The sequence below is a fragment of the Paraburkholderia sp. BR10872 genome, assembly GCF_040965835.1.
Lineage (GTDB): Bacteria > Pseudomonadota > Gammaproteobacteria > Burkholderiales > Burkholderiaceae > Paraburkholderia > Paraburkholderia nodosa_A.
In genome coordinates this window covers 1-54,070 of record NZ_JBFRCN010000007.1, presented here as the reverse complement: position 1 = coordinate 54,070, position 54,070 = coordinate 1, and the positions used below count along the sequence as shown (strand labels likewise).

General features: G+C 64.8%; 55 protein-coding genes, 1 other RNA gene and 4 pseudogenes (1 of these 60 cut by a window edge). 28 read left to right on the top strand and 32 right to left on the bottom strand.

Features of this window, described 5'->3' with window-relative positions:
- Nucleotides 1-485: the 5' portion of an urease accessory protein UreD gene (locus AB4Y43_RS08030; RefSeq protein ID WP_368727414.1), read on the bottom strand. It extends 421 nt beyond the left edge of the window; the window shows 485 of its 906 coding nt (coding positions 1-485); it begins with the start codon at nucleotides 483-485; its stop codon lies beyond the left edge, outside the window.
- A gap of 542 nt (nucleotides 486-1,027) precedes the next feature.
- On the opposite strand from AB4Y43_RS08030, the gene AB4Y43_RS08025 reads away from it, so the two are divergent.
- Complete coding sequence (locus AB4Y43_RS08025) at nucleotides 1,028-2,569, top strand: Fic family protein (protein WP_083245723.1); 1,542 nt, start codon at nucleotides 1,028-1,030, stop codon at nucleotides 2,567-2,569.
- 512 nt (nucleotides 2,570-3,081) lie between these two features.
- On the opposite strand, the gene AB4Y43_RS08020 is transcribed toward AB4Y43_RS08025, so the two are convergent.
- The 3 genes and pseudogenes from AB4Y43_RS08020 to AB4Y43_RS08010 form a co-directional block, all read right to left on the bottom strand.
- Nucleotides 3,082-3,573, bottom strand: coding sequence for an RES family NAD+ phosphorylase (locus AB4Y43_RS08020; protein ID WP_083245749.1), 492 nt, complete (start codon nucleotides 3,571-3,573; stop codon nucleotides 3,082-3,084).
- Nucleotides 3,573-4,001, bottom strand: coding sequence for an antitoxin Xre/MbcA/ParS toxin-binding domain-containing protein (locus AB4Y43_RS08015; RefSeq protein WP_069269414.1), 429 nt, complete (start codon nucleotides 3,999-4,001; stop codon nucleotides 3,573-3,575). Before AB4Y43_RS08015 ends, AB4Y43_RS08020 begins: the two co-directional genes overlap by 1 nt.
- A gap of 145 nt (nucleotides 4,002-4,146) precedes the next feature.
- Nucleotides 4,147-4,260 (bottom strand): annotated as a pseudogene (locus tag AB4Y43_RS08010) (ABC transporter ATP-binding protein); the annotation flags it as partial.
- A 306-nt stretch (nucleotides 4,261-4,566) separates the two neighbouring features.
- Between AB4Y43_RS08010 and AB4Y43_RS08005 the strand changes: the two are divergent.
- Entirely contained in the window at nucleotides 4,567-5,205 is a 639-nt protein-coding gene (locus AB4Y43_RS08005) for a class I SAM-dependent methyltransferase (RefSeq protein ID WP_083245748.1), read from the top strand.
- 183 nt (nucleotides 5,206-5,388) lie between these two features.
- Here AB4Y43_RS08005 and urtE read toward each other — a convergent pair whose 3' ends face one another.
- From urtE to AB4Y43_RS07970, 7 genes are all read right to left on the bottom strand, one after another.
- A complete protein-coding gene (gene urtE, locus AB4Y43_RS08000; protein WP_368727413.1) occupies nucleotides 5,389-6,084 on the bottom strand; it encodes an urea ABC transporter ATP-binding subunit UrtE in 696 nt (231 codons plus the stop codon).
- A 22-nt stretch (nucleotides 6,085-6,106) separates the two neighbouring features.
- Entirely contained in the window at nucleotides 6,107-6,988 is an 882-nt protein-coding gene (gene urtD / locus AB4Y43_RS07995; protein WP_368616927.1) for an urea ABC transporter ATP-binding protein UrtD, read from the bottom strand.
- Entirely contained in the window at nucleotides 6,985-8,178 is a 1,194-nt protein-coding gene (gene urtC, locus AB4Y43_RS07990) for an urea ABC transporter permease subunit UrtC (protein ID WP_368727412.1), read from the bottom strand. Before urtC ends, urtD begins: the two co-directional genes overlap by 4 nt.
- Nucleotide 8,179: 1 nt before the next feature.
- Nucleotides 8,180-9,829 carry an urea ABC transporter permease subunit UrtB gene (gene urtB, locus AB4Y43_RS07985; protein ID WP_368727411.1) on the bottom strand — a complete coding sequence of 550 codons (1,650 nt, stop codon included), beginning with the start codon at nucleotides 9,827-9,829 and terminating at the stop codon, nucleotides 8,180-8,182.
- Nucleotides 9,830-9,944: 115 nt separating this feature from the next.
- Entirely contained in the window at nucleotides 9,945-11,249 is a 1,305-nt protein-coding gene (urtA, locus tag AB4Y43_RS07980; protein ID WP_069265483.1) for an urea ABC transporter substrate-binding protein, read from the bottom strand.
- A gap of 414 nt (nucleotides 11,250-11,663) precedes the next feature.
- Nucleotides 11,664-11,987 (bottom strand): rhodanese-like domain-containing protein, encoded by a 324-nt coding sequence (locus AB4Y43_RS07975; RefSeq protein WP_368727410.1) that lies wholly within the window; start codon nucleotides 11,985-11,987, stop codon nucleotides 11,664-11,666.
- 72 nt (nucleotides 11,988-12,059) lie between these two features.
- Entirely contained in the window at nucleotides 12,060-12,713 is a 654-nt protein-coding gene (locus AB4Y43_RS07970) for a protein-L-isoaspartate O-methyltransferase (protein ID WP_368727409.1), read from the bottom strand.
- Between the two features lie 282 nt (nucleotides 12,714-12,995).
- Here AB4Y43_RS07970 and AB4Y43_RS07965 point away from each other — a divergent pair, with 282 nt between their 5' ends.
- From AB4Y43_RS07965 to AB4Y43_RS07940, 6 genes are all read left to right on the top strand, one after another.
- Complete coding sequence (locus tag AB4Y43_RS07965) at nucleotides 12,996-14,069, top strand: LacI family DNA-binding transcriptional regulator (protein ID WP_368727408.1); 1,074 nt, start codon at nucleotides 12,996-12,998, stop codon at nucleotides 14,067-14,069.
- 112 nt (nucleotides 14,070-14,181) lie between these two features.
- Nucleotides 14,182-15,669: a sugar ABC transporter ATP-binding protein gene (locus tag AB4Y43_RS07960; RefSeq protein WP_368727407.1), complete on the top strand. Its 1,488-nt coding sequence runs from the start codon at nucleotides 14,182-14,184 to the stop codon at nucleotides 15,667-15,669.
- Nucleotides 15,650-16,672, top strand: a complete 1,023-nt coding sequence (locus tag AB4Y43_RS07955) for an ABC transporter permease (RefSeq protein WP_069265478.1) — start codon at nucleotides 15,650-15,652, stop codon at nucleotides 16,670-16,672. The genes AB4Y43_RS07960 and AB4Y43_RS07955 overlap by 20 nt, the downstream gene beginning before the upstream one ends.
- A 100-nt stretch (nucleotides 16,673-16,772) precedes the next feature.
- Nucleotides 16,773-17,741 (top strand): substrate-binding domain-containing protein, encoded by a 969-nt coding sequence (locus AB4Y43_RS07950; RefSeq protein ID WP_069265518.1) that lies wholly within the window; start codon nucleotides 16,773-16,775, stop codon nucleotides 17,739-17,741.
- Between the two features lie 14 nt (nucleotides 17,742-17,755).
- On the top strand, nucleotides 17,756-18,805 hold the full coding sequence (locus AB4Y43_RS07945) for a sugar phosphate isomerase/epimerase (RefSeq protein ID WP_069265477.1): 1,050 nt from the start codon (nucleotides 17,756-17,758) through the stop codon (nucleotides 18,803-18,805).
- A gap of 25 nt (nucleotides 18,806-18,830) precedes the next feature.
- Entirely contained in the window at nucleotides 18,831-19,979 is a 1,149-nt protein-coding gene (locus AB4Y43_RS07940; RefSeq protein WP_368727406.1) for a Gfo/Idh/MocA family protein, read from the top strand.
- Between the two features lie 205 nt (nucleotides 19,980-20,184).
- Here AB4Y43_RS07940 and AB4Y43_RS07935 read toward each other — a convergent pair.
- The 3 genes and pseudogenes from AB4Y43_RS07935 to AB4Y43_RS07925 form a co-directional block, all read right to left on the bottom strand.
- A pseudogene (locus AB4Y43_RS07935) lies at nucleotides 20,185-20,682 on the bottom strand (transposase); the annotation flags it as partial.
- 137 nt (nucleotides 20,683-20,819) lie between these two features.
- Complete coding sequence (locus AB4Y43_RS07930) at nucleotides 20,820-21,143, bottom strand: type II toxin-antitoxin system RelE/ParE family toxin (protein ID WP_069265475.1); 324 nt, start codon at nucleotides 21,141-21,143, stop codon at nucleotides 20,820-20,822.
- Nucleotides 21,140-21,409: a CopG family ribbon-helix-helix protein gene (locus AB4Y43_RS07925; RefSeq protein ID WP_368727405.1), complete on the bottom strand. Its 270-nt coding sequence runs from the start codon at nucleotides 21,407-21,409 to the stop codon at nucleotides 21,140-21,142. The genes AB4Y43_RS07930 and AB4Y43_RS07925 overlap by 4 nt, the downstream gene beginning before the upstream one ends.
- Nucleotides 21,410-21,806: 397 nt before the next feature.
- On the opposite strand from AB4Y43_RS07925, the gene AB4Y43_RS07920 reads away from it, so the two are divergent.
- Entirely contained in the window at nucleotides 21,807-22,331 is a 525-nt protein-coding gene (locus AB4Y43_RS07920; protein WP_368727404.1) for a hypothetical protein, read from the top strand.
- Between the two features lie 9 nt (nucleotides 22,332-22,340).
- The gene (locus AB4Y43_RS07915) at nucleotides 22,341-22,538 is read left to right on the top strand and encodes a type II toxin-antitoxin system death-on-curing family toxin (protein ID WP_368727403.1); all 198 of its coding nucleotides are present in this window, start codon (nucleotides 22,341-22,343) and stop codon (nucleotides 22,536-22,538) included.
- 245 nt (nucleotides 22,539-22,783) lie between these two features.
- Here AB4Y43_RS07915 and AB4Y43_RS07910 read toward each other — a convergent pair whose 3' ends face one another.
- The 3 genes from AB4Y43_RS07910 to AB4Y43_RS07900 form a co-directional block, all read right to left on the bottom strand.
- A complete protein-coding gene (locus tag AB4Y43_RS07910) occupies nucleotides 22,784-23,098 on the bottom strand; it encodes a DNA-binding transcriptional regulator (protein WP_069265472.1) in 315 nt (104 codons plus the stop codon).
- Nucleotides 23,099-23,289: 191 nt separating this feature from the next.
- Nucleotides 23,290-23,439, bottom strand: coding sequence for an addiction module toxin RelE (locus tag AB4Y43_RS07905; protein ID WP_368727402.1), 150 nt, complete (start codon nucleotides 23,437-23,439; stop codon nucleotides 23,290-23,292).
- 502 nt (nucleotides 23,440-23,941) lie between these two features.
- Complete coding sequence (locus tag AB4Y43_RS07900; protein ID WP_368727401.1) at nucleotides 23,942-24,217, bottom strand: DUF1778 domain-containing protein; 276 nt, start codon at nucleotides 24,215-24,217, stop codon at nucleotides 23,942-23,944.
- Here AB4Y43_RS07900 and AB4Y43_RS07895 point away from each other — a divergent pair.
- Nucleotides 24,216-24,563 carry a hypothetical protein gene (locus AB4Y43_RS07895; RefSeq protein WP_368727400.1) on the top strand — a complete coding sequence of 116 codons (348 nt, stop codon included), beginning with the start codon at nucleotides 24,216-24,218 and terminating at the stop codon, nucleotides 24,561-24,563. The genes AB4Y43_RS07900 and AB4Y43_RS07895 overlap by 2 nt on opposite strands.
- Before the next feature lie 306 nt (nucleotides 24,564-24,869).
- Here the strand turns inward: AB4Y43_RS07895 and AB4Y43_RS07890 are convergent, their stop codons facing one another.
- Nucleotides 24,870-26,036, bottom strand: a complete 1,167-nt coding sequence (locus AB4Y43_RS07890; RefSeq protein ID WP_368727399.1) for an ABC transporter substrate-binding protein — start codon at nucleotides 26,034-26,036, stop codon at nucleotides 24,870-24,872.
- 92 nt (nucleotides 26,037-26,128) lie between these two features.
- On the bottom strand, nucleotides 26,129-27,070 hold the full coding sequence (locus tag AB4Y43_RS07885; RefSeq protein ID WP_028210583.1) for a CysB family HTH-type transcriptional regulator: 942 nt from the start codon (nucleotides 27,068-27,070) through the stop codon (nucleotides 26,129-26,131).
- Nucleotides 27,071-27,318: 248 nt separating this feature from the next.
- Between AB4Y43_RS07885 and AB4Y43_RS07880 the strand changes: the two genes are divergently transcribed.
- The 6 genes from AB4Y43_RS07880 to cobA all read left to right on the top strand — a co-directional run bounded on the left by AB4Y43_RS07880 (nucleotide 27,319) and on the right by cobA (nucleotide 33,594).
- A complete protein-coding gene (locus AB4Y43_RS07880) occupies nucleotides 27,319-28,998 on the top strand; it encodes a nitrite/sulfite reductase (protein WP_368727398.1) in 1,680 nt (559 codons plus the stop codon).
- A gap of 43 nt (nucleotides 28,999-29,041) precedes the next feature.
- Nucleotides 29,042-29,587 carry a DUF934 domain-containing protein gene (locus AB4Y43_RS07875; protein WP_368727397.1) on the top strand — a complete coding sequence of 182 codons (546 nt, stop codon included), beginning with the start codon at nucleotides 29,042-29,044 and terminating at the stop codon, nucleotides 29,585-29,587.
- On the top strand, nucleotides 29,584-30,363 hold the full coding sequence (locus tag AB4Y43_RS07870) for a phosphoadenylyl-sulfate reductase (RefSeq protein ID WP_368727396.1): 780 nt from the start codon (nucleotides 29,584-29,586) through the stop codon (nucleotides 30,361-30,363). The genes AB4Y43_RS07875 and AB4Y43_RS07870 overlap by 4 nt, the downstream gene beginning before the upstream one ends.
- A gap of 99 nt (nucleotides 30,364-30,462) precedes the next feature.
- The gene (cysD, locus tag AB4Y43_RS07865; RefSeq protein WP_368727395.1) at nucleotides 30,463-31,425 is read left to right on the top strand and encodes a sulfate adenylyltransferase subunit CysD; all 963 of its coding nucleotides are present in this window, start codon (nucleotides 30,463-30,465) and stop codon (nucleotides 31,423-31,425) included.
- A 25-nt stretch (nucleotides 31,426-31,450) separates the two neighbouring features.
- A complete protein-coding gene (locus AB4Y43_RS07860) occupies nucleotides 31,451-32,767 on the top strand; it encodes a sulfate adenylyltransferase subunit 1 (RefSeq protein ID WP_368727394.1) in 1,317 nt (438 codons plus the stop codon).
- Nucleotides 32,768-32,820: 53 nt separating this feature from the next.
- Nucleotides 32,821-33,594 (top strand): uroporphyrinogen-III C-methyltransferase, encoded by a 774-nt coding sequence (gene cobA, locus AB4Y43_RS07855; RefSeq protein WP_368727393.1) that lies wholly within the window; start codon nucleotides 32,821-32,823, stop codon nucleotides 33,592-33,594.
- A 281-nt stretch (nucleotides 33,595-33,875) separates the two neighbouring features.
- On the opposite strand, the gene AB4Y43_RS07850 is transcribed toward cobA, so the two are convergent.
- From AB4Y43_RS07850 to lptF, 4 genes are all read right to left on the bottom strand, one after another.
- Nucleotides 33,876-35,393, bottom strand: coding sequence for a diguanylate cyclase (locus AB4Y43_RS07850; RefSeq protein ID WP_368727392.1), 1,518 nt, complete (start codon nucleotides 35,391-35,393; stop codon nucleotides 33,876-33,878).
- 180 nt (nucleotides 35,394-35,573) lie between these two features.
- Nucleotides 35,574-35,951 carry a CbiX/SirB N-terminal domain-containing protein gene (locus AB4Y43_RS07845; protein ID WP_342947861.1) on the bottom strand — a complete coding sequence of 126 codons (378 nt, stop codon included), beginning with the start codon at nucleotides 35,949-35,951 and terminating at the stop codon, nucleotides 35,574-35,576.
- 54 nt (nucleotides 35,952-36,005) lie between these two features.
- Entirely contained in the window at nucleotides 36,006-37,154 is a 1,149-nt protein-coding gene (lptG, locus tag AB4Y43_RS07840; protein ID WP_069265461.1) for an LPS export ABC transporter permease LptG, read from the bottom strand.
- A 15-nt stretch (nucleotides 37,155-37,169) separates the two neighbouring features.
- Entirely contained in the window at nucleotides 37,170-38,270 is a 1,101-nt protein-coding gene (gene lptF / locus AB4Y43_RS07835) for an LPS export ABC transporter permease LptF (protein ID WP_368727391.1), read from the bottom strand.
- Nucleotides 38,271-38,404: 134 nt separating this feature from the next.
- Between lptF and AB4Y43_RS07830 the strand changes: the two genes are divergently transcribed.
- Genes AB4Y43_RS07830 through AB4Y43_RS07820 form a run of 3 tightly spaced genes read left to right on the top strand, consistent with a single transcriptional unit; the run spans nucleotide 38,405 to nucleotide 40,846 of the window.
- Nucleotides 38,405-39,916, top strand: coding sequence for a leucyl aminopeptidase (locus AB4Y43_RS07830; RefSeq protein WP_069265459.1), 1,512 nt, complete (start codon nucleotides 38,405-38,407; stop codon nucleotides 39,914-39,916).
- A 52-nt stretch (nucleotides 39,917-39,968) separates the two neighbouring features.
- A complete protein-coding gene (locus AB4Y43_RS07825; protein ID WP_368691944.1) occupies nucleotides 39,969-40,385 on the top strand; it encodes a DNA polymerase III subunit chi in 417 nt (138 codons plus the stop codon).
- A 59-nt stretch (nucleotides 40,386-40,444) separates the two neighbouring features.
- Nucleotides 40,445-40,846: a DUF2486 family protein gene (locus AB4Y43_RS07820; protein ID WP_342921433.1), complete on the top strand. Its 402-nt coding sequence runs from the start codon at nucleotides 40,445-40,447 to the stop codon at nucleotides 40,844-40,846.
- A 60-nt stretch (nucleotides 40,847-40,906) separates the two neighbouring features.
- Here AB4Y43_RS07820 and AB4Y43_RS07815 read toward each other — a convergent pair whose 3' ends face one another.
- Together AB4Y43_RS07815 and ilvD are read right to left on the bottom strand one after the other, a co-directional pair.
- Nucleotides 40,907-41,266 (bottom strand): c-type cytochrome, encoded by a 360-nt coding sequence (locus AB4Y43_RS07815; RefSeq protein WP_368727390.1) that lies wholly within the window; start codon nucleotides 41,264-41,266, stop codon nucleotides 40,907-40,909.
- A gap of 122 nt (nucleotides 41,267-41,388) precedes the next feature.
- A complete protein-coding gene (gene ilvD / locus AB4Y43_RS07810) occupies nucleotides 41,389-43,062 on the bottom strand; it encodes a dihydroxy-acid dehydratase (protein ID WP_368727389.1) in 1,674 nt (557 codons plus the stop codon).
- A gap of 171 nt (nucleotides 43,063-43,233) precedes the next feature.
- On the opposite strand from ilvD, the gene AB4Y43_RS07805 reads away from it, so the two are divergent.
- Together AB4Y43_RS07805 and lgt are read left to right on the top strand one after the other, a co-directional pair.
- Nucleotides 43,234-44,193, top strand: coding sequence for a LysR family transcriptional regulator (locus AB4Y43_RS07805; RefSeq protein ID WP_368727388.1), 960 nt, complete (start codon nucleotides 43,234-43,236; stop codon nucleotides 44,191-44,193).
- Nucleotides 44,194-44,429: 236 nt separating this feature from the next.
- Nucleotides 44,430-45,353: a prolipoprotein diacylglyceryl transferase gene (lgt, locus tag AB4Y43_RS07800; RefSeq protein WP_368727387.1), complete on the top strand. Its 924-nt coding sequence runs from the start codon at nucleotides 44,430-44,432 to the stop codon at nucleotides 45,351-45,353.
- Between the two features lie 100 nt (nucleotides 45,354-45,453).
- Here the strand turns inward: lgt and AB4Y43_RS07795 are convergent, their stop codons facing one another.
- The 5 genes from AB4Y43_RS07795 to AB4Y43_RS07775 form a co-directional block, all read right to left on the bottom strand.
- Entirely contained in the window at nucleotides 45,454-46,188 is a 735-nt protein-coding gene (locus AB4Y43_RS07795) for an SIMPL domain-containing protein (protein WP_069265514.1), read from the bottom strand.
- Between the two features lie 123 nt (nucleotides 46,189-46,311).
- The gene (locus AB4Y43_RS07790; RefSeq protein ID WP_069265454.1) at nucleotides 46,312-46,770 is read right to left on the bottom strand and encodes an EVE domain-containing protein; all 459 of its coding nucleotides are present in this window, start codon (nucleotides 46,768-46,770) and stop codon (nucleotides 46,312-46,314) included.
- Between the two features lie 114 nt (nucleotides 46,771-46,884).
- Nucleotides 46,885-47,066, bottom strand: a non-coding RNA gene (gene ssrS, locus AB4Y43_RS07785) — 6S RNA.
- Nucleotides 47,067-47,194: 128 nt separating this feature from the next.
- On the bottom strand, nucleotides 47,195-47,509 hold the full coding sequence (locus AB4Y43_RS07780; RefSeq protein WP_042268772.1) for a cell division protein ZapA: 315 nt from the start codon (nucleotides 47,507-47,509) through the stop codon (nucleotides 47,195-47,197).
- Nucleotides 47,506-47,859 (bottom strand): ATPase, encoded by a 354-nt coding sequence (locus AB4Y43_RS07775; RefSeq protein ID WP_069265453.1) that lies wholly within the window; start codon nucleotides 47,857-47,859, stop codon nucleotides 47,506-47,508. Before AB4Y43_RS07775 ends, AB4Y43_RS07780 begins: the two co-directional genes overlap by 4 nt.
- A gap of 448 nt (nucleotides 47,860-48,307) precedes the next feature.
- Here AB4Y43_RS07775 and AB4Y43_RS07770 point away from each other — a divergent pair, with 448 nt between their 5' ends.
- The 5 genes from AB4Y43_RS07770 to cobC are packed head-to-tail and all read left to right on the top strand — an operon-like array spanning nucleotide 48,308 to nucleotide 52,616.
- On the top strand, nucleotides 48,308-49,318 hold the full coding sequence (locus AB4Y43_RS07770; RefSeq protein ID WP_368727509.1) for a FecCD family ABC transporter permease: 1,011 nt from the start codon (nucleotides 48,308-48,310) through the stop codon (nucleotides 49,316-49,318).
- On the top strand, nucleotides 49,315-50,148 hold the full coding sequence (locus AB4Y43_RS07765; protein ID WP_368727386.1) for an ABC transporter ATP-binding protein: 834 nt from the start codon (nucleotides 49,315-49,317) through the stop codon (nucleotides 50,146-50,148). The genes AB4Y43_RS07770 and AB4Y43_RS07765 overlap by 4 nt, the downstream gene beginning before the upstream one ends.
- Nucleotides 50,149-50,189: 41 nt before the next feature.
- Nucleotides 50,190-51,254, top strand: coding sequence for a nicotinate-nucleotide--dimethylbenzimidazole phosphoribosyltransferase (gene cobT / locus AB4Y43_RS07760; protein WP_368727385.1), 1,065 nt, complete (start codon nucleotides 50,190-50,192; stop codon nucleotides 51,252-51,254).
- A 10-nt stretch (nucleotides 51,255-51,264) separates the two neighbouring features.
- Nucleotides 51,265-52,041 carry an adenosylcobinamide-GDP ribazoletransferase gene (locus AB4Y43_RS07755; RefSeq protein WP_069265513.1) on the top strand — a complete coding sequence of 259 codons (777 nt, stop codon included), beginning with the start codon at nucleotides 51,265-51,267 and terminating at the stop codon, nucleotides 52,039-52,041.
- Entirely contained in the window at nucleotides 52,026-52,616 is a 591-nt protein-coding gene (cobC, locus tag AB4Y43_RS07750) for an alpha-ribazole phosphatase (protein WP_368727384.1), read from the top strand. The genes AB4Y43_RS07755 and cobC overlap by 16 nt, the downstream gene beginning before the upstream one ends.
- Before the next feature lie 18 nt (nucleotides 52,617-52,634).
- Here the strand turns inward: cobC and AB4Y43_RS07745 are convergent, their stop codons facing one another.
- Both AB4Y43_RS07745 and AB4Y43_RS07740 read right to left on the bottom strand, forming a co-directional pair.
- The gene (locus tag AB4Y43_RS07745) at nucleotides 52,635-53,543 is read right to left on the bottom strand and encodes a cobalamin-binding protein (RefSeq protein WP_368727383.1); all 909 of its coding nucleotides are present in this window, start codon (nucleotides 53,541-53,543) and stop codon (nucleotides 52,635-52,637) included.
- Nucleotides 53,543-53,917 (bottom strand): annotated as a pseudogene (locus AB4Y43_RS07740) (aminotransferase class I/II-fold pyridoxal phosphate-dependent enzyme); the annotation flags it as partial. The gene AB4Y43_RS07745 and the pseudogene AB4Y43_RS07740, both read right to left, overlap by 1 nt.
- Between AB4Y43_RS07740 and AB4Y43_RS07735 the strand changes: the two are divergent.
- Nucleotides 53,802-54,070, top strand: a pseudogene (locus tag AB4Y43_RS07735) (hypothetical protein); the annotation flags it as partial. The pseudogenes AB4Y43_RS07740 and AB4Y43_RS07735 overlap by 116 nt on opposite strands.

The following is a 54,070-nucleotide window of genomic DNA, read 5'->3' as shown; positions in this document are numbered from 1 at the left end:
CCCAGTTGCGTGGCGTCCCAGCCGATGGCCGTGGCCCCCGCGCCGAGCGTGAGCGCGAATTCGAGTTCGGCGTGGGCGTGGTCGAACACGAGGTTGTTCTGCGGCAGCCAGTCGAGCTTCGCGCCTGCGCCCACGCGCACGTTGATGCGCTGGCGCGCCACGCGGCCGTTCGACTTGTACCACTTGGTCGCGCCCGGCGTCGTGAGCACGGCGTGAGCACCATCGCCCACGTTCACGTCGATGTCGAGCCGGTCGCCGCCCGCGATGCCTGCTGGCGGATGCACGATCACCGCGTGACAGATCGCGTCGCCTTCGGGGTAGAGCGGCCGTTGCACGCGCAACGGCCCCGCGTGCAGGCGATGCGTCAGTGCGGTACGTTCGCCCTGGCGCTCGAAGCCGAGCTCGAGTTTCGCGGCCCATTCCTGATGCGCCGTGCTGCGAGACGTGGCGTTGGCGAGTGCGGCGTGATCGACGTGGAGCGACATGCGTGGCGAGGGGGACGGGGCAATGGCGTGGAGGATAGCACGCGTGCTCGCGAGCGCTGATCAGGGGCCGGGGAAGCGTGCGTGTCATGGCTGCTGGCATGTCACGCCGGCGGTTCCGCGCTCGGACGGATGACGTCCTGGACGTCCAGAACGCGAAAAGCTCGCGCGATCCTGATCATCAGGAACGGGACGGCACTCTCACCAGCCGGTAAGTCGTAGCCGAGGCGCTCGAGCATTGTGCCAGTCAAGGCGCGATTGCAATGCGTTGACCGGCTGCAGCAGTTCAGGGGTCGGCCGCCTTGCGCAGCTCAGCCGCGCAAGTTCCGTTTCGTGCAACGGGGCGGCGCGGGAAAAAGAATCGCAGGGTGCAAGCTCGAGCATTCAGCGATGCCAGACGCGGCTTTTCTTGCCGCCACTGTGCAACGGTGCCGACGAGGTCGCGCCTGTCAATAAGGCGCGGAGCGACGATTTTTCGAGTATTTATCGTTCGAAATGGCCATTTGCGATAGTATTTCGAGACTTCTGAACGTTTTTCGAGTCGTATGGCCGAACTGGAACCCGTTGGCTACCAGCACCTCATCGAGCACCTGAACCTGGAACGTCAGGTTCGGCCGCTTGAGGCGCCCGCTTTTCTCAACGGTTCCGTGAACCAGAAAGTGCGTGGCCACAATGGATTCTGGTATCCGCGCAAGACTGCGGTGGAGCAAACACTTATCGGGCACATCGAATTCGCGCTTCGCAATGAGGGGGTGAATCTTGAGGTGCTTGAGGCGGCGTTCGAGCACCTGGCTGAGGCGGAACTTCTGCGCCGGTGGTCCGAGTCGCCCAACAGTGCGTTCGTACGAAGGGCATGCTTCTTCTGGGAGTGGCTAACCGGCGGCAATCTGGTCATCGACAGGAGCCCCACAGGCGCCTACGTCGATGCACTGCCAGAGGCCGATTACTTCACGGCGGATTCCGCGCACGCAACCCGGCACCCGAAGTTCCGGGTGCGAGACAACCTGCCTGGTACGCGCGATTTCTGCCCGCTCGTGCGGCGCGTTGCACTGGCGGGTGGGCCATCTCTGGACGATTTGCTGGATGAGGCGAGTCTGACACTGGAGCAGGTCACCGACGCAGCACTGTACGAGCGCGCGGTCCGCTACCTGTTCCTTTCCGAGACGCGCAGCAGCTACAGCATCGAACGCGAGACGCCCAGCGGCCACAAGGGCGAGCGCTTTGTCCAGCTTCTTGCCCGGGCCGGCGAGGAAGAGCGCATTTCCGAGGAGTGGCTCGTCGAGTTGCAGAACGTCATCGTCAGGGACACGTATGCTCAGGAGGCATCGTACCGGACGAAACAGAACTGGCTCGAGGATGGAACTGGGCGTGTCACGTTTTTCCCGCCACCGCCCGAAGACCTTCCGCGCGCCATGCGGGGCTGGGAGGCGTTCATCAACGAGCAGTCGGGCGCCGGCGGATATCGGTGCTCCAACGTGCTCGTGCGGTCCGCCTGTGCGGCCTTTGGATTTGTCTACCTGCATCCCTTTCTGGATGGGAACGGGCGAATCCACCGCTTCCTTATCCACCACGTGATCAACGGTGCCCGGCGATTGAAGGGCGGGGCCATTGTGCCGGTTTCAGCGGTCTTCAAGCGCCACGAAGGCTTGTATCTCGACGTGCTAAATGGGTTCTCCCGCCCGACCACGCGACTGTGGCGATACGCGCCCGGCGAGGACGCGCCGCACGTCGTTTCGTCACCGGGAGGGCGACCCTACCGGTTCTTCGACGCGACAGGGGAGGTCCGTTTCCTGCACCGCATGCTCATCGACGCCGTGAGGACCGAGTTGCCACGCGAACTTCACTGGCTAAGCGGCTTCGACGCCGCGTTTGAGCAGCTGAACGGTGAACTCAATCTTCCCCGCCCGGACCTGTCGGCGCTCATCCGCATGGTGCAATCAAACAACGGAAAGCTGTCGTCGAACAAACGCAAGACGTACCCGCATCTGCCCGATGAGGTCATTGCCCGGATTGAAGAGGTGGTGCGCGAGGCTTTCGACCCGGCATCGGCACACACCCGCAGTGACGGCGAATCCTCGCAGTCCTGAGAGCGCGTGGCGCGACAGTTTTTCGAGTATGGAGCGCCAATGGCAAGGCTGACTGAAGAAATGTCGAGCAATACGACAGTTTTTCGTATGACAACAGCGATGTCGACGTGAGCGGGAGGCCGTCACCGTTCTCCCACAGCGCATGCTTTGTGGCGCGCCTTCGCGGGCTGCCCATTCCATTCCAGGGCGTTGCCCGACACGCGGACTTTACCGGGAGGCGGGCACGAACGCGCGGCCAGGCAACCCGCGCTCACCCCTTGACGTGCTCTATTGTCCGGATTCTGAAGCCCACCTGCAAGGCGCGGGCAAAGCGGGCGAGGGGGGCAAGCGCGCACGGGTGCACGGGCGCGCGGCTCGCCCGGGTTGCCGCAGCGCATGCACAGCTGGGTGAGATGGAACGTTGTGCGCACCCGTGGTGTGCCGCTCAGGTCTTGAAGCGCGTTCGTCTCTGCCTGGTGAAATTCCGACGTGATACCAGTCTGGAAGATTGCGACCGCACGGTGACTGCGCGTTCAGTGCTGTTCCGGTTTTCCCGGACTCCCTGTTGCAGGTAGAACGAACAGGCGTTCGTCCCATAAGACCGGCAGCGCTTCTGATACGACGATCCGCGCAGCGTCTGGATGGGCGGGATTTACCAGCGCGTTGGACTCGGCACGTGCGACTACAGAAGGCACGATCAGGACCGCGGAGCGGCATTCCTCCAGCCAGCGGTTTCCGAAATCACGTGCGATTTCAGTGGATGGCCCGTCCCAACCTGCAGGCAGTGTGCCGGGGGTGAACCTTTCGACGGGAAGATCATCGGGAACCTGCGCCTCGACCCAGACGTGTGTCTTCGGCACTTTGCCGATCCGTGCGTGTACCAGTACCTCGAGCATGGCTCCTGCGAACGTGAGCGCGCCATAGATCACGGGACGGCCGGGGCTGTTGAATCGGCCGCCAACGAGCATGGCGCCGGTGCCGCTCCATAGCGGATGGCGCCTGTCGGCAATGCGGAAAATCCTCATCAGGCCGGTAGCCCGTAGAAGAGCTTCCAGAGGAGTTCTTCCACGCGGCGCGCACCCAGCTCGGTCAGGGCAACCTCAAGGGGCACGCGCCCCTCCAGCAGGGGGTGGGGCGTGGCAAGGAAGGTGCGTGCGTCCGCCGGATCGTCCCAGACGTAGGCCGCGCTCGCGTAGACCCGTGCGAGGCGCTCTGTCTTCTCCGATTCATCAGGTGTCAGCCTGTCGCGACGGCGCTTGTAGGTTGCCTCAGGGACGATGCGTGCCTGGAGCGCGCGCCTTGCCTCCGCGGTCAGGGCGATCTGTTCGACGCCGTTACGCAAGGCGGATTTGGGCAGGCCTTCTGCGACCTGCGCCTCGAGTTCGGCGATCGAATGGGGCACCGGACTCAGTCCCATGACTGCAGCGATCTTCTCGGGGGAAACGAGTTGCATGGCGCTTCCGTCGTAAATCAAATGAGCCTCCATTATAGCTCATTTGAGCTCGCCGCGATGAAGGCTGACTACCCGCTCTCCATTACAGCAAGCTCAAGCCCGGCGCCGCCGCGCATAACGGCAATGCGGGGATGACCGCTGCGTACAAGCGCGGAAAGATATCGCGCCCTTGCGGTACGTAAGCGAGGCACTGCGCCAAGCGCGCATGGGTGGGCAGCTTCGTGAGCGCCTCTCCGCTCCAGGCGATCGAGCCGTACTTCGTGGGCACGTCTGCTGCACGCCCCTCACAGGGATCGCGTCGCCCCTGCCATCGCAGACCATGAATGCCTCCAAGCGCACGGCGCGTACCAGCGCGCCTAGAGCGGATGCCTGGTTAGGGGCACTACTGTGCGAAAGGACACAGAAGTTCGCCTGTATGTCCTGCATGGTCATGGGGGAAACGTTCGTGTCGTAACAGACAGGAAATCGTAAACCTGTCTGAAAGCGTTCGTTAAAGGTTATTCGGAAACTGCACCACCCTAATTGATGGATTTTTTATTGTCTCAAATTATGAGTGGAGACAACAATGTCAGCAATTAAATGCCTTAAACTTATCGCTCCTCCCCTGATTACCATTGGAGCCAGGAAATTGCTATCTCCCGAAAAGAAGAAGGTTCTTTTCGATGGCGATGACGCAATGTTCAAGCGACTCACGGCCTCATCGAGGCTTTATTTCGAGTACGGCTGCGGAGAAAGCACGATTTGGGTAGCGCAGAATACCAATGCAAAAATTCATAGCATAGACACGAGCAAGGAATGGATTGATTTTGTGGAGAATAGAATTGACCGGAAAGATGCCACAATTGAGTGGGTAGATTGCGGTGAGCTGGGGCAGTGGGGCGCTCCAATCAATTACCAAAAAAGGCAAAATTTTCTTAGATACGCCAATGCTCCATGGGCAAATCATCAGAACCCCGACATTGTTCTTATTGATGGACGATTTCGCGTTCTCTGTTTTTTAACAACACTGAAATTATCCAATGAAGGGACTAAAATTATCTTCGATGATTACACAAATCGTCCCCATTATCATATAGTCGAGGACTTCATCTCTCGCGCCGACACTTTCGGCCGGCAGTGCCTATTCATCGTTCCCAGCAAGAAAAATATCGACACGAATCTTATCGACAAGATGATTGATAAATTCGAATATGTTCTTTCATAACGCCAGATGCGCAGACCCCAGCGCACAACCAGCGGTCTGTTGCGCTTTGGAAGCTGCCTTGACGTTGCATGCGCCTGAAAGGTGGTTCAGGGGCGACGAGCGCCGTCCGGTCCCTGCAGATCCACGTAAAATTCGTAAGCCTGCCCGGCATTCGTCGTGGCGGCTGGTCGCCAATTTCAGGCTTCACACCGCGATCAACTCCCGCACCCCATCCGCATCCATGCTCGCGCCGGCGCCGCCCGCCACGATTTCGCCGCGGCTCATCACCCAGTAGCGGTCCGCGATGGCCTTGGCGAAGTCGTAGTACTGCTCGACCAGTAGCACCGTCATGTGCATCTCTTCCACGAGCCTGCGCAACGTGCGGCGGATGTCCTGGATGATCGAAGGCTGGATGCCTTCGGTAGGCTCATCGAGAATGAGCAGCTGCGGATCGCTCATCAGCGCGCGCCCGATGGCGAGCTGCTGCTGCTGGCCGCCCGAGAGGTCGCCGCCGCGCCGCGCCTTCATGTCCTTGAGCACGGGAAAGAGTTCGTAGATGTGCGCGGGCACGCTTGACGGCATGCGCTTCTTGCTCGCCGCGCCCACCAGCAGATTCTCTTCGACGCTCAGGCGCGCAAAGATATCGCGCCCTTGCGGCACGTAAGCGAGGCCCTGCGCCACCCGCGCATGCGTGGGCAGCTTCGTGAGCGCTTCGCCGCGCCACGCGATCGAACCGTTCTTCGTCGGCACGACGCCCATGAGGCAGCGCAGCAGTGTCGTCTTGCCCACGCCGTTGCGCCCGAGCAGCACGGTGAGTTCACCCTCGGGCACCGTCATCGAGACGTTGCGCAGGATGTGGCTGCCGCCATAGTACTGGTTCAGCGATTCGATGGTTAGCATGGCTGATCTATTCAAAACGGCCCTAGCGGCCCAGATACGATTCGATGACCGCTTCATCGCGCTTTACGTCCTCGAGCGTGCCGTGCGCGAGCACGCTGCCCTCGGCCATCACCGTGACGCGCCCGGTTTCCCCCGCGAGCGCCGCGACGAACTCCATGTCGTGCTCGACCACCATCATCGAGCAGCTCCCGCGCAGGCGGTTGAGGAGCGTGGCGAGTTCCATGGTCTCGTCGTCGGTCATGCCGGCGGCGGGCTCGTCGAGCAGCAGCAGCTGCGGCCTTTGCATGAGCAGCATGCCGATTTCGAGCCGCTGCTTCTGGCCGTGCGAGAGTTCGCCCGCGAGGCGTCGCGCGTCGCTCTCCAGCCGGATCACCTCGAGCGTTTCCTCGATCTTTGCCTGCGCCTCGCGGCCAAGCCGCGCGCGCAGCGTGGCGAACCAGCCCTTGTCGGCCTTCATCGCGAGTTCGAGGTTCTCCCACACGGGATGCTGCTCGAACACCGTGGGCTTCTGGAACTTGCGGCCAATGCCCGCGCGCGCGATCGCCGGCTCGTTCATGCGCGTGAGGTCGAGCGTTTGCCCGAGGAACACCTTGCCGGAATCGGGCGCGGTCTTGCCGGTGATGACATCCATCATCGTGGTCTTGCCCGCACCGTTCGGGCCGATCACGCAGCGCAGTTCGCCCGCGTCGATCACGAGCGACAGCTTGTTGAGCGCGCGAAAGCCGTCGAAGCTCACGGTCACGTCTTCGAGATACAGGATCGTGCCGTGCGAGATGTCGATCGCGCCGGGTTCGACCACGTGCCCCAGTTCCGCCACGCCGGAGAGGGCGAGTTCGTCGTACTTGAGGGCGTCGTCGAAGGGGTTGTGGTTGAGCGGGTCGCTGATCACGCTATGTCCGTTCATGGGCGCTCGCTCCGCGTGGTGATCCGGTTCCGGATGAGTTCGATGAGTCCCATGATGCCGTTGGGCAGCAACAGCGGCACGAGCACGAACATCAGGCCGAGGAAGAACAGCCAGTACTCGGCGAAATGCGCGGTGAAAAAGCTCTTTGCGCCGTTCACGGCGAACGCGCCGATGATCGGCCCGATGAGCGTGCCGCGTCCGCCCACGGCCACCCAGATCGCCATTTCGATCGAGTTGCCCGGCGACATCTCGCTCGGGTTGATGATGCCGACCTGCGGCACGTAGAGCGCGCCCGCAATCCCGCACAGGACGGCCGAGACGGTCCACACGAAGAGCTTGTAGCCCAGCGGGCTGTAGCCGAGAAACATGAGGCGCGTTTCGCCGTCGCGCACGGCGGTCACGACACGCCCGAGCTTCGAGGTGACGACGGCGCGCGCGCCGAGAAACGCGAGCACGAGCACGGCGAAGGTCAGCAGGAACAGCACGGTGCGCGTGCCCGGATGCGTGATCGGCATGCCCGCGATGCGCTTGAAGTCCGTGAAGCCGTTGTTGCCGCCGAAGCCGGTTTCGTTGCGGTAGAAGAGCAGCATCGCGGCGAACGTCATGGCCTGCGTGATGATCGAGAGGTACACGCCTTTCACGCGCGAGCGGAACGTGAAGAAGCCGAACACCCAGGCGACCACGGCCGGCACGAGCACGACGAGCAGGAGTGCATACCAGAGATGCTCTGTGCCTTGCCAGTACCACGGCAGCGCATGCCAGTCGAGAAACACCATGAAGTCGGGCAGGTCGCTGCCGTACTTGCCGTCGTGACCGATCTCGCGCATGAGGTACATGCCGATGGCGTAGCCGCCCAGCGCGAAGAAGAGGCCGTGCCCGAGGCTCAGAATGCCGCAGTAACCCCACACGAGATCGAGCGCAAGTGCAGCGATCGCATAGCACATGAGCTTGCCGACGAGCGTCATCGCATACGCGGAAAGATGCAGTGCGCTCGATTGCGGCAGCACCAGCGCGCAAAGCGGCACGCCCACGCCGATCACGAGGATCAGCACGATGAGCGCGAGCCAGGCGCGCGGCGAGAGCAGGGCCGGCCGCGCGGGCAAGCCAAGGGCGAACGTCTCGGCGCCGTCGGCTGAAGTTCGCGAGGCGCCCAGCGTGTGACGCGCGGAAGAGGAAGTGACGCTCGTCATGTCATGCCTCCGCGCTGCGGCCCTTGAGGGCGAACAGCCCCTGCGGACGCTTCTGGATGAAGAGCACGATCAGCACGAGCACGGCGATCTTCGCGAGCACGGCGCCCCAGAACGGCTCGATGGCCTTGGAGACGAGCCCGAGACCGAAGCCGCCGATGACGGTGCCCGCAATCTGCCCGACGCCGCCCAACACCACCGCCATGAACGAATCGATGATGTAGCTCTGGCCGAGATCGGGACCGACGTTGCCGATCTGCGAGAGCGCGCAGCCGCCAAGTCCCGCCACGCCCGCGCCGAACGCGAAAGCCCACGCATCCACGCGCGCGGTGCGCACGCCCAGGCAGGCCGCCATGCGGCGGTTTTGCGTGACGGCGCGCACGAACAGGCCAAGACGCGTCTTCGTGAGCACGGTCCACGCAACGCCCACCACGATCAGCGAGAACGCGAGGATCGCGAGGCGGTTGTACGGCAGGATGAGGTTCGGCATGACGCTCACGCCGCCGCTCATCCACGAGGGGTTTTCGACCTGCACGTTCTGCGCGCCGAAGATCATGCGCGTGGCCTGAATGAGGATGAGGCTGATGCCGAACGTCGTGAGCAGCGTCTCGAGCGGGCGGCCGTAGAGGTGACGGATCACGAGCCGCTCGATCACCGCGCCTACGAGCGCGGCAGCAACGAACGAAGCGGGAATCGCGAAGAGCGGATACCAGTCGAACGCGCCCGGCGCATAGCGCTGCACGAGCGTTTGGACGACGTAGGTTGCGTACGCGCCGATCATCAGGAACTCGCCGTGCGCCATGTTGATGACGCCGATGAGTCCATAGGTGATGGCGAGGCCGAGCGCCGCGAGCAGCAGCACGCTGCCGAGCGAGAGGCCCGCGAACAGCGTGCCGGCGATCTCGCTGCGGCGCTGGATGGCATCGAGCGCATCGATGCCCTGTTGCGCTGCTGATCGCACATCGGCATCGGGCTCGCTGTACGCGCCGCTCGCGTTCTTCGCGACGAGCGGGCGCAGCAGTTCGTACATGTCGACGTCGCGGCGCGCGGCGACGAGCTTCGCCGCTTCGAGACGCGTGGCCGCAATCGGATCGTGAAGCGCGGTCATCGCCCAGAGCGTGTCGAGACGGCGCTTGAGTGCCGGGTCGGTTTCCTTCGCGCGCGCGGCGTCGATCATCGGCTTCATGGCCGGGTCGGGGTTCTTCAGCAGCCCGGCGATGGCGGCGCGGCGCGTTTCCAGATCGGGCGAGGCGAGTTGCAGGCCCGAGACCGCACCCGCGACCTTCGAGCGCAAGAGGTTGTTCAGCGTGATGGGCTGCGCGCTCGAAGCGATGTTCGCGGCGACGGGCTGACCCGTGGCGGCGTCGCGCGCGCCTTGTCCATCCGCGCCATCCTGCACGAGCACTTCGCCCGCATCGGTTGCCGTGACGTTGTCCTCGGCCAGCGCTTTCAGGAGCGCAAGCGAAGCGACGTCGTGCGTGGCGATGAGCTTGTCGATGGCCGCGGATTTCGCGTCGAAGTCGTCGCCGCCGAGCGGCGCGACGTCGGCCGCATCGAGCGCGTGCGCGCAAGTGCATAGCGCCGTGAAGAGCGCAGCGGCGGCGAGCGCGTGGCGCAGGCCCGCTTGCGCGTACCTCGGGAGTGAGAGAGCCATGGTGCTTTCTTTTTTGGTGCGGGCCACAGCGCAACAGCCTGAAGTTACGCCGCGGCCCGTAGACAGAGCACGCAAGCGCGCGCCACGTTGCGGCGCGGCGCTCGCGAAGACAACGTCAGGCCACGCGCGAGCGGCGCAGGAAGGCGGGCAGCGCGTTCGAGGTGACCACATCCGGCTTGCCTTCGTTGCCGGCGATGAACGGGCTCCACGGCTGCGCGCGCACGGCGGTCTTCGTCTTCCAGACGACGTTGAACTGGCCGTCACCGCGAATCTCGCCGATCATCACCGGCTTGTGCAGGTGGTGGTTGCCGTCCATCGTGAGCGTGAAGCCCGAGGGCGCTGCCACGGTCTGGCCGATCATGGCCACGCGCACCTTGTCGACGTCGGTGCTCTTCGCCTTTTCCACGGCCTGCTTCCACATGTGGATGCCGACAAACGTCGCTTCCATCGGGTCGTTGGTCACGCGTTTGCTGCCGCCGGGCAGGTTGTTCGCCTGCACCCAGGCTTCGAACTGCTCCTTGAACTTCGTGTTGTTCGGGCCTTTCACCGACATGAAGTAATTCCACGCCGCGAGGTGTCCCACGAGCGGCTTCGTGTCGATGCCGCGCAACTCTTCCTCGCCCACGGAGAACGCGACCACGGGCACGTCGGTCGCCTTGATGCCCTGGTTGCCGAGTTCCTTGTAGAACGGCACGTTCGAGTCGCCGTTGATGGTCGACACGACCGTAGTCTTGCCGCCTTGCGAGAACGTCTTGATGTTCGCGACGATGGTCTGATAGTCGCTATGGCCGAACGGCGTGTAGACCTCCTGAATATCGCTGTCTTTCACGCCCTTCGAGTGCAGGAAGGCGCGCAGGATCTTGTTGGTCGTGCGCGGATACACATAATCGGTGCCGAGCAGGAAAAAGCGCTTCGCGCCGCCGCCTTCGGCGCTCATCAGGTATTCCACCGCGGGAATCGCCTGCTGGTTGGGCGCCGCGCCCGTATAGAACACATTGCGCGACATTTCTTCCCCTTCGTACTGCACGGGGTAGTAGAGCAGGCCGTTGAGCTCCTCGAACACGGGCAGCACCGACTTGCGCGACACCGAAGTCCAGCAGCCGAATACGCAGGCCACCTTGTCCTGCGTGAGGAGCTGGCGCGCCTTTTCGGCGAAGAGCGGCCAGTTCGAGGCCGGATCGACCACTACGGGCTGGATCTGACGCCCCATCACGCCGCCGTTCTTGTTGATGTCGGCAATCGTCATCAACGCGGTGTCTTTCAGTGAGGTCTCCGAAATGGCCATCGTGCCCGAGAGCGAGTGCAGGATGCCGACCTTGATCGGCCCGCTGCCGGTGTCCGCGTGCGCGAACGGCATGCGCCCCGCGGCCGCGAGTGCGCCCGACATCGTCCCGAGTTTCAACAGACTGCGACGTTTCATTTTTGTGCCTCTTGTCCGTGAGTGAGTCGTGGGCCGTGGCGCGGGGTCGTTTTGTCGTCTTGCGCGCCGCCCGGTGTGTGTGGCCTGTCTTGCGCATACCCTTCTGCAAGCGTTGTGCCAGCGTGAAGGTCGAGCGCCAGGCTTGCCCCATAAGGCGCGCGGCGATGCGGGGCGCATCGGCGGTGACGCAACGGGCGGGCGATTGTGGTGCAGCGAGATGCATGTTCGGGCGCGCTGCATCGTCTCAGTGCGCGTGTGCATGAAGCCGGACGAATGGCGCGTCGGGGCACGCTGCATCGTTGTGCATGAGGGGCGTGCCGGTGGCTGCACGCAGTGGGACCGGAGCGAATGGTCCAGAAATGACAAAGGGCGCGGCCTGAGCCGCGCCCCTTCCTTAAGCTGGCGTGGGCCTGCCTAGTACGTCGGCACCTTGGGATCGACCTGGCGCGACCAGGCGTCGATGCCGCCTTGCAGGTTGAACACCTTCGTGTAGCCGCGCGACTCGAGGAACATCGCCACCTGGGCGCTGCGCGCGCCGTGGTGGCAAATGCAGACGATCTGCGCCTCGTCGTCCAGCTCCTCGCTTCGCGCAGGGATCTCGCGCATGGGGATCGACAGGCTGCCGGTGATCCTTGCCGTTTCGATTTCCCACGGCTCGCGCACGTCGAGCAGTACGGGAGTCTCGCGCGAGGTGTCGGCAAGCCATTCGGCGAGGGCGGGGGCGGTCAGATTCTGCATGGAACACTCAATCGGGTAAGTAAGCCGGGCTGCCGTGCACGGAACCCGGCGATGCGGCAGGTTGGCAGCGCCTTAGAACTTGAAGCGCGGCGGATGCACGGCGTTCTGCAGCGGCTCGACATACGTTTCGAACACGCCGGCAATACGGAACTGCTTTTCGTCGATGCGCGTGATGATCTGCGCTTCCATGACGGGCGCGCCGCCCACGAAAGCCGCCAGTCGCCCGCCCACCTTGAGCTGCTCGAGCAGTTCCTGCGGCACGACCGGCAGGCCGCCCGAGACACAGATCACGTCGTACGGCGCGTTTGCGGCCCAGCCGCGTGCGCCGTCGCCGAGCACGACTTCGGCGTTGAGCACACCGTTCTTGACGAAGTTCGCGCGCGCGAATTCGGCGAGTTCGGTGTCGATCTCCACGCTCAGCACCTTCTGCGCCCGGTGCGCGAGCAGCGCCGCCATGTAGCCGGAGCCCGCGCCGATTTCGAGCACGCTCTCATGCTTCTTCACCGCGAGTTCCTGCAGCACGCGCGCTTCGACGCGCGGCGCCATCATGTGCTGCCCGTTCGGCAGCGGCACTTCGAGGTCGGCGAACGCGAGGGCGGTATAGGCCTCGGGGACGAAATGCTCACGCTTGACGATCGAGAGCAGGTTCAGCACGTCCTGGTCGAGCACTTCCCAGGGGCGAATCTGCTGTTCGATCATGTTGAAACGCGCTTGTTCGATGTTCATGGTGACTCGGCGTTGTGGTCGGGATCGGTTCGGTCCAAGCCCGGCAAAAAGGGTGTCGGGCAATCGGAGAATTGTAGCAAACCGGCTGCTGGCCCGGCCGCGCCGCCGGCAGCCCGAAGGGGTTCCGGCGGGATTGACGGATCGGTGTTTGTCCTGGCTTCGTGAGCCTTGCGGTTTTGCGGTTCTCGTACCAAAAATGTAATCGATTACATTTTGACGCGCCCAGACGGCTCACGCCGCGGCCGCCGCAGGCTTCCGAACCGGTCACCATCGCCTTCACCCATGTCCGCTCGCTCGTCCAGAACGTCGCAACTGCAGCCGCAGCCGTCTGAAGACGCCCGCGCCGATACCGCCGCGCGCGGCGGCTCGATCGCGGCGGTGGCGCAGCGCGCGGGGGTCTCGGTCGCGACGGTTTCGCGCGTGCTCAACGGTCATGCGAACGTGCGCGCCGCCACGCGCGAGCGCGTGCTCGCCGAGATCGAGACGAGCGGCTATCGCGTGAACGAACTCGCGCGCAACCTGCGCACGGCCGAAAGCCGCCTGCTCCTGACGATGGTGCCCGACTTCGGCAACCCGTTTTACGCGGAGATCGTGCGCGGCATCGACAGCGTCGCGCGCCAGCACGGGTTTTTCCTGCTGCTGTGCGACACGGGCGCCGACGCCGGTCGCGAGCGCAGCTACTTCGACCTGCTGCGCCGCCATCGCGCGGACGGGGCGATCTGCCTCGACCCGGCAACCGTGCAACATGCGCTGGCCGCCGAATCGACGGCGCTGCCGTGGGTGGCCTGCTGCGAGTTCGATCCGGACGTCGGCGTGCCGTATGTCGGCATCGACAACTACCGGGCCGCGCACGACGCCGTGCGGCATCTGATCGCGCGGGGGCGGCGACGTGTCGCGCTCATCAACTCCGACGAGCACTATCTCTACGCACGGCAGCGCCGCGAAGGCTGGCGCGATGCGCTCGGCGAAGCGGGCATAGCGATGCGCGACGCGTGGCGCGTGAACGTGAACTGCCTCGACTACGACGCGGGCGCGCAGGCCGCCGCCGCGCTCATGCAGTTGCCGGCCGGCGAGGCGCCGGACGCGATCTTCGCGGTGTCGGACACGCTCGCGGTGGGCGTGGTCAATGGCCTGCGCGGCGCGGGACGGCGCGTGCCGCGCGACGTCGCCGTGGTCGGCTTCGACGATATCGCGCTCGCCGCGCAGATCGACCCGCCGCTCACGACGATCGCGCAGCCCATGCGGGAACTGGGCGAGACGGCCGCGCGTCTGTTGCTGCGGCGTTTCGCGGACCCGCGCGCGAGCGTGCCGGGCGTGCTGCTGCCGCATCGGCTGGTGGTGCGCGAGAGCGGGTGAAGTCGAAATAACGCAAACGAACACATAGCAGGGGAGACCAGCGGAGCGAAGGCGGGCGGCGAGCGCCGCCCGCCGGAGCCCGCCGACAAGGCCACTGGAGGAGCGCACGCGCATGAGCGTCGCCGTCAAGTTCAACGACATCCGCAAGGACTTCGGTCCCGTGCGCGTGCTGCACGGCGTGAGCTTCGAGCTCGCGCCGGGGCGCATTCACGGCCTTTTGGGCGAGAACGGCGCGGGCAAATCGACGCTCATGAAGATTCTCGCGGGCTACGAAAACGCGAGCGCGGGCGAGATACTGGTGGACGGCGTGGCGCGCCGCTTCGACGGCTCGCGCGAGGCCGAAGCCGCCGGCATCGTGCTGATCCACCAGGAGTTCAACCTGGCCGAGCACCTGACGATCGCGCAGAACATCTTCCTCGGCCACGAGAAGCGCAAAGGCTGGCTCGTCGACGACGCTGCCATGCGCCGCGAAGCGCGCGAACTGCTCGCGCAGGTGGGCCTCGCGCGCGACCCGGACGTGAAGGTGCGCGACCTCATCGTCGCCGAAAAACAGCTCGTGGAGATCGCCAAGGCGCTCTCGCGGCACGCGCGCCTCCTGATCATGGACGAGCCCACGGCCACGCTCACGCTCGCCGAAACCGCGCGCCTTTTCGCGCTCATGACGAAGCTGCGCGCATCTGGCACGACGCTCGTCTACATCTCGCACAAGCTCGACGAGGTGGAGAGCATCACCGACGACGTGGTCGTGATGCGCGACGGCCGCTTCGTGGCCGCGAGCGCGACGGCGGACCTGGCGCGCCAGCAGATGGCGAACCTCATGGTGGGCCGTGACGTCTCCGACATGTTTCCGGAGAAAGGCGCGGCGCCCGAGCTTGCCCCCGTGGCGCTGCGCGTGACGCATCTCACCGTGCCGGGCTGGGTCGAGAATCTGGGCTTCGAGGTGCGCGCGGGCGAGATTCTCGGCTTCGCGGGACTCGTGGGCGCGGGACGCAGCGAGGCGTTCGAGGCGATCGTGGGCTTGCGCCACAAGCACGCAGGCGAGATCGAGATCGACGGCCGCCCGGTCACGCTGCGCCACCCGCGCGACGCGATGCGCCACGGCCTCACGTACCTGAGCGAAGACCGCAAGGGCCGCGGCCTGCACATGAACCTCACGCTGCAGGACAACCTCACGCTCATGACACTCGAGCGCTACGGTCATCCGCTGCTCGATCTGAAGGCGGGCCGCCGCGCGCTCGAGAAAGCGGTGCGCGACTTCGGCATCCGCACCGGCGACCTCGACAGCCGCGCGCGCATGCTCTCGGGCGGCAACCAGCAGAAGCTCGCGCTCGCCAAGTTCCTGCAGCCCGACCCGCGCGTGATCGTGCTCGACGAGCCCACGCGCGGCGTGGACGTGGGCGCGAAGCGCGACATCTATTTCCTGATCCAGCGGCTCGCGGCCTCGGGGCGCGCGGTCGTCGTGATCTCGTCCGAACTGGTCGAGCTGATCGGGCTCGCGCATCGCGTGGCCGTGATGCGCGCGGGCCGGCTCGTCGCCACGCTCGGGCACGAACATCTGAACGAAGAGGAGCTGATCGCTCATGCAACCGGCACCCACTGACGCTACGTCCGAAGGCCGTGGCGCGCGCTCGGCCGCGGCGCGATTCGTGCACCGGCTCGCAGGCGTCGGGCCGCTCATCGGCCTGATCCTGCTTTGTGTGCTCGGCACGCTGCTCAACCGCGATTTCGCCACCGCCGGCAACCTGCTCAACGTGCTCACGCGCACCTCGTTCATCGGCATCATTTCCGTGGGCATGACGTTCGTGATCATTTCGGGCGGCATCGACCTGTCGGTCGGCTCGATGGCCGCGCTGATCGCGGGCGTGATGATCTGGGTGATGAATACGCTGGCGGCGAGCGAACACGCGTTTGCACCCCTGGCCATCGTCGCGATCGGTATTGCGATTGCGCTCGTGCTCGGCGCGGCGTTTGGGCTCGCGCATGGCTTGCTGATCACACGCGGACGCATCGAGCCTTTCATCGTCACGCTCGGCACGCTAGGCATCTTCCGCTCGGTGCTGACATGGCTTGCCGATGGCGGCGCGCTCACGCTGCAGAACAATCTCGTCGATCTCTACGGGCCGGTCTATTACGCGAGCCTCTTTGGCATTCCGGTGCCCGTGTGGGTGTTCGCGCTCACGGCGGCGGGCGGTGCGCTCATTCTCAACCGCACGGCGTTCGGACGGCACGTGCAGGCGATCGGCTCGAACGAGCAGGTCGCGCGCTATGCGGCGATCCGCGTCGATCGCGTGAAGTGCGCAACCTACGTGCTGCTGGGCGTGTGCGTGGGCGTGGCGACGGTGCTCTATGTGCCGCGTCTGGGCTCCGCCACGCCGACTACGGGCTTGTTGTGGGAACTGGAGGCGATCGCCGCGGTGGTGGTGGGCGGCACGGCGCTCAAGGGCGGCGAAGGGCGCGTGGCGGGCACCGTGGTCGGCGCGGTGTTGCTCTCGGTCATCGCCAATATTCTCAATCTCACGAGCATCATCAGCGTGTATCTGAATGCGGCGGTGCAGGGCGTGGCGATCATTGCCGTCGCGTTCCTGCAGCGCGGCAGACGGTAAGGATTCGAAGCAGATCTGGCAGGGCGGTGGGGAAGTCGAAGGAGGCAGCGAAAACTCAACGCAGGAACGGGCGCGGGAGCGCACGACAGGAGACGGCATCATGAAGAAGATGATTCGAACGATGTGTGCGGGCGCGCTGGCGCTTGGCGTAGCGGCGACGTTCGGTGCGGGCGCGGCGCGCGCCGACGACAAGGTCACGCTGGGCGTGGCGATTCCCACGGCCGACCATGGCTTCACGGGCGGCATCGTCTGGTGGGCGAACGAGGCGAAGAAGGACCTCGAAAAGGCCCACCCGGACCTCAAGGTCATCGTCAAGACGGCGGCGAATGCGCCCGATCAGGCGAACCAGCTGCAGGACCTCGTGACCGTCAACAAGATCAACGCGCTCGTGATCTTCCCGTACGAATCGGCTTCGCTCACGCAGCCCGTTGCGCAGGTGAAGAAGCAGGGCGTGTACGTGACGGTGGTCGATCGCGGCCTGACCGACACGAGCGCGCAGAATGCCTATGTGGCGGGCGACAACACGGCGTTCGGCAAGATCCCCGCCGAATATCTCGCGAAGCAGCTGGGCGGCAAGGGCGACATCGTCGCGCTGCGCGGCATTCCCACCACGCTCGACAACGAGCGCTGGACGGCGTTCACGAACGTGCTGAAGAACTATCCAGGCATCAAGATTCTTGACGCGAAATACGCGAACTGGAACCGCGACGACGCGTTCAAGACGATGCAGGACTACCTGACGCGCTTCAAGCACATCGACGCCGTCTGGGCCGCCGACGACGACATGGCCGTGGGCGTGCTCAAGGCGATCGACCAGGCCAAGCGCAACGACATCAAGATCGTGTTCGGCGGCGCGGGCTCGAAGGAGATGGTCAAGCGCGTGATGGACGGCGACCCGCTCATCAAGGCCGATGTGTCGTATTCGCCGAAGTTCATCTACGACGCGATCAAGCTCACGGCCGAAGCACGTTTGCAGGGCAAGTCGCTGCCGCCCACGACGATCATCCCCTCGGTGCTGATCACCAAGGAGAACGCGAAGCAGTTCTACTTCCCCGATTCGCCGTTCTGAGGACGGGGCTTGCGATGAAGACGATCAAGGGCCCGGCGATTTTCCTCGCGCAGTTTCTTGGCGACGACGCGCCGTTCGACAGCTTTGCGCACATGGCCGGCTGGGCGGCCCAGCTCGGCTACAAGGGCATCCAGGTGCCCACCGATGCGCGCCTCGTCGATCTCGCGCAGGCCGCGTCGAGCGTGGCGTACTGCGACGACCTGCGCCAGCAGGCCGACGATGCGGGCGTGACGATCACCGAGCTTTCCACACATCTGCAAGGACAGCTCGTGGCCGTGCACCCCGCCTACGACACGCTGTTCGACGGCTTCGCGCCGCCGCAGGTGCGCGGCAAGCGCGACGCGCGCACGGCATGGGCCATCGAGCAGCTGATGCTGGCCGCGCGCGCCTCGAAGAATCTGGGCTTAAGCGCGCACGTGACGTTTTCGGGCGCGCTCGCGTGGCCGTACGTCTATCCGTGGCCGCAGCGGCCGGCGGGGCTCGTCGAAGCCGCCTTCGACGAACTCGCGCGCCGCTGGCGGCCGATTCTCGACGCGTTCGATGCAGCGGGCGTCGACGTCTGCTATGAACTGCATCCGGGCGAGGATCTGCACGATGGCGTGACGTTCGAGCGCTTTCTTGCGGCAGTGGGCGAGCATCCCCGCGCGAACATCCTCTACGACCCGAGCCACTTCGTGCTGCAGCAGCTCGATTACCTCGCGTTCATCGACCTCTATCACGCGCGCATCAAGGCCTTTCACGTGAAGGACGCCGAATTCCGCCCCACGGGCAAACAAGGTGTGTACGGCGGCTACAGCACATGGGTGGAGCGCGCGGGGCGCTTTCGCTCGCTTGGCGACGGGCAGATCGACTTCGGCGCGATCTTCTCGAAGCTCACGCAGTACGACTATCCGGGCTGGGCGGTGCTCGAGTGGGAGTGTGCGCTCAAGCATCCGCACGATGGCGCGCGCGAGGGCGCGGAGTTCATCAAGCGGCGCCTCATTCGCGTGGCGGAGCACGCGTTCGACGACTTCGCGGGCAGCGGCGTCGATGCGGCGCAGGTGAAGGGCGTGCTGGGCCTCTGAACGAGATTCTCGCAGGAGACACGCAATGACTCGAAGACTCAGGCTCGGGATGGTCGGCGGCGGCGAGGGGGCGTTCATTGGCGCCGTGCATCGCATCGCGGCGCGTCTCGACGATGGTTTCGAACTCGTCGCGGGCGCACTGTCGTCCGATGCGGCGCGCGCGCAGTCGAGCGCCGAGGCGCTCGGCCTCGCGCGCAGCTACGCCGACTGGCGCGAGATGGCGAGCGTGGAAGGCGCGCGCGAGGACGGCATCGATGCGGTGGCCATCGTCACGCCGAACCATCTGCACGCGCCGGTGGCGCATGCGTTCATGGAGGCGGGCATCCACGTGATCTGCGACAAGCCGCTCGCGGTCTCGCTCGCCGAGGGCGAAGCGCTCGCCAGGCACGCGCGCGACGCGAATCTCGTATTCGCGCTCACGCATACGTATTCGGGCTATCCGCTCGTGCGGCATGCGCGCGAGATGGTCGCGGCGGGTGAGATTGGCGAGGTGCGCATCGTGCAGGTCGAGTATGCGCAGGACTGGCTCGCCAATCCGGTCGAGCGCGGTGGCGCGAACCGCCAGGCGATGTGGCGCACGGATCCCGCGCTCGCGGGCCCGGCGGGGTGTCTGGGCGACATCGGCACGCATGCCTATCAGCTGGCGGCCTTCGTGAGTGCGCTCGTGCCGGAAGCGCTTGCGGCCGAAGTGCACACCTTCGTGCCGGGCCGCCGCGTGGACGATCACGTGCAGGCCATGCTGCGCTACGCCAACGGCGCGCGCGGCATGCTGTGGGCGAGCCAGGTGGCGAGCGGCGCGGAGAACGCGTTGCGGCTGCGCGTGTATGGCACGAAGGCAAGCCTCGCGTTCGATCAGGAGGAGCCCAACCTGCTGTGGTTCACGCCGCAGGGCGGCGAGGCGCAGCGGCTCACGCGCGGCCGCGTGACGGGGGCCGCCGCACGGCACGCGACGCGCGTGCCGCCGGGGCATCCGGAAGGCTATCTCGAAGCGTTCGCGCAGCTCTATCGCGACGCAGCCGCGCAGATCCTCGCGCGCGAGGCCGGCGAGCCCGCGCCGAGCGCAAGCCGGCTATTGACGACGGTCGACGACGGCGTGGAGGGACTGCGCTTTATCGACGCCGTGCTGGCAAGCAGCGCGGCGGGTGGCGTCTGGCGCAGCATCTCCCGAGCGTGAATGGCGCGTCGCGTGGTCATGGAAATCTGGATGAATGGACTGCCGACTCCAGCGGCGGACGTCGTTTTATTCCTGCGGAAAGCGGATCCGGGAAAATTGCTTGCCCGCCAGGATCGAACTTCTCCTTTAAATTTGATAGTCGACGGGAAGCAGTAACTGGAGTTCTTAGTCGGACCTGAATAATTCGTTTTGCGCGGCGCGGCCATCATGCCGTGAAGACGACAGTGGGCGAGCGGTTGCGCAAAGCGATCAGAATGAGGGCGTAAAAAAGCCGCAGCTTTCTGAGGATGATGCGCAGGTTGTGGCCGGCGCCGCACAGCACCGCGTGCATCGCATCGCCGAGTGCGCCTTTGAGCCAGTTCCGATCGAGTTTGCCGTCGGCCTTCATGTGACCGATGGCCGGCTCGATCGCGCTTCGCCGTCGGATCATCGCGCGCAGATTCCGCGTAATTCCGCGTCGCAATCCCGGGTGATAGATCTTCACGCCATCTACGGCGACACCCTTGTAGCCTCGATCAACAACCGCCACTTCCGGCCTCACGTCGCTTAGGATTGCCGCCTGCTCCAGTGCCTCGGCCAGCGTATGGCCGTCATACGGATTGCCCGGCATCGAGCGCGCTCCGATCACGAGCCCTTCCTTGTGGGTCGTCGTGATCGACACCTTGACGCCGAATTCGTACGGCGTGCGCGCTTTGCCCTTGGCCTAGCAACCCGGGCTCCGTTCAGGGTTAGAGACTCCGATCCGGATGGCGACGTCGTCTTCGATTTTCCAAACCTGTGAACCTTCGTGGTTCAAGGTCGCGAAGGTGCGAATGTAATAACCCATTTACAGTTGCTCCTTCAACGGTCCTGTCGAGTGTCCCATACGCGAAGGATAGCAATGGTCGCGGGCTCTTCTGCATACGGCGGCAAAACCTCGTAGTGCAGTTCGTATCGGCCCGCGAGACAGACCCAGCGATGTACCTCGCGAGCCGGTGGTCCGTCGTATCCGTCGAGCTCTTCGCCCAGCCGGTGGAAGTGGTCCTGTCCGAGTCGTTCCGCCTCATCGAGCAACGCATTGACGACCTTGCGAGCAGTGGCGGCATCATTGAACTTTTTGACGTGCCTGGCAATGACTTCAAGGTCTGACATCGCCTTGCCGGTGGGGATGACCTTGACGCTCACGCTTTCGGCACCGGCAGTTCGTTATCCGTGCCGAGGCTGTTTGCCCACGCACGAGCCTGCTCCATTGACACGAAGCGCCCGGCGGTAACGTCGTCTAGGCCCTCCTGAATCAGACGACGCTTTTCGGCCTCGCGCGCGAGGTACTGGACCAACGCTTTCTTGATGATCCACTGCCGCGGCCGCTCGATCTGCTCTGACAGAGCGTCCACTTGTTCTGCCAGTTCGACCGGCACTTGGGCAGTCAGCGTTCGAGTCTCAGCAACCATCACACACCTCGATTATTGATCAGCAACAGACTCTATTATAAAACAATAATACGGTCGGAATCGCTGTCCCTCGGCGCGCTGGATGCGTCGAAACGGAGAAAACAGGACGTCCGGCCCCGTCCGAAACGCTGGAAATTCGGGGGCTTTCACGTGCCTAACCAAAGTTATTTGGCCGTTGAGAGGGCGATATGGTCCTTATAAAATGACGATACGGTCGAAAAACCGTCAATTCGCCGGTTCTCGGCTCGCCGCTCGCGCCGCAACGCATGCCAGAGCGAATCCGCAGGAAATTTGCCGGATTTTCGCCTCACTTTTCTTTCTCTGATCTGCCCGAAGTGTCCGATGCCGCCGGCAGGCGTTGCTGCGCGCTCTATTTTTCGCGTTTTCAGGAGCTTCCATGGCTGCTATCACAATTCCAACCAAAGTTGAGAGCACACCGACGACCTTCACGCCTGCGTTCCCGTTCGTCGCGCAGACCAACGACTTCGACGATGTCTTTGCGTGCGCCGCGATGCTCTCGGGCAAGACGATCGAAGAAGTGAGGGAGATCGCTGTCGCCAAGACAAAGCATCCTGCACGGGGGCCGTACTACCTCGGCGAGACGCAGATCGCCGCGCTACTCGCCCAGCTTGGACTCGTTGTAACCGTCTACAAGGAGGTCAGCCGCGTGGCTGACATTCCCGACGTCGCCTTGCTGCTGGTCGACTACAACGCCGAGATGGAAGTCGGTCGGCACATCTTGTTTCACCGCGCAAAGGCGTCGCACGCCTCCGGCACCACGATCGAGTATGCACGCGACCCGGCGCCGTGGTGCAAACCGGCCGACCGCGTTCGCACCAACTTCAAGAGCATCGCCGGTCATTGGGCCTTTGGCATTCACGCCACTGCGTCCCGAACGGGATGGCCATCTTTCTGTCCCTGAACACCGACTGTGGTGGCGCGGAATCATGGCTTTGCGGACGGCAACAAGAGAACCGCTTGGGTGGTTGCCCGGCTTTTCCTTGCAGATAACGGCTATCGGTTGAAGTTTGATCCGGCCGACGCCGTTAGGACCATGGAAATGGTTGCTGCTGGCGTGCTCGACGAAGCTGCGCTGGCGGAGTGGTTCCGACAGCGGATCGCCGAGTAAGTCGACGCTAGGACGCACGGTTAATTTCGAAATTCCCGCTGGTTTGACAAGCTATGGGCGTCCTATAGGTGCCGACGACAGAATCCGTTCGGTGTACCGCGCGATCATGTTGAGTCTGGCAGGAACGCCAAGTCCCACATAGACGGGATCAAGAAAAGCAGCTCGTATACCGTCAGAAATATCGTCGCGTTACGGTGCTTGGGGCGGGACGACGACAGTCGATGGTGGACGTTGCCCGCAATCGTTCAGAGCGCTTCCAGCATCTGAAGCGTTTCCGGGTGCTTGGCGACCAGTCGGATCAGCGTGGCCGCCTGTGCGTTGGGCTTGGCCTTGCCTTGTTCCCAATTCTGATACGTGCGCACATTGATGCGCAGGCTTCGGGCCATGACGGCTTGCGACGCGTGAGAGGCTTCGCGCACGGCCTTGATTTCTGCCGGCGAAACTTCGAGCGTATCGGGCACATCGGCCTTGATCTTGCGCAGCGTGATTTTCCCTTCGCGCTCGCCAGCAAGGGCGTCGAGATCCTCGGTCAATTCAGCAAACAGATTTCGCTTCTTCATTGCTTGCTCCGTATCGTGACCTCTCTTTCCAGTCGCTTCGCGAAGGCTTTGCGCTCGTCACGGGAGAGGTCTGCCATTTCGTCCTTGTCGTACAGTGTGAACAACCAGAATTGATAACCGCTGACCCAGTAGTAACAGATCACTGGCAGGCCACCGCGTTTGCCTTTCTGGCGGCGTTTGTCGGCGAACCTCTACTTCCGCAGACTGCCGGCTCCCTTGATCTTGTCGCCAGCCTCGGGATTAGCCAGTAGCTCTTTCTGCAGGACGGCGTACTCGTCATCCGCCAGGTAGCTCTCGCGCTCACGGGAAAACGGCGGCAGTTCAATGAAGGTCGCTTGCATCAATAAATTATACGCTACCTGCGTATAATTTCAGGGGCATGCCTCGGTGAGCCGTGCCGAACCATGCTTGGGCCTACCGCTCATCGCACCGGAGTCGGTTGGAGGTACGCGATGTTAGCTCGGCGTACATCTTCTCCTGGTACGAGGTTGCTCCCCTTTCTATGCTCTATCTCGACTGCACTCACAAGCTGCTCAAACGGCTGAAATCCGACATGGTCGAGGCTGGAAGCAGCACGACGAAGCTCGGCAATTGGTACGCAACTGTTTTGCCATGGCGGCCTCAGGTCGCGCTGCTGGTGAATGAGCAAACGCTATTGCCGGTGCTGATGCCTTTGGCTCCGGCGGTCACCCTTGACCGTCGGCGACGACGAAGGTCTTGGTCGAACCGCTTGCCTGAGCCTGGCGTGCGTGGCGCAGGAGCCAGTCATTCAGGCCGGGCTTGCCACAATCGAAGTCTTCCAATCGTGGCTTGCGACCAGTGCCTGCGGTGGAGACAGCGGCATCAGTTCTCCGAAGGCGCCGTTCGAGAAAACAACTCCTTCAAGCCCGCGTTGTCTTGAGCCGGCCCTTCAAGCATGTCGAGCAGCGCTTGCGATTGGCTTTCGGTCACGAGGAATAAACGCTGGTCGAGCAGGATTCGTTCGGCAACCTGGCAGGCACTGTCGAGAATGAAATCGGTCATTGATTTGTGCGCGATCTCGGCTGCGCGGCGCAGTACTGCCTCCTGCTGCGGCGTGGCTCGCAAACCCAGGCGGGCGGAGCGGGTAGTCGTACTCATGGGAATTTCTCCGTCAGATGTACGTCATGCTGGCACAACCGGCGTACGACCGCATTTTTTCACAGGATTGCTCTTTTTCTTCATGCTTTACTTTTACTGTACGCAGAAGCCGCTCAAGCGTCTGAAACCCGAACTGGTCGAAGCCGGATGCAGCACCACGAAGCCTGGCAGTTGGTACGCAACGGTTTTGTCGTGGAAGCAGCAGATAGCGATGCTTGTGAATGAAGGAACGCTATTGCCGGTGCTGATGCCTTTGGCTCCGGCGGCCACCCTGACGGCCAGGTTCCCTGCGGATCTGGCACAGATTTTGGCCGCGCACGGGGTTTTGTTCATTCATTGCGTCTGAAAGAACCTGTCCGCATTTTTGTGGGCGAGTCGGTTAAAAAAACGTTACCCGCGCGCCCGCGTAAACCGCTCGCCAAACAGGCTGGCAATGTTGATTGAATCGCCGGACAGGGCTTGCCTGGCGTTGCCGACAAGTTTCGACAGACAGCGCGCCGCGCATACAAGGCGAATCCTGAGAGATGATGGCTTGACGGTTCTTCGCCATCAGCGCGTTTGCCTGCTGCCTTGAACGGTTCGAATGAGCGGCGACGGGCGGCCGCGCATTCGTGTCGCGGTTTGCCGTCTCTCGCGGCCATAGCGCTTCGGTTTATTGCGCGAGATACACGAACTTGCCCCCGCGGACCGTGCCCATCACGCTAGCGCGCTGGTCGAGGCCCACGTGGTCCGTCGGGCTCGTGTTCACCATGCCGTTGGGCACGACCACTTCGTGCGCGTGCTCCAGCTCGCCGCGCAACGCCACACGGAACGCTTCGGTGCCCGGCTGACCGGTCTTTAGGGCGCGCGCGACCGCGTCTTGCAGGCGCGGGTACACGCCTGCCGCGTCGCCTGCGAATTGCGTGACCGTGCCCGGGCCGTACTTTGCCTCATAGGCGTCGACGAACACGAGCGCCGCTTTTTGCGCCGGCTGGTCGGCCGGCAGCGTGCGCGCCACCACCACGGGTTGGGTCGGGAACAGGGTGCCTTCCACGTCCTTGCCGCCCAGCTTGATGAATTCAGGCGTGGCGATGCCGTGCGTCTGGTAGATCGGCCCCTTGTAGCCGCGCTCGATCAACGTGCGTTGCGGCAGCACGGTCGGCGTGCCTGCGCCCGCGATCAGCATGGCGTCCGGCCTGGCCGCCATCAGCTTGAGAATCTGGCCGGTCACGCTGGCGTCGGTACGGTTGTAGCGCTCGGTCGCCACGATCTGGATGTTGCGTTCCTTCGCGTACTTTGTGAATTCGTTGAGCCAGCTGTCGCCGTAGCTGTCCGCGAAACCGATGAAGCCCACGCTTTTCACGCCATGCGCCGCCATGTAGCGCGTCATGACGTCGGCCATGGCGGCATCGGTCTGCGCCATCTTGAAGGCCCACACGCGCGCGCCCTGCTGCGGCTCGACCACCGAGCCCGAGCCGACCAGCGTGATCATCGGCGTCTTGCTTTGCGCCACCGGGTCGAGCGCCGCAAGCGCCGCCGGCGTGATATTCGGCCCGACAATCACGTCCACGTGATCTTCGTTGATGAGCTTGTGGATGTTGCGTACGGCCGCGCCTGGGTCCGAGCCGTCGTCGAGCACGATGTAGTCGGCCTTCTGGCCCGCGATCGTGTCGGGCCACATCAGCATGGCGTTCTTGCTCGTGATGCCGATGGCGGCAGCGGGCCCCGTGCTCGAGAGGTCGATGCCGACCTTGATGTCGGCGTGGGCGGCCGGGGCGAACGTGGCGGCGGCAAGGGCGCAAGCCGCGGCGAGCGGGCGCAAAAGCGGGTACAGCTTCATCCGTTGAGTCTCCAGGCGAGAAGTGATGTTGTTGTAATGCGGATTTTCTCTGATTTTTCTTCCTGCGCGGCTGAGGTCGCGGCCGCCCGACGCTACAGCTCGTAAGTCTCGTGCTCGCCCTTGAGCGCCTGCTCGATGAGCTTGCGGTTCAGGCTCGGCGACAGCAGTTCGACGAGCGTATACACATAGCTGCGCAGGTAAGCGCCCTGCTTGAGCGCGACGCGCGTGACGTTGCTGCCGAACAGGTGTCCCACGGGCACCGCGCGCAGATGTCGGTCGCGTTCGGCGTTGAAGGCGATGTCGGCCATGATCCCGACGCCAAGGCCCAGTTCCACGTAGGTCTTGATCACGTCGGCGTCGATGGCTTCCAGCACGATGTCGGGCGAGAGCGCACGCAGGCGGAACGCGTCGTTGATCTTGGTACGCCCGGCGAACGCATTGTCGTAGGTGATCAGCGGATATTGGGCCAGATCGTCGAGCGAAAGCGGCTTGCGCTCGAGCAGCGGGTGGTCGGGCAGCATCACGGCCACGTGATGCCACGTGAAGCAGGGCAGCGACACCAGTTCCTTGTAGCCGGAGATGGCCTCGGTCGCGATGCACAGATCCGCCTGGTCATGGAGCACCATTTCCGCGACCTGGGTCGGGCTGCCTTGCAGGATCGACAGGTGCACCTTCGGAAAGCGCCGCTTGAATTCGGCGATGGCGGCAGGCAGCGAGTAGCGCGCCTGCGTGTGCGTGGCGGCGATGGTGAGGTTGCCCTGGTCCTGCGCCGCGTAGTCCTTGCCCACGCGCTTGAGGCTCTCCACTTCCTGCAGAATGCGCTCCACCGAGGCGAGGATGATCCGGCCCGGCTCCGTGAGCGAGCGCACGCGCTTGCCGTGGCGCGTAAAAATTTCGACCCCAAGCTCGTCCTCCAGCTCGATGATCGCCTTCGAGACCCCCGGCTGGCTTGTATACAGTGCCTTGGCCGCTTCCGTGAGGTTGAAGTTCTGGCGTACGGCCTCGCGGACGAAGCGGAACTGGTGCAGGTTCATAGATAATCCTTATAACCTGTTTGCATATCGACCTGATTTTTGAGTCGTTTGAAATATAAGGCGAGTTTATTACCATTCCTCCAACTTTTCCAATATGGATATCTGTTTTGGTCATTAGCAAATGACCGGCGCGATTGAAGGCGCGGCCGCCTCGCCAGAGGCAGGACAGAGCGGAAAGAGCGAAGTCGAGAAGTCGGAGCGCGGCGTAACCGGAACGCCGCGATTGAACCAAACCCTGGGGTCCCCGAATGTACCAATACGATCAGTACGACCAGACCATCGTCGACGAACGCGTCGCGCAATACAGCGACCAGGTCCGCCGCCGTCTGTCGGGCGAATTGAGCGAAGAAGAGTTCCGTCCGCTGCGCCTGCAAAACGGCCTGTACTATCAGCGCCACGCCTACATGCACCGCATCGCGATTCCGTACGGCAATCTGCGCAGCGACCAGCTGCGCATGCTCGGCACGATCGCGCGCGAGCACGACCGCGGCTACGGCCACTTCTCGACGCGTTCGAACATCCAGTACAACTGGATCAAGCTCGAAGAAACGCCGGAAATCCTGCGCAAGCTGGCGTCGGTGCAGATGCACGGCATCCAGACGTCGGGCAATTGCATCCGCAACATCACCGCCGACCAGTTCGCGGGCGTCGCCCCCGACGAGATCGTCGATCCGCGCCCGTGGGCCGAAATCCTGCGCCAGTGGTCGACGTTCCACCCCGAATTCGCGTGGCTGCCGCGCAAGTTCAAGATCGCCGTGTCGGGCTCGAAGGAAGACCGCGCCGCCGTGCAGATCCACGATCTGGGCGTCTACCTCGACCGTAACGAGCAGGGCGAAATCGTCGCGAGCATCCTGGCGGGCGGCGGTCTTGGCCGCACGCCGATCGTCGGCAGCATCATCAAACGCGACCTGCCGTGGCAGCACCTGCTGACCTACTGCGAAGCCGTGCTGCGCGTGTACAACCGCTATGGCCGCCGCGACAACATGTACAAGGCGCGCATCAAGATCCTCGTGAAGGCGCTCTCGCCGGCGAAGTTCGCCGAGCAGGTCGAAGAAGAGTGGCAGCACCTGAAGGACGGCCCTTCGACCCTCACGCAGGAAGAACTCGATCGCGTCTCCCAGTATTTCGTGCCGCCGGCGTATGAAAAGATCGCCGACACGGATACGTCGTACGAGAAGCATCTGCTGGAAAACCGCGCCTTCTCGCGCTGGGTCGAGCGCAACGTGCGCCCGCACCGCGTGCCGGGCTACGCGTCGGTCACGCTCTCGCTCAAGCCGCGCAACATCGCGCCGGGCGATGCCACCGACGTGCAGATGGAAGCCGTGGCCGGTTGGGCCGATGAATACTCGTTCGGCCAGATCCGCGTCTCGCACGAGCAGAACCTGATCCTCGCCGACGTCAAGAAGCGCGATCTGTTCGCGCTGTGGGAAAAGGCCAAGGCGCAAGGTTTCGCGACCGCGAACATCGGCCTGTTGACCGACATCATCGCGTGCCCGGGCGGCGACTTCTGCTCGCTCGCCAATGCGAAGTCGATTCCCATCGCGCTGGCGATCCAGGAGCGCTTCGACAACCTCGACTTCGTCTACGACCTGGGCGACCTGTCGCTGAACATCTCGGGCTGCATCAACGCATGCGGTCACCACCACGTCGGCAACATCGGCGTGCTGGGCGTCGACAAGGATGGTTCGGAGTGGTATCAGGTCACGCTCGGCGGCGAGCAGGGCAACGGCGCCAACGGCGCGCGCCTTGGCCGCGTGATCGGCCCGTCGTTCTCGGCGGAAGAGATGCCCGACGTGGTGCAGAAGGTGATCGACACGTTCGTCGAGCATCGCATCGACGACGAGCGTTTCATCGATACGTACGACCGCATCGGCATCGCGCCGTTCAAGGAGCGCGTGTACGCATCGCGCCAGCCGGCCCACGCTTAATGGACGCAACTGAAGCACGCAACGAGACTACGAGATTCGAGCAATGGCATTGATCATCAAAAAACGCGAGATCGTTGAAGACAACTGGCAAGTCGTGCGTGCGGCCGAAGACGGCGCATTGCCCGAGGTTGCCGCGCTGCCCACGGGCAAGGTGCTGGTGCCGCTCGCTTACTGGCAAGCGCAGCGCGATGCACTGGTCGCTTCGCGCGGCAAGGACGAACTCGGCGTGTGGCTCGCGCCGGACAGCGAACCGGCCGATATCGCCGCCGACTTCGACAAGCTCGCGCTGATCGGCGTGGACTTCCCCGTGTTCCGCGATGGCCGCGGCTTCTCGATCGGCCGTCTGCTGCGCGAGCGCTATGGCTTCCAGGGCGAGCTGCGCGCGATCGGCGACGTGCTGCGCGACCAGCTGCGTTTTCACGAGCGCTGCGGCTTCGATGCGTTCGCCGTGCGCGCCGACAAGGACATCCACGACGCGCTCAAGGCGTTCACCGAGTTCACGGTGCAATACCAGGGCGCCTTCGACGAACCGTCGCCGCTGTTCCGCCGCCGTCTGGCCCAACAAGCGCGACAAGGTTCGGCAGCATGAGCACCGTCGCGAACGAAATCACGGCTGAGCTGCAGGCGAAGATCGGGCGCCTCGACGCGCTGCTCGATTCGATTGCGGCGCGTCACGCCGACGTGAAGCTGGCCAGCAGCCTCGCAGCCGAAGACATGCTGCTCACGCACGCGATTCTTTCGCGCGGCGTGAAAATCGGCGTCTTCTCGCTGAACACGGGCCGCCTGCACGCCGAAACGCTCGGCATGATCGACGTGGTGCGCGAGCGCTACGGCTACGAGATCGAGCAGTTTCATCCGCAACAGGATGCCGTCGACGAATACGTCGCCCAGCACGGCCTGAATGCGTTCTACGAGAGCGTCGATCTGCGCAAGCGCTGCTGCGAAATCCGCAAGGTCGAACCGCTGAACCGTGCGCTGTCGGGCATTTCCGCCTGGGTCACGGGCCAGCGCCGTGAGCAGTCGGTCACGCGTGCGGAGCTGCACGAGGAAGAACGCGACGAAGCGCGCAACATCGACAAGTTCAATCCGCTCGCGGACTGGACCGAAGCCGATGTCTGGGCTTACCTGCGCGCCAATGACGTGCCCGTGAACCCGCTGCACGCCCGCGGCTATCCGAGCATCGGCTGCGAGCCCTGCACCCGTGCGATCCGTCCCGGCGAAGACAGCCGCGCGGGCCGCTGGTGGTGGGAATCGCGCGACACGAAGGAATGTGGCTTGCACATCACGTCCGTGTCGGCCATTCCGGTCGTTGAAGTGTCGTCCGAAGTGTCGTCCGAAGTGTCGTCCATCGGCCAGGCGAACTAAGATTGAATTTTGTCGCGCTGTCGAAACGACGGCGCGAACGTCGAATACCGAGTACCGCGCGCCCAGCAAAAGGGGTGCGAACAAAGGAAGGATCCGAACATGAGCACCACGCTCGACTCAGCAGTGAACGCACCGCTCCAGGTCACGGCGAACCGCATGGACCATCTCGACTGGCTCGAAGCCGAGTCGATCCACATCCTGCGTGAACTCGTCGCCGAATGCAGCAAGCCTGCGCTGCTGTTCTCGGGCGGCAAGGACTCGGTCGTCGTGCTGGCGCTCGCATTGAAGGCGTTCGGCCTCGGCGCGAACCGCAAGACCGCGCTGCCGTTCCCGCTCGTGCACATCGACACGGGCCACAACTACGAAGAAGTGATCGACTTCCGCGATCGCCGCGCAGCCGGAATCGGCGCGGAACTCGTGGTCGGTCACGTCGAAGATTCGATCAGGAAGGGCACCGTGCGCCTGCGCCGCGAAACCGATTCGCGCAACGCCGCGCAAGCGGTCACGCTGCTGGAAACCATCGAGCAATACGGCTACACGGCGATGATCGGCGGTGCGCGCCGCGACGAAGAGAAGGCGCGCGCGAAGGAGCGTATCTTCTCGTTCCGCGACGAATTCGGCCAGTGGGACCCGAAGGCGCAGCGCCCGGAACTCTGGAGCCTGTACAACGCGCGTCTGCACAAGGGCGAGCACCTGCGCGTGTTCCCCATCTCGAACTGGACCGAACTCGACGTGTGGCAATACATCGAGCGCGAGAAGCTCGAACTGCCGTCGATCTACTATGCGCACCAGCGCGAGATCGTGCGCCGCAACGGCCTGCTCGTGCCGGTCACGCCGCTCACGCCGATGAAGGAAGGCGAAGTCAGCGAAATGGCGCAGGTGCGTTTTCGCACCGTGGGCGACATCAGCTGCACGTGCCCGGTGGCGAGCGATGCCGACAACGTCGAGAAGATCATCGCCGAAACGGCCGTGACCGAGATCACGGAACGCGGTGCGACGCGCATGGACGACCAGGCGTCGGAAGCCGCGATGGAACAGCGCAAGAAGCAAGGTTATTTCTAAAGAGCACGCAGAGGAAAGAATAGACATGGTTACGACGCATCAACCTGAAGACCTCGGCGTGCTGCGCTTCATCACGGCGGGCAGCGTGGACGACGGCAAGAGCACGCTGATCGGCCGCCTGTTGTACGACAGCAAGGCTGTTCTGAGCGATCAGCTCTCGGCGCTGTCGCGTGCGAAGAACAAGCGCACGGTGGGCGACGAGATCGACCTGTCGCTGCTCACCGACGGCCTCGAGGCCGAGCGCGAGCAGGGCATCACGATCGACGTGGCATACCGCTACTTCGCCACGGCCAAGCGCAAGTTCATCATCGCCGACACGCCGGGCCACGAGCAGTACACGCGCAACATGGTCACGGGCGCTTCGACGGCGCACGCCGCGATCATTCTGATCGACCCGACGCGCGTGACGGTCGAGAACGGCGTGACGCAACTGCTGCCGCAAACCAAGCGCCACAGCGCCATCGTCAAGCTGCTGGGCCTGCAGCACGTGATCGTCGCGATCAACAAGATGGATCTCGTCGACTACAGCGAAGCGACGTTCAATCTGATCCGCGAAGCCTATGTCGGGCTGGCGCGCCAGCTCGGCCTCACCGACGTGCGTTTCGTGCCGGTGTCGGCGCTCAAGGGCGACAACATCGTCGCCGCGAGCGAGCGTATGCCGTGGTACGCGGGCGAGCCGCTCCTCGACGTGCTCGAACAACTGCCGCTCGCGCAGGCCACGGGCGAAGCGCTGCGCTTCCCGGTGCAGTGGGTCGCGCGCCAGGACGGTTCCAGCGCCGATGACTTCCGCGGCTACATGGGCCGTGTCGAAGCGGGCGAAGTGAAGCTCGGCGACGCCATCTCGGTGCTGCCGGCGGGCCGCAGCGCAACGGTGGCCGAAATCATCGCGCCGGTGCCGGGCGGCACGGCGCAGGTCGATCGCGCATTCGCGGGCCAGACCGTCACGATCCGTCTCGCGGAAGACGTGGACGTTTCGCGCGGCGACACCTTCGTGCCGGCGGCCGATGCCGCGCAACCCGCGAAGAAGCTCGAAGCGGACCTGTGCTGGTTCGACGACGAGCCGCTCTCGCCGCAGCGCAAGTACCTGCTCAAGCAGACCACGAGCACGGTGTTCGCGAAGATCGGCGCGGTCAAGCAGGTGCTCGACGTGCATACGCTGTCGCACGCGACCGACCGCCACGAACTCGCGATGAACGATATCGGCCGCGTGGCGCTCTCGCTGCAGAAGCCGCTCGTCTGCGACCTGTATGATGCGAATCCTGGCACCGGCGCATTCGTGCTGATCGACGAAGCGACGCATCACACGGTGGCCGCGGGCATGATCCGCGCGTACTCGGCGTAAGGCGCTGCGCGAGATTGCGGCCGCGCGCGGCCGCAACAATGGATTGGAAGCATATGGGCAAGGTATATCTGATCGGCGCGGGACCGGGCGCAGCGGACCTCATCACGGTGCGCGGCGCACGCCTGCTCGCGAGCGCCGACGTCGTGCTGCACGACGCGCTCGTCGAGCCGGCCATGCTCGAGTACGCGCCGCCAAGCGCGAAGTACATCGCGGTCGGCAAGCGCTGCGGGCAGCGTTCCACGGCGCAGCACTTCATCAACAAGCAACTCGTCGATGCGGCGCGCGAGCACGCCGTGGTCGTGCGCCTGAAGGGCGGCGATCCGATGCTGTTCGGCCGTGCCGACGAGGAAATGCGCGCGCTCGAAGCGGCCGGCATCGCGTTCGAAGTCGTGCCGGGCATTACGGCGGCGCTGGCGAGCGCGGCGACGCTGCAGCGCTCGCTCACCCTGCGCGGTGTGGCGCGCAGCGTGGCGCTTGCCACGTATTCGCGCGCGGCGGGCAGCGAGGAGATTCGCGAGCAGGTCAACGCCGATTCGCTCGTGTTCTACATGGGCCGCGACAGCGCGCCCGAGATCGCGCGCCAGCTGATCGAGGCGGGCCGCGCGGGCGCCACGCCGGTGGCGATCGTCGAAGCCTGCAGCACGGCGCGCGAGCGCACGTTGACGCTGACGCTGGCGGGCCTCGCAGCGGGCGAGGCGCAGGACTGGCTCGACCCGGCGCAGCCGAGCCTGCTCATGATCGGCGATGCGTTCGCCGAACGCTCGGGGCAGGCGCAACGCGAGGACGAAGCGCAGGACGACAGTCGGAGCCGTCGCGCAGCGGCGTAATTTAATCGTTATAAGCTTGCGGCAATCCCCATATTGTCTTCATACGCCAGAATGGGGCCTGTCGTGACAGGCAGGCCAGCACGCTGCTTTTTGGCAACGTGCAGGCATTCCTGGTTCGGTGGCGCTGAAGCCACCCACGAACCGGCTGCCCATTTGTTGATCGCTAGCACCCCCCGGTGAACTGGTGATTCTGACTCGTCAAACATCGCGACAATCCTGATTCATCCCGGTATCACGGTTTCCAGTGAATTGCTGGCGATTCTGTACTGCACTGCGGGCGCCTAGTCTGCGGCAGCCTGGCCTGCCGATCTGACGCAATTACGGCCTGCCCGTTTGGCTTCGTAAAGCGCGGAGTCTGCCGCCTTGGTCAGTTCTACCAGGGTCGCCGGATGCCCACGCCAGCCTGTTGAGCATCCGATACTGACGGTGAACGGATGGAGCGCCGCGCTACAGGCTTCATTCGGTGTGTGCCATAGTCTTTCCACCGTCTCGCGGATGCTCTCGGCCATGCGCAACGCGTCCTTCAGTTGCGTATCGGGCAACACGACCACAAACTCCTCTCCGCCATACCGCGCGGCGCAATCACCACGACGGCTAACGCATTGCGCAATGCATCGCGCGAGATGCTTCAGGGCCTTGTCGCCTTCCGCATGTCCGTGTTTGTCGTTGTATTGCTTGAAATGATCCGCATCCACGAAGAGCACCGATAGCTGGCTGTCGTTGCGCTGCAGTCGTTCCCACTCATTTTGCAGCGCCTCATCGAGTGCCCGACGGTTCTTTAGACCCGTTAGCGCATCAGTCTGCGTAAGTTCGGTCAGGCGCTCTTCACCGAGTGCACGGTCGCGCAGCGCGAACGCGAGCAGCCAGACTACGGCACAAAAAGCGATGCTGATCGCGAAGGCGGAAGCGCCCACGATCCACGAAAGGGTTCTCCATGAGGCAAGCACGTCGTCAAGCGCTGGCGCGACAACAGCGATCAGCGGCGTACCGGGCACGCGCTGGAATGTGTAAAGCCTCAGCACGCCGTCGGTCGAGGAACGGGCAGCATAGAAGCCTGTATCCTGGTTCACCATGCGCGGAAACGTAGGCGACTTGTTGAAGTTTGGGGAGAGGGCTGGTGGCAAATAAGGATTTCGTGCGACGAGAGTACCGTCGGTGCGAACGATTGCCGTCACGCCATGCGAACCGACATCGAGCCCGTCCAGCAGGTGCCGGAAATACTCCAGATCGATCGCCACCAGCGCCACGCCCTTGAAGGAACCGTCGGCGCCGTTGATCCGTCGGCTCAGCGCCATAGCTTCGATTCCGCCGCGCGAACGCGCCCGATATATCGCCGAAACGTACAACCCAACCTTTGCCGACTGGCGATGCACGAGGAAGTAATCGCGGTCGCCAAAGTTCCAGTGATGGGTGCTCGAACAGCAACCATCCAGCAATTGCCCACGCTCATCCGTCACGCCCATGCCGGTCACGTAACGCGAAGTGGCTGTGGCGTTGAACAGCAGTTCGTGCCGCACGTCAGCGCCCATATGCTGGACTGCCGGCTTGTCAAGCGCCGCGATTAGCAGCCGCAACGATTGGTCAGCGGCGTCTACGGTGCGCGAGATATTGCTTGTCAGGACGGCAGCCACGTTCCTGGATGTCTCGTGAGCGTGCTGGATCGCTGTCGCGCGCGCGGCGACGAGTGTAAGTAGGCTCACACCCAAAACGCCCATTGCCAGCAGCGTGCCGAGCGCGCCCACGATGAAAGGATGGTGGCCCGCGACAACGGCCGCACGCCTGACAGAGTTGGGAAACACGGGAAGCGTCTAGTTGGGTGCCGATCTGAAAGAATGCATGGGTTCACTGCGCTGACATGAGCGGGTTTCCAGTTGGGTTATCGGCAGGAAAATGTGGGAAATTAAGCGCCACGCGATAGAGGGCGGCAAAACAAAACGGGCTCGCTGAGAGGCGAGCCCGTTTTTTATGCGTGAGTGGTTTCAATCGCGGTCGTTTTCGATGCAGTACCGCACGATCGCATCGAGCACCGCATCGTCCTCGCCGACAGCGCCCGCACAGCGCAGGCGCACATCCGGATGCTCGCTCTGGCATTGCGCGATCAGCGCGGGCAGATCGCGGCGCACGTGGCCGCCCTGACCAAAGAACACGGGCACGACCGTGATCGTGTCACAGCCTGCCGCGACCTGGCCGGCGATCGCATCCGGCAGGCTCGGCGTCATGAGTTCGAGAAAGGCGAGGCCGACCGGACCCGCATCGCCGCGCGTGGCGGAAAGCTTCGCGGCGAGCCGCTGGAACGGCTCCTGCCAGCGCGCGTCGCGCGCGCCGTGGCCGAAGAGAATCATGCCGTGCGTGCCCATGCTTGCGAGCCTGTGCGAATTAGCGGCCGAACTATCGGCTGAACGCTACCGGCATCAATGCCGGTCGACCCATTTGAGCCCGATCAGCCCGACCGCGAGATAGATGAGCCCCGGTGTCGCCGCCGTGAGCGGCGCGGGCCAGGTGTTCAGTGTACCCACGTGCGAGAACAGCGTGTTGACGAGCTGGAAGCTCATGCCGAGCATGATCCCGCCGAACACCTTCATGCCCACCACGCCGGCGCGCGTATGCAGATACGCGAACGGCAGCGAGAGTACGAGCATCACGAACACGGCGAACGGGTAGAGCAGCTTGCGCCAGAACGCGATCTGGTAGCGCTGCGCGTCCTGATGGTTCTCGGTCAGATGCTGGATGTAGCGGAACAGGTTGAACATCGACATGCGGTCGGGCGAAACGAGCAGCACCGAGAGAATGTTCGGCGTGAGCTCCGAGCGCAGCGAGTATTCGGGCGCCGAAGTCTGCTCGGCGCGATAGACCGGATTGAGCGCGTCGACCGGCTGGTTCTGCGGCGGCGGCACGCCGATCAGTTGCGTATCGGTCACGTCCTTGAGCAGCCAGTGGCCCGGCGGCTGGAACGTGCCGCTCTTCGCGAGGCGCACGTTCGAGAGCCGGAACTGCGAGTCGAATTCGTAGATGCGCACGTTCGTGATGGTCGCATCGGGCAGCAGTTCGCCGACGTTCACGAAGCGCGTGACCTGTTCGCCGTCGGCGCGTGCGGAGAGCGTGTCCTTCACCCACACACCCGACTGGAAGTTGCTCGACACGGCCGAGCCCAACGCCTCGAGACGCACGCGCTCGGAGAGCTGGTCGGTGTAAGGGCCGACCACTTCGCCGATCAGGTAGGTGAGCAGCACGAGCGGCACGCCGATCTTGAGCAGCGAGCGCAGCGCCTGGTTGGTGGCGAGACCCGACACACGAAAGATCGTGTATTCGGAGTTCGCGGCCATTTGCGCAAACACGTAGATCGCGGCAATGAGCGCCGCGACCGGGATGATCTCGTAGAGCCGCGAGGGCGCCTGGAGCGCCACGCGCAGCACCGCGTACTGGAATTTGTAGTTGCCGTGGCCGACCGAGTTCAGCTCGTTGATGAGGTCGAAGAAGAAGAACAGGCCGGAGAAGGCGAACAGGATGAAGATGAACGTCAGGTAGACCTGGCGAGCGAAGTATTTTTCGTAGATGCGCATCGGTCAGTTTCCCTCTCAGTTGCCAGGAGAGGCGCGCCGGAACATCGCACGTGTAAAGAGCGGCCGGTTGCGCACGCGTATCCAGAAGATGAACACGACGAGCGCGAGCACCACGGCGTGCAGCAGGACGAGACCGACGCCGAAGGGCATCTTGCCTTGCTCGATCTGCGACTGCACGACGTTGAGCAGGTTCGAATAGGTGAGGTAGATCAGCACCGCCATCACGAGATTGATCGTGCGGCTGCGGCGCGGGTTCTGGTAGGCCAGCGGAATGCCGAGCAGCATCAGGTTGATCGCGATGAGCGGCAGGCCGGCGCGCCAGGCGAGTTCGCCCAGGTTGTCGTTGGTCGGGTGGCGCAAAAGGCCCGGCGTGGACGTGGTGCTCGCCGAAGGCGTGTTCACGAGCGGCTGGCTCGTGATCTTCACGCCGTAACGCTGGAATTCGCTGATGCGAAAGTCCGGGTGGCCGGGCTCGCCGTCGTAGCGGCGGCCGTTTTCGAGCACGACGAAGCGGTCGCCGCCCTTCATGGTCTCGGTGTGGCCCGTCTTCGAGACGATGACGCTCACCTTGCCGTTTTCCGTGCTCGTGACGAACACGTTCTCCACACGGCCCTGGTCGGGGCTCATGCTCTCGATGAAGAACACGCGGTGCGTGGTGGGCGATTCGCGGAACTGGCCGGGCGCGAGCAGCGACACTTCATCGCGCTGCTGGAAGCGCGCGCGAATCAGCTTGCTTTGCGCATTCGACCACGGCCAGCCGATGAACGCGAAGAACACGACGAGCAGGATGATCGGCGCGGCAAAGGTGGCGACCGGTTTGATCAGACGCGTGAGGCTCACCCCGGAGGAGAGCCACACGACCATTTCGGAATCCTTGTACCAGCGCGTGAGGACGAACAGGATCGACACGAACAGCGTGACGATGAGCATGACGGCCATGTAGCCGATCACGGTGAGTCCGATCAGCACCAGCACGTCGCGCGGGTCGATCTGACCGGACGCGGCGAAGCCGACGATGCGGATCATCATCGTCGTCAGCATGATCGTGAGCAGAACCATGAACACGGCGCCGGCCGTGTACGCGAGTTCGCGCTGCAGGGAACGTTCGAAGATCATTCTTGATGGGCAGGGCAGGCGGACCTTGCCGGGAGGCGCGCAGCTCGCGCAACCGCCCAGGAGCCGCCGCGGGAAAAATAGCGGATAATTGCGGCTTTCATCCTAAGCCCTGATTTTATCCGAGGACAAGCGCGATGGACTTTAGCATAAAAGCCTGTGACTGGAGCAAAGGCGGGGACGGCCCCTTCCTGACCGGCAAGTCGGATTGTGTCGTGGTCGGCGTGTTCGAGGCGCAAACCCTCTCGGGCGCGGCGTTCGCCATCGACAGCGCCATTGGCGGCGCAATCGCGCGCGTCGTCAAGGCCGGCGACATCGACGGCAAGGCCGGCTCCACGCTGTTCCTGCCGGAAGTGAGCGGTATCGGCGCCTCGCGCGTGCTGCTCGTGGGTCTCGGCAAGCAGGACGCGTTCGGCCAGAAGGCGTACGGCGACGCGGTCAAGGCCGCCTGGCGCGCGATCCTCGGCACGAAGATCGCACAGGTCACCTTCACGCTCGCGCAATTGCCGGTGAAGGAGCGCACGGGCGACTGGGGCGTGCGCACCGCCATTCTCGCGCTGCGCAACGAGACCTATCGCTTCACGCAGATGAAGAGCAAGCCCGACGTCTCGCAGCGTGCCCTCAAGCGCGTGGTCTTCAGCATCGACGCCGCCGAAGAGAAGGCCGCGAAGCTTGCGGCGAAGCAGTCCGTCGCGCTCGCCAACGGCATGGATCTCACCCGCGACCTCGGCAATCTGCCGGGCAACGTCTGCACGCCGACCTATCTCGCGGCCACGGCCAAGAAGCTCGCGCGCGACTGGAAGCTCAAGGTCGAGGTGCTCGGCCAGCGCCAGATCGAGACGCTCAAGATGGGTTCGTTTCTTTCGGTAACAAAGGGCTCGGTCGAGCCGCCGCAGTTCATCGTGCTGCACTATCAGGGCGCCAGCGCCAAGGCCGCGCCCATCGTGCTGGTCGGCAAGGGCATCACGTTCGACACGGGCGGCATTTCGCTCAAGCCCGGCGAGGGCATGGACGAGATGAAGTACGACATGTGCGGCGCGGGCTCGGTGCTCGGCACGATCCGCGCGGTCGCCGAAATGGGGCTCAAGCTCAATGTGATCGGCATCATCCCGACCTGCGAGAACATGCCCGCGGGTAACGCCACGAAGCCGGGCGACATCGTCACGACGATGGCGGGCCTCACGGTCGAAGTGCTCAATACCGATGCCGAAGGCCGCCTGATCCTGTGCGATGCGCTCACCTATGCCGAGCGCTTCAAGCCGGCCGCCGTGGTCGACATCGCCACGCTCACGGGCGCCTGCATCATCGCGCTCGGCCATCACAACAGCGGCCTCTTCTCGAAGGACGACGCGCTCGCGGGCGAGCTGCTCGACGCTTCGCGCGAAGCGAACGACCCGGCCTGGCGCCTGCCGCTCGACGACGAGTATCAGGACCAGCTCAAGTCGAACTTCGCCGACCTCGCCAACATCGGCGGGCGTCCGGCGGGCAGCGTGACGGCGGCGTGCTTCCTGTCGCGTTTCACCGAAAACTACCCGTGGGCGCACCTCGACATCGCCGGCACGGCGTGGAAGAGCGGCGCGGCCAAGGGGGCAACGGGCCGTCCGGTGCCGCTGCTCGCCCAGTTCCTGATCGATCGTGCCGGGCAATGAGGGCAGGAATGGCGATTGCTGCCCACCTGACGGTGTGTAGAGTGGTGCGGGCATGACGCGCATCGATTTCCACACGAACGTCGGCGACTCGCTGCTGTATGCGTGCCGCCTCGTGCGCAAGGCGTATCAGGCGGGCCAGCAGGCGGTCGTGCTGGCCGAGCCCGCGCGCCTGCGCGCGTTCGACGAAATGTTGTGGACCTTTTCGCCGCTCGACTTCGTGCCGCACTGCATGGCCGAGAGCCCTCAAGCGGGCGAATCGCCCATCGTGCTGGCAACGGATCTCGAGCGTGCACCGCATCATCGTGTGCTGCTCAATCTCGGCGCCGAGGTCCCGCCGCAGTTCGCACGCTTCGAGCGCCTGCTCGAAGTGATTGGCGATGCGCCCGACGAACTCGCGTCGGGCCGTGAGCGCTATCGTTTCTACCGCGACCGCGGTTACGCGCTCAACAACTACAAGCAGGGCGGCTGAGGCCGGACGCGCGAGGCGTACCGGCGCAAGGCCGACTGCCCCGATCGATGGAGGTAAACATGTCCGGCATGCACGACTCGGAAGATGCTGCGATTCCGCTCTTGAACGAGGTGATGGTGAGCGGCAATCCGCTGCGCGCGCACAACGTCGAAGAGGCGAAGAGCGCGACGGCCGCTGCCGTCCAGGCCGCCGTGGCCGAGCGCGAGGAGGGCCTGTTCGCGCACGACGCCGACGCGCTCGTCGAGCGGCTGCGCGGCCGTTGCCTGACCTGGCTCACCGGCGAAGGCCGTGCCGTGATCGAGGCGCGCTGCAGCGCCGCGATGCAGGAACATACGAACTGGCTCGTGGGTCAGGTGTCGCGTGAAATCGGTCTTGCGCTCGAAACGGAACTCACGAACTGGGTGAAGGCCGCCGTGCGCGAAGAACTGGCGGCGCGCGCGGGGCGACCGCCTTCGGCCTGATTCAGTTGGGCGCGCGGCGGCGAGCGGCCACCTCGTGGCCCCGCCGTCACATCGTCCGCTTCACTTGAGCGTGAGGATCCAGCTCGCGAGTTGCGCCGCCTGTGCGGGGTTCAACTGCGTGTTGGCCGGCATCGGCACGGTGCCCCACACGCCGCTGCCGCCTTCCAGAATCTTGTGGGTGAGATAGGCCGGCGCGTCGGGCTTGCCTGCGTACTTCGCGGCGACATCGCGCAGGGCGGGACCCATGAAATTGCGGGTCACCGAGTGGCAGCTCATGCAGTTCTGCTGCTGGGCGAGCGCGAGGCCGGTGGGGACATGCTGCGCGCGGGCCGGGGCCGACCCGAGTACGCCGGCAAGGCCGATGGCGAGCGCGGCGGCGAGCGTCGCTATCTTGTTCTTCGCTTGCGACTTCCGTTTCATACTGGTCTCCGCCCGCGTATGCGCCGGCTGTGTCGTCGCATTATAAAAGCAAAGGGCGCACGTCCTGGACGTGCGCCCTTTGCTTGACTGCAGGTCGAGATTCGAATGACGCCAGGCTCCGCCTAGCCCGTCACCGCGCCCTGGTTCGCCGGGCGCGCGAGCGCCGCGTACTTCGCCATCACGCCGCGCGTGTAACGCGGCGCGGGCTGCTTCCAGGCCGCGCGCCGGCGCGCGAGTTCGGCGTCGTCCACGTTCAGTTGCAGCAGCAGCGTGTGAGCGTCGATGGTGATCGAGTCGCCTTCCTGCACGAGCGCGATCGTGCCGCCTTCGAACGCTTCCGGCGCGACGTGACCCACTACCATGCCCCAGGTGCCGCCCGAGAAGCGCCCATCGGTGATGAGCCCAACCGACTCCCCAAGCCCCTTGCCGATGATCGCCGAAGTCGGCGCGAGCATTTCCGGCATGCCGGGGCCGCCCTTCGGGCCGAGGTAGCGCAGCACGACGACGTCGCCGGCCTTGATCTTGTCTGCGAGGATGGCTTCCATCGCGCTCTGCTCGTCGTCGAACACGCGCGCGGGGCCCGTAATCACCGGATTCTTCAGACCGGTGATCTTGGCGACCGCGCCGTGCGTCGCGAGGTTGCCCTTGAGGATCGCCAGATGGCCTTCCTTGTACAGCGCCTGGCTGATGGGGAAGATCACCTTCTGGTCCGCGCGCGGCGCGGACGGCACGTCCTTGAGTTCTTCCGCGATGGTTTTGCCCGTGATAGTGATGCAGTCGCCATGCAGGAGGCCCGCATCGAGCAGGATCTTGAGCACCTGCGGAATGCCGCCGGCCTCGTGCAGGTCGGTGGCGACGTATTGCCCCGAAGGCTTCAGGTCGCAGATCACCGGCACCTTCTTGCGCATGCGCTCGAAGTCGTCGATGGTCCATTCGATTTCCGCGGCATGCGCGATGGCGAGGTAGTGCAGCACGGCGTTGGTCGAACCGCCCGTCGCCATGATGAGCGCCACGGCGTTCTCGATCGACTTCTTCGTGATGATGTCGCGCGGCTTGAGGTCCTGCTTGACGGCCTCGACCAGCACGCGCGCCGATTCCGCCGCCGAGTCGACTTTCTCCTCGTCGGGGTTGGCCATCGTCGACGAATACATGAGCGACATGCCGAGCGCCTCGAACGACGAGCTCATCGTGTTCGCGGTGTACATGCCGCCGCACGAACCCGTTGACGGGCAGGCGTTTTTCTCGACGCCTTCGAAATCTTCTTCGGTCATGCGCCCCGCGGTGAATTCGCCCACGGCCTCGAACGCCGAGACGATGGTGAGCGCCTTTCCCTTCCAGTTGCCCGGGCGGATCGTGCCGCCATACACGTAAATGCCGGGCACGTTGATGCGCGCGAGCGCGATCATGCCGCCGGGCATGTTCTTGTCGCAGCCGCCGATCACGACTACGCCGTCCATCCACTGGCCTTGCACGCAGGTCTCGATGCAGTCGGCGATGACTTCGCGCGAGACGAGCGAGTACTTCATGCCCTCGGTGCCCATCGACATGCCGTCCGAGATCGTGGGCGTGCCAAAGGTCTGCGGGTTCGCGTCGGCGCGCTTGACGGCGTCGACGGCCGCGTCGGTCAGGCGCTGCAGGCCGGCGTTGCACGGCGTGATGGTCGAATGACCATTGGCGACGCCGATCATCGGCTTGTCGAAGTCGGCTTTCTCGTAGCCGAGCGCGTAATACATCGAACGGTTGGGCGAACGGGCGACGCCTTGCGTGATGTGCTTCGAACGACGGTTATAGGGCATGGGGACCTCCGGTGGATTTTGTCTCGGATGCCGGGAGTGGGTTGTGTTTTGGGGGCGCGCCGGCACGTCTATCGAAGCATGCGATTTCGCGAGAACGCTGTCCAATATATTATTCGTGGTCTATTGAGTCGAAAAACATATCAGCATGAAACAGCTCGAGAACCGCCGCCGATGAACCCGACAATCCCCGATCTGCGCCAGCTTCGCTATTTCGTCGCCGTGGCCGAGGAGCAGCATTTCGGCCGCGCGGCGGCGCGCCTGTCGATGACGCAGCCGCCGCTCTCGCAGGCCATTCGCGCGCTCGAGGAGACGCTGGGGGTGGAGCTGTTCGCGCGCACGCGTCGTTCGGTCGAATTGACGGCCGTGGGCGCCGATCTGCTGCCGGAGGTCAGGCGCCTGCTGGCGAGCGCGCAAGCGTTGCGGCCGCTCGCCCAGAGCCTCGCACGCGGCGAGGCGGGCGTGCTCGCGCTGGCCTTCGTTTCGACCGCCGACTACGGCTTGCTGCCGCTTCTGTTGCGCGAGTTCGGCGCGCGCTATCCGCGCGTGCGCCTGCAGCTCGCCGAAGCCACGAGCGACGTGCAGGTGGAAGAACTGGTGGCGGGGCGCATCGACGCCGGCCTCGTCATTGCACCCGTGCCGCTGCGCCACGCGGCTCAGCTTGCTTACCAGCGGCTCGCGCGCGAGCCGCTCGTGGTCGCCATGCCCTCGGCGCTTTCGGTGCGCCTTGGCGGCCCTTCAGCCGACGACTGGCACGACGAGCCCGTGAGCCTGCGCGATCTCGCCGATGTGCCGCTCGTCGTCTTCCCGCGCCATCTGGCCCCCGGCTTCTACGACACCATCATGGACTGCTACGGCGCGGCCGGCCTCGTGCCCCTGATCGGCCAGGAAGCGATCCAGATGCAGACGATCGTGAGCCTCGTCTCGGCCGGCATGGGCGTGGCGCTCGTGCCGCAGTCGCTGCGCCATCTGCGGCGCACGGGCGTCGTGTACCGGCCGCTCGCCGGGGCGGTGCCGGCCATCGAAACGGGCCTCGTCTGGCGCTCGGCCGAGGTGAGCCCGGTGCTCGCGGCGTTCATCGAGATCGTGCGCGCGCACGCGGCGACGGCGGGTGGCCCGGCGCGCAAGGGCTAGTCTGAAGCTGGGTGTGCCGCGCGCGTCATCTGTCACCGTGACACTCGCCGCGCATCGCCAAACGTGCATTTTGGTTTGCGCCCCCTCGCGTCGGCGATAATGTCACGCCGTGACGCGCGGGCGGCGAACCTCGCCGCCTTGCTAACGTCCAACGCGCTTTGCCCGCTTGTGTGAGCGGCGCGCGACTGCTTACAAACCCGATTTCATTCGATATCGCCGACAAGACTTCATCCACGATGCTCATCCACCCGAACTTCGACCCCGTCGCCATTCATCTGGGGCCGCTCGCCGTGCGCTGGTACGGCCTCATGTATCTCGTCGGCTTCATTCTGGCGATCGTGATCGGCCGTCTTCGTCTGCGTCTGCCGTACGTGGCGGCGCAAGGCTGGACCGCGAAAGACATCGACGACATGCTGTTCTACGGCGTGCTCGGCACGATCCTGGGCGGGCGCCTGGGGTACGTGCTGTTCTACAAGGCGAGCTGGTATCTCGCGCATCCGCTCGACATCTTCAAGGTGTGGGAAGGCGGCATGTCGTTTCACGGCGGCTTCCTCGGCGTGACGTTCGCGATGATCCTGTTCGCGTGGCAACGCGGGCGCACCTGGCTGCAGGTCACGGACTTCGTCGCGCCGATGGTGCCCACGGGGCTCGCCTTTGGCCGTCTCGGCAACTTCATCAACGGCGAGCTGTGGGGCCGAGTGACCTCGCCCGATTCGCCGTGGGCCATGCTGTTTCCCGGCGCCGCAAACGACGACGCCGCGTGGCTCGCCGCGCATCCGCAACTGGCCGCGCAGTGGCACCTGAACGAAGTGTTCGCGCAGTACCATCTGCTGCCGCGCCATCCTTCGGAACTGTATGAAATCGCGCTGGAAGGCATTGCGCTCTTCATCGTGCTGATTCTGTTCGCGCGCAAGCCGCGCCCCGTCGGCGCGATTTCGGCGATGTTCCTGATCGGCTATGGTCTCGCGCGCTTCACGGTCGAGTTCGCACGCGAACCCGATGACTTCCTCGGCCTGCTTGCGCTCGGCCTCTCGATGGGCCAGTGGCTCTCGCTGCCGATGATCATCGTGGGGATTGGCCTGATGGCGTGGGCGTATCGCCGCGCCAAACGTGGCAAGGACGGCAACGACCGCGCGCAGGTAGCGGGCGCGAAGAGCTGACACGCGCGCGAACGCACCTCGCGTTTTAGCCCATGAAAAAGGCCACGGTTTTCACCGTGGCCTTTTTACTTGCGTGCTTGCGTGGCTCGTATGGCGCACCTTACTTCATCTGCACCGAGCCGGAAACGTTGACCGTCACCGTGGACGTGCCGCCTTCGAGCGGCACGGGCGACGACATCTTCGCGTCAGCCGAAGCCGCGCGTGCGCTCATCATCATCATGGGGCGCGGCATCACGCCCGAGTGCCCCACGTTCACGTCGCGAATCGAGTAGCTGCTATAGCCGAACGCGCGCGTGGCCGAGAGGGCCTGGTCGCGGAACGAGGCGATTGCCTGGCCCGAAAGTTTTTGCTCGGCGGCGCGCTGCGCTTCGGGCGACAGCGAGAATTGCACGTTGCCCACCTGCATGATCGACGAGAGATCGCCGGCGAGCTTCGATGCCGCCGCGAAATCATGCGACTCGAGTACGACTTCCGTGCGGCCGCGCCAGGCGGAGATGCGCCCGTCGCGATCCGTCGAAGGGAAGATCGAGAACTGGCCCGAGTGCGCGGTCACGCCCGCGACGCCTCTGGCCCGTTGAAGCGCGGAGTCGGCGCGCTGATTGAGCGTCGCGGTGAGCGAGGCGGGATCGTTCGCTTCCTGTTCGTAGAACAGCGTAATGTTGACGACGTCCTGAGGCACTTCGGCGCTCGCCTGCGCGGACAGCGAAAGCACGCCCGAGGGCTGCTGCAAGCGCGCGTCGCTCTGTGCGAACGCGGCGCCCGGTGCGAGCGTCAGGGCGAGGGGGAGGGCGGCAGCCAATGCGGCGGCGAGCGTGACGACGGTTTTTCGGTTCATTGAGGCTCCTTGCAGAACTGGCGTCGCGCGCGAGGCATCTGTTGTGACGCGCGACTGTGCGCGATTGTGCTTGAAGTCGCGCACGAATGCTGTATGCGTGCCGGCCATCGAGGCCGAACCGCATCACATCAGATGTTTCGTGATGAAGTTCCACTCGGCCGTGGTGACCGGCGTGATCGAGAGGCGGTTGCCCTTGGCGAGCACGCGCATGTCCGCGAGTTCCTCGTGCTCGCGCAAGGCGGCGAGAGAAATCAGCGGGCACTTCTTCTTGAATACGACGTCGACGAGCATCCAGCGCGGATTCTCGTGCGTCGATTTCGCGTCGTAGTAAGGGCTTTTCGGATCGAACTGCGTGGGATCGGGGTAGGCCGTGGACGACACCTGCGCGATGCCTGCGATGCCGGGCTCGGGGCAGCTCGAGTGGTAGAACAGCACGCCGTCGCCTTGCTGCATGGTGTCGCGCATGAAATTGCGCGCCTGGTAGTTTCGGACGCCGGTCCAGGGCAGCGTGCGCTGCGGCGCGTTTGCGAGGTCGTCGATGCTTGCTTCGTCGGGTTCGGACTTCATCAGCCAGTAGCGCATGAGTCGAAGTTCACGTCGAAAAGGGGGGAGGGGCGAGCGCGCATGCCGCGAAAGTCGCCAATGCACGCCGCACAAAGGAAAACGGCATCGGACTGTCGTCCGATGCCGTTTGAATAGGTCCCCGCCATAGCCGCTAGGCCGGCATCCTGAACCGAGGGTTCAGAATTGGTCGCAGTTAGCAGCACTTCGGGTACATCAGACTGTGTGACGCGCACGCCCGTGCTACAAATTTCCGCAACCGTGCACATGGCATTGGTTCAAGGAATATATGACCTTGGCGAACCAGGCAGGGAAGCTGACTAAACTGGTTGGCAGCGTGTTTAGAAACGCGCGTTTCTAAACAAATCAACGCTACCTTTGAACAACATCATACCGCACGTTGCTGCGTAATACTGCGGCTTACAACCGCGGTGTACATCAGCGCTTATTGCACACCGTACTGATGAATGACAGCGCCGAGTTGTTCGTTCATTTGGCGCATTGTACGACGGATTTCTTCGGCTGGGAATGCTTCCCCGTGACGCACGCTGGTTTGCAGGCGCAGCAGTTCCGAGGCGAGCGAGAGCGCCGCCATGACGGCGATGCGATCGGTGCCGCGCACGTTGCTGTGATTGCGGATCTTCGACATCTCGGCGTCCACGCGCGCCACGGCTTCGAGCAGTGCCTGTTCCGTTTCCGGCGAACAGACGAGGCGATAGGTTTGGCCGAGTATCGTCGCTTCGATCTGCTTGGTGGTCATGCATTTTCTCCGTGGCGGGCCGCGTTGCTGTCGTCGTCGGTGCTCTGCGACGGCTCGAGCAGATCGAGCTGGTTGTCGCGCTCGTTACCAGCGCGTGCGCGTGGCAGCTTTTCGAGGATCGCGTTCAGACGCACCTGCGCATCGTCGATCTTGGCCGAGAGTGCATCGCGCTCTGCCTGCAGCGCGGCGCGCTCCTCGCGGACCTGTTCGAGTTCGGTGCGTGTTTCGTCGCATTGCGCACGCAGCTGCGCGAGTTGCTCTTCGAGTGCGAGGCGTGCTTCATGTTGGCGCTGATTAATCTCGATCAGCCGCCCGATGTTTTGTGAGAGTGTTTCGAGTTCGTTGAGCATGTGCTGCGTCCTCTAAAGACAGGCATTCTAGCGCGGATTAACGCGTATTTTGATAATTGTGTCGTTTCCAGACGTAACAACCCGGCTTCTTACCGGAATCAGGCCCGAAACCCTCGCTACGTGTGCTGCATACGCTGGGCGGGAACGTAATTTGCCAAGGCCGCGCGCGCAGCGCATCGTCTCGATCGTGGTCTGCGCGTTATAACATCACGGATTCATGGTCTTTTGCCAGTGCTTTCGCGAACGGCTTATGCCACGTCATGCAGAATCCCTGGCGACCAAAATACTGCGCTCTGTCGTGGCCTGCTATACCCCTGCTGTCTTTTTGTGCGAGCTTGATTGAAATCCGCTGCCGAGTTCCCCGATGCGTTCCATGAGCCGCGATGAGTCCCATGCTGTACCGCCTGTGCCGCCCGTGCCGCCATTACACGCGCTGCCGCGCCGCTCGATGAGCGCGCGCCGTGCATGCATGATCTGGGCCGCGCTCGCAGCCGTGGCGCTCGTGGTGTTCGCTGCATCGCTTGCAACCGGCAGCGTGAGCGTGACGTTTGCGCAGGCGCTGGCGGCGCTCGCTCCCACGCATGACGTGCACGGCGCGCCGGACGTGGCGATCGAAATCGTGCGTACGCTGCGCTTGCCGCGCGCGTTGGCGGGGTTTGCATGCGGCGGCTTGCTCGCGCTGGCGGGGGCGCTGCTGCAGGTGCTGCTGCGCAATCCGCTTGCGGAGCCCTACGTGCTCGGTGTGTCTGGCGGCGCTGCCGCATTCGCACTCGTGGCGATGATCGCTGGTGTGGCGTGGTGGGGCGTGCAGGCGAGCGCGTGTGCGGGTGCGTTCGTTTCGATCCTGCTCGTGCTCGGCCTCGCGCGCCGCGAGTTGTGGCGCGGCGAGCCACAAGACAGCTCGCCGCGGCTGCTCCTGACGGGCGCGGTGACGGCGGCAGGCTGGGGCGCATTGATCACACTGCTGCTCACGCTCGCGCCCGACACGCGCCTGCGCGGCATGCTGTTCTGGCTCACGGGCGACCTCAATGGCGCGGGCAGGCCATGGCCCGCGCTCGCAACGCTTGGCGTGGTCCTTGCGTGCATCGTGCCCGCCGCGCCGATGCTCAACGTGCTGCTGCGCGGCGACGCTGCCGCGCAGGCGCTCGGTGTGCCGGTGCTGCGTCTGCGCGTGGGCATTTATCTTGCTGCGTCGCTCGCGGCGGCCGCTGCGGTGACGACGGGCGGTACCATCGGCTTCGTGGGGCTCGTCGTGCCCCACATGCTGCGCCTCGCGTTCGGCAACGACCAGCGCATGCTCGTGCCGGCCGCCGCGCTCGCGGGCGGCGTGGCCGTGATGGGCGCGGACCTCGTCGCGCGTACGGTGGCGGCGCCCGCGCAGTTGCCGGTGGGCGTCGTGACCGCGCTCGCGGGCGTGCCGGTATTCCTGTGGATGCTGCTCGCGAGGCGCGGACGATGAGCGATACGCATCCCCCCCTGCTCGCGGTCCACGCGCTCACGTTGCGCGCGGGCGCGCGCACGCTCGTGGAATCGCTCACGCAAAAGTTTGCCGCCGGCGAAATCTGGTGTGTGGCGGGCGCAAATGGCGCGGGCAAGACCACACTGATCGGTGCGCTCGCGGGCCTGGGCGAGCCCTCGGCGGGACGCGTCGAAGTCGAGGGCATCGCGCTCGCACAGTGGCCGCCGGTGCGCCTCGCGCAGCGTCGCGCGCTGATGCCGCAGGACCAGCGCGACGCCTTCAGCGCGAGCGTGATCGACACCGTGCTGCTCAATCGCTATCCGCATCTTTCGGGCTGGGGCTGGGAAGCCGATGCCGATCGCGCCGCCGCGCACGCCGCGCTCGCCACGCTCGGCCTCGAAGCGTTCGCGGCGCGCGATGTGCTGTCGCTCTCTGGCGGCGAGCGCCAGCGCGTCGCGCTTGCCGCCGCGCTGTGTCAGGGCGCGCCGCTCCTGCTGCTCGACGAGCCGCTCGCCCATCTGGACCTGCATCATCAGATTGCGTGTCTCGAAGCGCTCTCGCACTGGGTGCGCAGTGAAGCGCGCGCCGTGCTGCTTTCGTGCCACGATCTCAATCTTGCGCGGCGCTTCGCGACGCACGCGCTCCTGCTCGATGGCCGCGGCGGTTTTCACGCGGGCCCCGTGCGCGATGTGCTCACGCCGGAACGCGCGAGCGCCGCATTCGGACATCCGCTCGTGCTGATACGCGAGGGCGCGCACGAGGCGCTTGTACCCGCACTCGTACCGACATCTTCATCACCGCATTCGCCGGGATCGAATGGCGTGCACTAGTGCGCCGCTGTCGCCCGCATCACTTTGAAACGAAATACACCATGACGTCATCGCTTACCGAACTGCTCGCCGTCGAACCGCTCGATCTCTCGTTGCGCGACGAACTGCAACGCCTCATCGACACGAAGACCAAACCGCCCGGCAGTCTCGGCCGCCTCGAAACCCTGGCGCGCCAGCTCGGCATGATCCAGGGCACGACGCGCCCGGGCGTCGAGCGTCCCGTGATGATCGTCTTCGCAGGCGACCACGGCATCGCCGCCGAAGGCGTGAGCCCTTACCCGCAGGCCGTGACCGCGCAGATGGTCGCGAACTTCGTGGCAGGGGGCGCGGCGATCAACGTGTTCAGCAGCGTGGCGGGACTCACGCTCGAAGTCGTCAACGCGGGCGTGGCGTCGCCGCTGCCGCCGTCGCCGACACTCGTCGATGTGCCCATCGCGGCCGGCACGCGCAACTTTGCGCACGAGCGCGCCATGACGCGCGACGAAGCCCTCGCCGCGCTTGCGGCGGGCGCCGAGCGCGTGCGTCATCACGCGGCGCTCGGCACGAACGTGATCGGCTTTGGCGAAATGGGCATTGCGAACACGTCGTCGGCCGCGTGCCTGATGAGCCGGTTGTGCGGCGTGCCGATCGATGAATGCGTCGGGCGCGGCACGGGCCTCGACAATGCGGGCCTCGCGAAAAAGCGCAATGTGCTCGCGGCGGCGCTCGCGCATCACGCCGATGCGCGCGAGCCGCTCGACGTGCTCGCCGCGTTCGGCGGCTTCGAAATCGCGATGATGGCGGGCGCATATCTCGAAGCGGCGCGCTCGCGCATGGCGATTCTCGTCGACGGCTTCATCGCTACCTCGGCGCTGCTCGTGGCCGACTCGCTCGCGCCGAACGTGCGCGACTACTGCGTGTTTGCGCACGCATCGAACGAAGCGGGGCATCGCCGCATGCTCGATCACTTCGGCGCGCGCGAACTGCTTACGCTCGACCTGCGTCTGGGCGAGGGCACGGGCGCGGCGCTGGCGGTGCCGCTGCTGCGCGCGGCGGTCGCGTTCCTCAACGACATGGCGAGCTTCGAGTCGGCCGGCGTCGACAATCGCAGTGATCGCCACGCCTGAGCGTCGCGCGATGAATCCGCTTGCGGAGCTGCGTTATTTCTTCACGGCGCTCGGCTATTTCACGCGCGTGCCGGTGCCGCGCTGGGTGGGCTTCGAGCCCGCCTGGCTCAACGCGGCGGCGCGTTACTTTCCGTTCGTCGGCGCGTTGATCGGCGCGCTCGCGGCGCTCGTCTATCTCGCCGCGCTGCGCGTGTTTCCGGCGAACGTGGCCGTGCTGCTGTCGATGGCGGTCACGCTCCTCGCGACGGGCGCCTTTCACGAAGACGGTCTCGCCGACTGCCTCGACGCATTCGGCGGCGCGTACGCCCGCGAGGACGTGCTGCGCATCATGCACGATTCGCGCATCGGCGCATTTGGCGCGATCGGTCTCGTGGTGGCGCTCGCGCTCAAGTGGCAGACGCTCGCGGCGCTGCCGCCGGCACGCGCCGCGATGCTGATGATCGCCGGCCACGCCGCGAGCCGCGCGTGCGCGATCAGCTATCTCGTCTCGCTCGAGTATGTGCGTGCCGAGGGCAAGGCCAAGCCCGTCGCGCAGCGCATGAGCATGCCCGCGTGGCTGTGCGCGTGCGTGTTCGGCCTGCCGTGGCTGTTCTGGCCGGTGTGGTCCGGTGCGCCCGACTGGCGCGCGGGCGTCGCGACGCTCGGCGTGCTCGCCGTGTTGCGCTATGCACTGGGGCGTTACTTCGTGCGGCGCATCGGCGGCTATACGGGCGATTGTCTCGGCTTGGCGCAACAGGTGTTCGAGATCGCCATCTACCTCGTGGGACTCGCATGGATCTCGTTCTGATCCGTCATCCCGCCGTGGCGGTGGATGCGGGCGTGTGCTACGGCGCGAGCGATGTGCCGCTCGCGGGCGACGCGACGCAGCAGGCCGCGTCGCTCGCTGAGCGGATCGCGGCGCTCGGCGTGCGCGAACCGCAGCGTATCGAAACGAGCCCGCTCACGCGCTGCGCGAGCGTGGCGGCGGCGCTCGGCCGTCTGCGCGGCCACACGCCGCAAGCCGAAGCACGCCTCGCGGAGATGGATTTCGGCGCATGGGAGATGCAGCGCTGGGACGCGATCGAGCGCGCGCAGATCGACGCATGGGCCGCGAATTTCGAGCATGCGCGCGAGCATGGCGGTGAGAGCGTCGCGCAGTTCGATGCGCGCGTGAGCAGCTGGTTCGATACGCTCGACGCGCGCGAGAAGCGCACCGTTTGGGCCGTCACGCATGCGGGCGTGATCCGCACCGTCACGGCGCGCGCGCTCGGCATGCCGCTCGCGCGTTGTGTGCGCTGGCCGCTGGAGATGGGCGCCATCGTGCATTTGCGTTACGACTCGTCGAGCGCCCTGTGGCTGCTCGCGCGCTGGAACGCCTGGTAAGTCGCTGAGGATAGCGAATCAATGCGCGGCGGCGTTGCGCGAGCGGGCGAGGTCGAGATCCTCGCACAACTGCGCCGCGCCCTGGGCGATGCGCGGCGCGGGGCGCGTGAGCAGATCGCCGTCGATGGCGAAGAGATTGCCGCGCGCGACGGCGGCTAGCGCCGGCCAGGCGCGCCAGCGCTCGAGGCCCGGCAGCGGGCGCTCCGGCGACGTCGCGCCTTGCGACGCGGTGACGATCGCATCGGGATTGGCCGCGAGGACGGCTTCCGTCGATACCGTCGGCACGAGCGGTTCGAGGGCCGCGAACACGTTGCGGCCGCCGCAGAGCGCGATCACGTCGCTGATCATGTGCGAGCCGTTGATGGTCATCAGCGGCTGATCCCAGACTTCGTAGAACACGCTCACGGATGCGCGCTGCGCATAGCGCGCGTGCAGCTGCGCGATGTCGCGGCGGTAGGCATTCGCGGCGGCCTGCGCAGCGTCTTCGGTGCCGAGCAGCACACCGAGGCGCGTGAGCGAGGTCGCGACATCGTCGAGCTTGTGTGGCTCGCTGAAAAAGAGGGGGATGTGCAGCGCGCGCAGACGATCGAGCTGTTGCTGAGCGTTGCCGTGACGCCAGACCACGATGAGGTCGGGCTTGAGCGCGGCGATGCGCTCGAGGTCGAGCGCGCGGTTGTCGCCCACGTGCGGCACTTTTTGCGCTTCGGGCGGGTAGTCGCTGTAGGCCACGGCGCCGACCACTTTCGCGCCGCCGCCTGCGGCGTAGAGCAGTTCGGTCACGTGGGGCGCGAGGCTCACTACGCGCTGCGCTGGCGCGGGGAGGGTGACGGTGTTGCCCGCGTCGTCGATGGCGGTGACGGTCGCATGCGCGGCGCACGGCAGGAGCGTCGCGGCCAGCAGCGCCAACGCAATGACGGCTGCGCGCATCAGCCGATCGCCCGCATGGCTTGTCCGAGTGCGCTTTCGAAGCGCTGCCATTCGCTTTCTGACGCGGGCAGGCCAAAGCGCAGGCTGGCCGGTGCGTCGAAGCGGCGCGTCCATACGGCGTGGCGCGCGAGTGCGTCCTGCAGCACCGGCGCGCGTGGGTCCGCGAGCCACGCGAACAGCGGCGTGGCGTGCGGCGTGAAGCCGTGAGCGCGCAGCAGCGCGACGAGGCGCGCGCTTTCGGCGGCGAGCCGAATGCGCATTTCGTTCTGCCACGCGCTGTCTTCGAACGCATGGGTGACCGCGTGGCGCGCCGGCCCGCTCACCGTCCACGCGCCCAGATGCGCGCGCAACGCGGCCAGCAGGGCAGGCGCGCCGAGCGCGAATCCGCAGCGCGCGCCCGCGAGCCCGAAGAACTTGCCCGGCGATCTGCACGAAGCCGCGCAGCGTTACGGCATCGCCTGGCACGCGTGGATCGACCTTTCCACCGGCATCAATCCGCACGGCTACCCTGTGCCGCCGGTGCCATC

Coding starts and splice junctions, on each gene's coding strand:
- AB4Y43_RS08025 (WP_083245723.1), top strand. CDS start 1,028: ATGGCCGAACTGGAACCCGTTGGCTACCAGCACCTCATCGAGCACCTG.
- AB4Y43_RS08020 (WP_083245749.1), bottom strand. CDS start 3,573: ATGAGGATTTTCCGCATTGCCGACAGGCGCCATCCGCTATGGAGCGGC.
- AB4Y43_RS08015 (WP_069269414.1), bottom strand. CDS start 4,001: ATGCAACTCGTTTCCCCCGAGAAGATCGCTGCAGTCATGGGACTGAGT.
- AB4Y43_RS08005 (WP_083245748.1), top strand. CDS start 4,567: ATGTCAGCAATTAAATGCCTTAAACTTATCGCTCCTCCCCTGATTACC.
- urtE (WP_368727413.1), bottom strand. CDS start 6,084: ATGCTAACCATCGAATCGCTGAACCAGTACTATGGCGGCAGCCACATC.
- urtD (WP_368616927.1), bottom strand. CDS start 6,988: ATGAACGGACATAGCGTGATCAGCGACCCGCTCAACCACAACCCCTTC.
- urtC (WP_368727412.1), bottom strand. CDS start 8,178: ATGACGAGCGTCACTTCCTCTTCCGCGCGTCACACGCTGGGCGCCTCG.
- urtB (WP_368727411.1), bottom strand. CDS start 9,829: ATGGCTCTCTCACTCCCGAGGTACGCGCAAGCGGGCCTGCGCCACGCG.
- urtA (WP_069265483.1), bottom strand. CDS start 11,249: ATGAAACGTCGCAGTCTGTTGAAACTCGGGACGATGTCGGGCGCACTC.
- AB4Y43_RS07975 (WP_368727410.1), bottom strand. CDS start 11,987: ATGCAGAATCTGACCGCCCCCGCCCTCGCCGAATGGCTTGCCGACACC.
- AB4Y43_RS07970 (WP_368727409.1), bottom strand. CDS start 12,713: ATGAACATCGAACAAGCGCGTTTCAACATGATCGAACAGCAGATTCGC.
- AB4Y43_RS07965 (WP_368727408.1), top strand. CDS start 12,996: ATGTCCGCTCGCTCGTCCAGAACGTCGCAACTGCAGCCGCAGCCGTCT.
- AB4Y43_RS07960 (WP_368727407.1), top strand. CDS start 14,182: ATGAGCGTCGCCGTCAAGTTCAACGACATCCGCAAGGACTTCGGTCCC.
- AB4Y43_RS07955 (WP_069265478.1), top strand. CDS start 15,650: ATGCAACCGGCACCCACTGACGCTACGTCCGAAGGCCGTGGCGCGCGC.
- AB4Y43_RS07950 (WP_069265518.1), top strand. CDS start 16,773: ATGAAGAAGATGATTCGAACGATGTGTGCGGGCGCGCTGGCGCTTGGC.
- AB4Y43_RS07945 (WP_069265477.1), top strand. CDS start 17,756: ATGAAGACGATCAAGGGCCCGGCGATTTTCCTCGCGCAGTTTCTTGGC.
- AB4Y43_RS07940 (WP_368727406.1), top strand. CDS start 18,831: ATGACTCGAAGACTCAGGCTCGGGATGGTCGGCGGCGGCGAGGGGGCG.
- AB4Y43_RS07925 (WP_368727405.1), bottom strand. CDS start 21,409: ATGGTTGCTGAGACTCGAACGCTGACTGCCCAAGTGCCGGTCGAACTG.
- AB4Y43_RS07920 (WP_368727404.1), top strand. CDS start 21,807: ATGGCTGCTATCACAATTCCAACCAAAGTTGAGAGCACACCGACGACC.
- AB4Y43_RS07910 (WP_069265472.1), bottom strand. CDS start 23,098: ATGAAGAAGCGAAATCTGTTTGCTGAATTGACCGAGGATCTCGACGCC.
- AB4Y43_RS07905 (WP_368727402.1), bottom strand. CDS start 23,439: ATGCAAGCGACCTTCATTGAACTGCCGCCGTTTTCCCGTGAGCGCGAG.
- AB4Y43_RS07895 (WP_368727400.1), top strand. CDS start 24,216: ATGGGAATTTCTCCGTCAGATGTACGTCATGCTGGCACAACCGGCGTA.
- AB4Y43_RS07900 (WP_368727401.1), bottom strand. CDS start 24,217: ATGAGTACGACTACCCGCTCCGCCCGCCTGGGTTTGCGAGCCACGCCG.
- AB4Y43_RS07890 (WP_368727399.1), bottom strand. CDS start 26,036: ATGAAGCTGTACCCGCTTTTGCGCCCGCTCGCCGCGGCTTGCGCCCTT.
- AB4Y43_RS07885 (WP_028210583.1), bottom strand. CDS start 27,070: ATGAACCTGCACCAGTTCCGCTTCGTCCGCGAGGCCGTACGCCAGAAC.
- AB4Y43_RS07880 (WP_368727398.1), top strand. CDS start 27,319: ATGTACCAATACGATCAGTACGACCAGACCATCGTCGACGAACGCGTC.
- AB4Y43_RS07875 (WP_368727397.1), top strand. CDS start 29,042: ATGGCATTGATCATCAAAAAACGCGAGATCGTTGAAGACAACTGGCAA.
- AB4Y43_RS07870 (WP_368727396.1), top strand. CDS start 29,584: ATGAGCACCGTCGCGAACGAAATCACGGCTGAGCTGCAGGCGAAGATC.
- cysD (WP_368727395.1), top strand. CDS start 30,463: ATGAGCACCACGCTCGACTCAGCAGTGAACGCACCGCTCCAGGTCACG.
- AB4Y43_RS07860 (WP_368727394.1), top strand. CDS start 31,451: ATGGTTACGACGCATCAACCTGAAGACCTCGGCGTGCTGCGCTTCATC.
- cobA (WP_368727393.1), top strand. CDS start 32,821: ATGGGCAAGGTATATCTGATCGGCGCGGGACCGGGCGCAGCGGACCTC.
- AB4Y43_RS07845 (WP_342947861.1), bottom strand. CDS start 35,951: ATGGGCACGCACGGCATGATTCTCTTCGGCCACGGCGCGCGCGACGCG.
- lptG (WP_069265461.1), bottom strand. CDS start 37,154: ATGCGCATCTACGAAAAATACTTCGCTCGCCAGGTCTACCTGACGTTC.
- lptF (WP_368727391.1), bottom strand. CDS start 38,270: ATGATCTTCGAACGTTCCCTGCAGCGCGAACTCGCGTACACGGCCGGC.
- AB4Y43_RS07830 (WP_069265459.1), top strand. CDS start 38,405: ATGGACTTTAGCATAAAAGCCTGTGACTGGAGCAAAGGCGGGGACGGC.
- AB4Y43_RS07825 (WP_368691944.1), top strand. CDS start 39,969: ATGACGCGCATCGATTTCCACACGAACGTCGGCGACTCGCTGCTGTAT.
- AB4Y43_RS07820 (WP_342921433.1), top strand. CDS start 40,445: ATGTCCGGCATGCACGACTCGGAAGATGCTGCGATTCCGCTCTTGAAC.
- AB4Y43_RS07815 (WP_368727390.1), bottom strand. CDS start 41,266: ATGAAACGGAAGTCGCAAGCGAAGAACAAGATAGCGACGCTCGCCGCC.
- ilvD (WP_368727389.1), bottom strand. CDS start 43,062: ATGCCCTATAACCGTCGTTCGAAGCACATCACGCAAGGCGTCGCCCGT.
- AB4Y43_RS07805 (WP_368727388.1), top strand. CDS start 43,234: ATGAACCCGACAATCCCCGATCTGCGCCAGCTTCGCTATTTCGTCGCC.
- lgt (WP_368727387.1), top strand. CDS start 44,430: ATGCTCATCCACCCGAACTTCGACCCCGTCGCCATTCATCTGGGGCCG.
- AB4Y43_RS07795 (WP_069265514.1), bottom strand. CDS start 46,188: ATGAACCGAAAAACCGTCGTCACGCTCGCCGCCGCATTGGCTGCCGCC.
- AB4Y43_RS07790 (WP_069265454.1), bottom strand. CDS start 46,770: ATGCGCTACTGGCTGATGAAGTCCGAACCCGACGAAGCAAGCATCGAC.
- AB4Y43_RS07780 (WP_042268772.1), bottom strand. CDS start 47,509: ATGACCACCAAGCAGATCGAAGCGACGATACTCGGCCAAACCTATCGC.
- AB4Y43_RS07775 (WP_069265453.1), bottom strand. CDS start 47,859: ATGCTCAACGAACTCGAAACACTCTCACAAAACATCGGGCGGCTGATC.
- AB4Y43_RS07770 (WP_368727509.1), top strand. CDS start 48,308: ATGAGCGCGCGCCGTGCATGCATGATCTGGGCCGCGCTCGCAGCCGTG.
- AB4Y43_RS07765 (WP_368727386.1), top strand. CDS start 49,315: ATGAGCGATACGCATCCCCCCCTGCTCGCGGTCCACGCGCTCACGTTG.
- cobT (WP_368727385.1), top strand. CDS start 50,190: ATGACGTCATCGCTTACCGAACTGCTCGCCGTCGAACCGCTCGATCTC.
- AB4Y43_RS07755 (WP_069265513.1), top strand. CDS start 51,265: ATGAATCCGCTTGCGGAGCTGCGTTATTTCTTCACGGCGCTCGGCTAT.
- cobC (WP_368727384.1), top strand. CDS start 52,026: ATGGATCTCGTTCTGATCCGTCATCCCGCCGTGGCGGTGGATGCGGGC.
- AB4Y43_RS07745 (WP_368727383.1), bottom strand. CDS start 53,543: ATGCGCGCAGCCGTCATTGCGTTGGCGCTGCTGGCCGCGACGCTCCTG.